Consider the following 40743-nt stretch of genomic DNA (forward strand, 5'->3'; position numbering starts at 1 on the left):
ACCGTGCCACGGCCGTACAGGACGGTGCCCTCCCGCCGCACCTCGAGCGAGCCCGGCACGGTGTCCATGTGGCCGATGAGCATGATGGTCGGGCCGGAGGCCGGCCCGCGTGCGGCAATGACGTTGCCGACCTCGTCGAGGTGCGTCTCGAAGCCCCACTCCCGCAGCTCCCCGGCGAGGAAGGCGGCCAGCTCCGCCTCTTCGCCCGACGGCGACGGGATGTCGACCATGCGGTGCAGCAGCGACTCGGCGCGTGTACTCATCGGAACTCCTTGCGGGGAAGGGACGTGCGGGCGTTTCACGGCGGGGAGGGCCGACGGGACCCTCGGACGAACGTCGTGCCGGTCCCGGCCCGGGCGGCGAGCACCGGGGAGTCCAGGCGGCCGTCGGCGAGGACGACGTGCGGGACGCCGGCCAGGAAGGCCTCACCCGCGCTGCGGAGTTTCACCTTCATGCGCCCGCCCGCGCCGTCCAGGTAGGCGCCCAGCTCCTCGCCGGGCACCTCCGCGACCAGGCTGGCCGGATCCGCGGGGTCGCGCAGCAGCCCGGGCACGTTGGACAGGACGATCAGCCAGTCGGCCCCCAGGGCCACCGAGAGCCGTGCCGCGAACCGGTCGGCGTCGACATTGAGCATGCCGTCGGCCGGGTCCCGTGCCGGAGGCGACAGCACGGGAACGTAGCCGCCGCCCAGCAGGGTCAGCAGGAGGTCCGGATCCACCTCCTGGACGCGTCCGGAGAAGTCGTCGCGTACGACCCGCTCGACCCCGTCGACCACGGCTCTGGCCGGCGGGGTCCTGCGGGCCGTGACCAGGGATCCGTCGATCCCCGACAGGCCGACGGGGCGCAGGCCCGCGCCGGCCAGCTCCGCGACCAGCTTCGGTTTGACGCGCCCGAGCATCGACATGACCAGCGCGTCGAGCGCGGCGGCGTCGGTGTAGCGGCTGTGCCGGCCGTTCGGCGCGGTCATGGTGCGTACCGGCCGGCCGAGTTCGGCGGCGAGCCGGTCGGCCTCGGCGCCGCCGCCGTGCACGACGACCACCTCGCCGCCCTGCTGGACGAGGTGGGCGATGTCGGCGCAGGCGCGGGCCATCTCCGCGCCGAGCGAGCCGCCCACCTTGATCACGAACCGCTCAGGCCGGGTGGAGCCCGGCGAACCGCAGTCCCGCGGTCTCGTCATGGCCGGCGGCGATGTTGAAGCACTGGACGGCATTGCCGGCACCTCCCTTCACCAGGTTGTCGATGGCCGCCACGACGATGAGGTGATCTCCCTCCGCGTTGAGCGACAGGCCGATGTCGCAGTAGTTGGTGCCGCTGAGGATCTTCGGCTCCGGCATCCGGCGCAGGGCGGACCGCTCCCTGACCAGCCGTACGAACGGCTCGTCCTGGTAGGCCGCGCGGTAGAGCGCCCACAGCTCGCGCTCGGTGACGGCCCGGGACGGCGTGATGTGGCAGGCCACCTGGATGCCGCGCACCGCCTCGATGCCGGTCACAGTCATGTGCACGGGTACACCGCAGGCCTGCTCGATCTCCGCCGTGTGCCGGTGACCGTGCGGCTTGGCCATGCGCAGGGCGCCGCTGCGCTCGGGATGGTGACTGCCCTCGTCGGGCGTCCTGCCGCCGCCGCTGGAGCCGGTACGGGCGTCGACCAGGGCCGTGCCCGCGAGCAGGCCCGCCGCGGCGAGCGGATGCAGGGCGAGGATGGCGGCGTTGGCCATGCAGCCCGGTACCGCGATGTGGGTGGCCCCGCGCAGCCGCTCGCGGTGCAGTTCGGGGATGCCCGGCTGGAACCGCGCCAGCCAGGACTCCTCCGGTGCGGCACCGGAGTAGAAGCGTTCCCGGCGGGCGCTGCCGTGGAGCCGGAAGTCGGCGCTCAGGTCCACCACCCGCGGCGCCAGCGCGGACCAGGTGTCGATGTTCTTGGCCGACGCCCCGTGCGGCACCGCGAGGAAGACGACGTCGGACTCCGACAGGTCCTCCTCGGCCACGAAGGACAGGTCGCTCTGGCCGCGCAGATTGGGATGCGCGGCGCTGAGCGGACGCCCACGAAGGCGCGTCGAGGTGGCCTGGACCAGCTCCACGTGCGGATGCTGCAGCAGCAGCCGGACGAGTTCGCCGCCGATGTAACCGCCGGCGCCGATCACCGAGGCTCTCACGCGACCACCGTTTCCAGGACGTGGCCGACGAGGAGGTCGGCGATGTCCAGTCCGGTGGCCGAGCCGAGCCCGTGGAACTCCATGGTGTGGTTGACCTCGGTGACCAGGACCTCGCCGTCGGAGCGTTCGATCAGATCGACCGCCAGCATGCCGCCGCCGACCGCCTCCGCGGCCCGCAGCGCGAGCTTGGCCAGGTCCGGCGTGACCTCGCACGCCTCCGTGGCCGCACCGCGCGCCGTGTTGGTGATCCAGTGCTCCGACCTGCGGTAGACGGCCGCGACGACCTGATCATCGAGCACGATGGCCCGTATGTCGCGGCCCGGCTTGTCGACGAGTTCCTGGACGTAGAACACCGAGTGCACCGGTGAACGCAGCGCCTGCTTGTGCTCGATCAGCGTCTCCGCCGCGTCCCGGTCGTTGACCTTCGACAGCAGCCGGCCCCACGACCCGACGGCGGGCTTGACCACCGCCGGGTACCCGATCTCCTCGATGGCCCGCAGCGCCGCGTCGGGGGTCACCGCCACCACGGTCCGCGGGGTCGGCAACCCGGCGCGCACCAGGGCCAGCGACGTGAGGATCTTGTCGCCGCAGACCTCGATGACGCCGCTCGGGTTGAGGACCTGATGGCCCGTCGACTCGAAGAGCCGCGCCGCGTAGACGCTGCGCGTGTGCGACATGATCCGGTTCAGCACCCCCCGGTAGCGCACCGGCGGCGCGGCGTGGAGGTCGCTGATCAGCGTACGGTCGTCGATCGGCACGTACGGGACACCGCGTCGCTCGAGGGCGGCGAAGATCTGCCGCTCCTCCAGGCGGACGCGGGTGGTCAGGACGGCCAGGAGGCCGTCCTGCGACACGCTCGTGGTCACCCGTTACTCCCCGAAGTCTTCCTCGATCTCCGGAGCGAGCGCGAACTCGACCGGGTCCAGGCAGATGATCTCCAGCTCCACCTGGCAGCCCGGGCAGACGACGATCGACGTCACGCGCAGGTCCGGCGCCGTCGGTACGGACGCGGCGCACTCCGGGCAGGTGTTCGTGGTGACGGTGGTCATGACGCACTCTCCTTCATGGTGTGAGGGTGGAGAACGGATGTCGTGCGGGGCCGGCCGTTCAGGACGGCCCGGGCGGCGGCGACGACGTGCTCCGCACTGACGCCGGCGGCGCGGAGCTGGGTGCGGTGGTCGCCGGGCCGGGACGCGAAGGCGTCACTCACCCCGACCCGCAGCACCCGGGCAGGCCGGTGTTCGGCGACGGCCTCGGCGACCGCGCCGCCCAGCCCGCCGAGCACCGAGTGGTCCTCGACGGTCACGATGCCGGCGGTGGTGTCGGCGGCCCGCACCACCGCCGCGACATCGAGGGGCTTGATGGTGTGCATGTTCAGCACCGCCGCTTCGATGCCCTGCCCGGCGAGCCGGCGGGCCGCCTCCAGCGCGAAGAGGACGGGGTGGGAACCGGCAGCGATGATCGTCACGTCGCCGCCGGTGCGCAGCTCCGCCGCCCGGCCGACGGTGAAGCCGGCGTCGCCGTGGTGGACCGGGTCGGTCGGACCGCGGCCGAGCCGGATGTACACCGGGCCGGGCAGGTAGGCCGCGGCGTTGACCATCCGCACCGTCTCGCCGGCGTCCGCGGGCGTCATCACCGTCATGTGAGGCAGCGACCGCATCACGGCGAGGTCCTGCTGTGCGTGGTGGGTCGGCCCCAAGTGGCCTGCGGACAGGCCGGAATGCGTGGCGACGATACGGACCGGCAGCCGGTGGTAGGCGATGTCGATCTTGACTTGTTCCAGGGCCCGCGCGGAGGCGAAGGCGGCCATGGTGTTGACGAAGGGCAGGAGCCCGGTACTGGCCAGAGCCGCCCCGACGGACATCAGATTGGCCTCGGCGATCCCGAGGTCCACGTACTGTTCCGGCAGGACGGCCTCGAACTGCTTCTCCAGCCCGCCCATGTCGGAGTCCAGGCACCAGATCCGCCGGTCCGCCTGCGCCAGTTCGAGCAGCGTCGCCCGGTAGGCGGCCCGGTCGGAGCCGTCCTGCCGGGGCTCGGCGGCCGCCCGCGCCGTGCCTGCCCCGCTGAGCGTGCCGCTCATGAGGAGGCTCGCAGGGCGGCCAGCGCTCGCTCGTACGCCGCCTCACCGAGCTTGGCGAAGTGGCTCTGCTTGCGGTGCTCCAGATGGCGCACCCCGCGCCCCTTGACCGTCTCCGCGATCAGCATGGTCGGGCGCCCCGGAACCGGGACGGACCGCAGCGCCGGAACCAGTTCGGCGAAGTCGTGCCCGTTCACCTCGGCCACCTGCCAGCCGAAGGCCCGCCACTTGTCGGCGAGGGGCTCGAGCCCCATCCGGCCCTCGGTGGGACCGCTGATCTGCAGACGGTTGCGGTCCACCACCGCGGTCAGGTTGTCCAGTTCCAGATGGGCGGCCGCCATGGCCGCTTCCCAGACCGACCCCTCCTGCAGCTCGCCGTCGCCCATCAGGGTGAAGACCCGGTTGGGCCGTCCGGCCCGGCGGGCGGCCAGGGCGAGTCCGGTGGCCAGCGACAGACCGTGGCCGAGTGACCCGGTGGCGAACTCCACGCCCGGCACCGCGGGTGTCGGGTGCGCCATCAGCCGCCCGGTGGCGCTGCCGTAGGTGTCCAGCTCATCGGGGGCCAGGTACCCCCGCTCGGCGAGCGTCGCGTACAGCGCGGCGCTGGCATGGCCCTTGCTGAGCACGAAGTGGTCGCGCCCCGCCCAGTCCGGCTCGTCCGGGCGCACCCGCATGACCCCGAAGTAGAGGGCCACGAGGATGTCCGTCGCCGACAGGGAGCCGCCCACGTGCGTGCCGATCGCACCGGCCCCGATCCTGAGCACGTGCTCCCGGACCGTCATCGCCCGGCTGCGCAGGTCGTCCCAGCGCGCGGCCTCGTCCGTGACCGCCTCGGCGATCTGAAGGCTCACGCCGGCACACCGACCTTCCGGCCGTGTCCCTTGACGGCGGCCCACGGCGGCTCGTAGTCGAGGGCGCGCGCGAAGCGGGCGATGACGTCGAGGTTCTCCCAGACCCGCTCGAAGGCGGTCGCGTACTCGTCCAGCGCGGGGCCGGCGTCGGGGTTCAGGTGCATGCGCCGCAGGCAGAGGGAGTCCTCGATGACCTGGCAGGTCACGGGATAGTCGGCCAGGTCGTAACGCTGCGGGTTGGCGCCCGGCAGCGACCACGGAAGGCCGTTGCCGTAGGCGTTCTGCTCCTGGAACACCGGCTGACCGGGCAGCGGAATGATCTGGTAGTGCGTCAGCGGCACACCCTCCGCGAGCAGGGCGCGGCGCAGCGCCTGGCGGAACCGGCCCGGCGTGACCCCGTCCAGGCCCGCCGCCTGCGGGTCGAAACGGAAGCGCAGCATGTGCCACATGTGGGTACGGTCGTCCGGGACGGGCGGGACGACGATGCCCGGCAGCGCCGCGAGCCGCGACAGGAAGACGGGGATGTTCTGCTCGCGGCGCACCTGGTAGTCCCAGAACCGGGCCAGCTGCGACCTGGTGAAGGCGGCCAGCACCGAGCTGAGCTTGAGGTTCGATCCGCGGGTGGCGGACACGTACAGCCGTTCCTCCGTGCTGAGGTCCTCGCCCAGGATGCGCAGGCTCCGGCAGCGCTCGGCGACGTCCTCGTCGTCGGTGACGATCAGGCCGCCTTCACCGCACGTCGGGATGCTCTTCTCCACGTTGAGGCTGAACACCGAGGCGGCGCCCATGGAGCCGGCGGTCTCGCCGCGGTACTTCCCGCCCTGCGCCTGCACGGCATCCTCGACCACCAGCAGGTCGTACTTGCGTGCCAGGGCGCGGATCTCGTCCATGTCGGCGGGCAGGCCACCGAGATGGACCGGGACGATCGCCCGCGTACGGGACGTGATCTTCGCTTCGATCTGCCGCACGTCGATGTTGAACGTGACCGGGTCGATGTCCACGAAGACCGGGATCGCCAGCTGGTACAGCGGCGCCATCGCGGTCGCCACATAGCTGAGGGCCGGCACGATCACCTCGTCCCCGGGCTGGAGGCCGAGGGCGGTCAGCGCCAGCTCCAGCGCCACGGTGCCGCTGTTGACGGCCACCGCGTAACGGGTGTCGCAGAACTCGGCCCATTCCGTCTCGAGCCCGCTGATCTCCTGCTCGTTCTTCGCGCCGACCGTGAACTTGCGGCTGTCCAGGGCCCGCAGCACGGCGTCCTTGTCCGCCTGCGTCACCACCGGCCACTCCAGCCGCCGATGTTCCGGACGAACCACGGGCTTGCTGCCGAACATCGCCAGCTGCGCCTTCATGTCTCTCCCCTTGTGAGCGGAACAGGCCCCGCCTGCTCCGTGTCGCCGGAATGCATGAACCGGGATGGGTGCACCACCATCCGTGCGCGGCACGGTGTGCACCTCGATGTCGACGAGCCGTCCACGACGCCGTGGCCCCCCGGCCCTGAGATGGACGCTAGGGCCCGCCGCTCTTGTCGCGTTCTCACGGTGATATCCGGCCACTCAATTCCCCGGGTGCGCACCTGGATTGCGGGTCGCTCGCCTCGGGCCGGCCAGGGCCGGGCGGCCCGAGGCGAGACCGGCGTGAGACCACCGTGAGAGGTGCCGTCCCTACCGTGTCCCCGTCCCGACCCGATGGCCCGAGCAGGAGGTGTGCGGGGTGGACACCACACAAACCGGCCGGTCCGTGGTAACCACGGCCGACTGGCGGCTGTCCGACGAGGTGCCGGAGCAGGTGGCCGCCAGCTGCCTCTACGACTCCGCCGACTGGCTGCGTGCCTGGGAAGGCATCGGTATCGAGAAACGCTTCCGTCACGCGTACGTGCACACCGATCCGGCGGACCCCGACGGGGCGTCGGTCCTCCCGCTCTACGCCGTGCACGAGTCGCCGTTCTGGGACGGATACGAGCGGCAGGTCGGCCTGGTGGGCCGGTTCGGCGACCCGGTGGTCTTCGCCGGCTCCCCGTACTCGATGTACGGCAAGCGCGGACATGTGCCCGGCGCGCTGGTCCGGGGCGCGTACGCCACCGCCATGGAATGGATCGCCTCCGGACCGGCCGAGCTGCTCGTCGTGCCCAACCTCACCGAGGAGGGCATGGCCGACTGGCTCGCGGTGGCCGGGCCCCCGGTCGGCCGCGTCCTGCTCGAACGCACCTACAGCTGCGACCTCTCCGGCGACTTCGGCGACCACATGAACCGCGTCACCAACAAGATCAGGCGGGATGTGCAGAGGCGGCTGCGCCGGGCCGACGAGCGCGGCCTGCGAATCCGTATGGTCGAGGGAGCGGAGGCGCACGCGCTGGTGCCCGCCGCGTACCCGCTGACCGTCGACACGAGCGACAAGAACGACTGGCCGGCCCTGTTCGACGAGGACGCCCTGCACGGCATGTTGCGGGTGCCCGGCGCCATGCTGGTGGCCGCCGAGGTGGACGGCCGCCTGGTCGGGGCCTTCTTCGCCTTCCGGCGCGGGTCGGAGGTGACCTTCATGTGCGGCGGCGTCGACTACGCCACGCTCCACGACCTGAGCACGTACGTGGCGCTCATGTACCGCAGCACCGAATGGGCGTACCGGCACGGCATGCGCCGGATCGAGTGGGGCCGCGACAACTACCGGTTCAAGGAGCGGCACGCCCTGACCGGCACCGATCTGTGGGCCCTGGTCTACGCCCCCGGACACCGTGGTGACCTCGAACCGGCGCTGGCCCACATGCACCAGGTGCTGTCCGCCTACATCAGGGGAGACTGACATGGGACCAGGCCGGCGCCGCATCGCGCTGCTTCTGGCAGCCGTCATCAGCGTCAACGCGTCCTACACGGTGATGATTCCGTTCGTGCCGGACCTGGAGCACCGGGTGGGGGCGGGGCCGGTCGTCGTCGCCCTGACCTTCGCCCTGTTCGCGGGGGCCAAGGCGCTCGCCCAGCCGGTCGGCGGATGGTGGGTCGACAGGTGGCGCGCGGACCGCGTGGCGATGTTGTCCATGCTCACCGCCGCGGTCGGCATCGCGCTGACGGCCGTGGCCCGGGACAGTTTCACGCTGCTGGCCGCCCGGGTGTGCTGGGGGATCGGTGAGGGACTGGTCTCCCCGGCCCTCTACGCGGGCATGACGGCGCTGTGCCGCCGGCACGGGATCCCGACGAGCCGGATGATGGGGAACTTCGGGTCGGCCGCCGTGGCCGGGTTCCTCCTCGGGCCGCTGATCGCCGGAGTGGCCGTGCCCGTCGGCTTGACGGGTCTGTTCCTCGCGGGCGCGCTGATCACCGCGGCGACGGCTGTCGGACTCCTCCTGGCCATCCCCGGACAGGACACCGCGAAGACTCCGGAAGAACCGGACGCCGCCCCCGGGACGGACGCCCCCGCGGCGGGGCCGGCACCGGTCCGCTGGTGGGTGTGGGCCCTGCTGCTCGGCGGACTCGACATGTTCACCTTCCTCGTCTACTCGGCCCTCGAACCGCTCCTGCCGGTCTACCTGAGCGCCGGAGCGCACACGTCGGCACGAACGGCGATCTCGGCGGTCTTCGTCGCCGGGCTGGCCGTCTCGGGCCTGACGATGTGGCTGCTGGGCCGCTACACGCCGCCCCTGCGGACGCTCGCCGCGACCGGGCTTGCGCTGACGGCCGTCGGACTGTGCGCCATGGCCGCCAGCGCCCACTTCGTGGCCGTCGGCGGAAGTTTCATGGTCTACATGTTCGGTTATGCGACGCTCTTCCTCACGGCCCGGCGCGGGATCGTCGAACTGAAGGCCGCCACGGCGCACGACGGCAAGGCCTTCGGTCTGTTCGGCCTGGTCTCCGACATCGGCAACGTCCTCGGTCCCGTCATCGGCGTCGCCCTGTACGCGGCCACCGACCGCCTGGCGTTCCTCGTGCTGGGCGGCGTGAGCGGACTGGTGCTGCTGGCCATCGCCGTTGCCGGCCGCAGCCGCGCCACCCTGCCGGGCGACGCCGCTGCCACCGGGCCCGGCGGAGCGGCACCGGTGGCCGGAGCAGCGCAGGAGGCCGGCAGGACGGAAGCGGTACCGGCCGCCGCCGCGGTGGAGGCGGACAGCCGTTGAGGTGTGCGCCCTGAACTGGCCTCACGTCTCCCGCCGGTGGTGATTGCTCCCGCGTCCCGGGGGCGCCTCCTCGCCCTCCCTGCCGAGCGGCGCGCCGATCCCGACCCGTGCACGCGTGACGTACGGTGGGCACATGGCGCCGCCTCTGCCTGGCCCGTTGGCCCACCTGGCCCCGCTGCTCAGCCACTACGGCTACTGGGCCGTCGGGGCCGTCGTCTTCGTGGAGGACTTCGGCATTCCCGCCCCGGGCGAGACGATCCTGATCGCGGCGGGGATCTACGCCGGGGCCGGGCGGCTGAACATCGTCGCCGTCGCGGTGCTCGCGTTCGCCGCGGCCGTCGCGGGAGACAACGTCGGCTATCTGATCGGGCGGACCGGCGGACGCGCATTCGTCCACCGCTGGGGTCGCTACGTGTTCCTCACCCCCGAACGCTTCCACCGGGCCGAGGAGTTCTTCGCCCGCAACGGCGCCAAGATCGTCACCGTGGCCCGCTTCATCGAGGGTCTGCGCCAGGCCAACGGCATCATCGCGGGCACCAGCGGCATGCCCTGGCGCCGCTTCCTCGTCTTCAACGCCCTCGGCGCCGCGCTCTGGGTCGGTCTGTGGGCCACTCTGGCCTACCTGGCCGGCAGCCACATCACCGCCGTCTACGACGAGATCACCCGCTACCAGCTCTACGCCCTGATCGCCCTCGGCGTCCTCGCCGCCGCGTTCATCGGCCGCCACCTGCTGCGCCGCCGGCACCGGAACTGAACCGGGCTGCGTCAGCTCCGCCCCCGAGGGTTGCCCGCCCGCTGCTCCGGCGCGGGCGAGGGCGGGTCGACTTCGCGCCACGGACTCGGCCACGGGCTCACGGCGAGACCGGACGCCGTGGGCGTCGGACGCCGGGGGCGCCGGACGAGCGGGCGTCGGACGAGCGGGCGCCCGACTCAACTCGCCCGCCCCGGCGCCGGACACGAACCCGCCCGGGCCGGGCTTCGCGCCCGGTCCGGCACCGCGCTCGGCCCGCTTGCAACGCGCTTGCGCCCGGACGGCTTCGCTGCCGCATCATCCGCGTAATCGGTTTGCGCTCTTTGCGCTAGCCTTGCGTGTATGACGCGACGACTTGCTCAGGTGGCCAAGAAGGTGGGGGTCAGTGAGGCCACGGTGAGCCGTGTCCTCAACGGCAAGCCCGGAGTCTCCGAGCCGACACGGCAGGCCGTGCTGACGGCGCTCGACGTCCTCGGCTACGAGCGGCCGACGCAGCTGCGGGGCGAGCGCGCGCGGCTGGTCGGCCTGGTGCTGCCGGAGCTGCAGAACCCGATCTTCCCGGCGTTCGCGGAGGTGATCGGGGGTGCCCTGGCGCAGCAGGGGCTGACGCCGGTGCTGTGCACCCAGACGCAGGGCGGCGTCTCCGAGGCGGACTACGTCGAGCTGCTGCTGCAACAGCAGGTCTCCGGCGTGGTGTTCGCCGGTGGCCTGTTCGCGCAGGCGGACGCGCCGCACGAGCACTACCGGCAGCTCGCCGAGCGCAACATCCCCGTCGTGCTGATCAACGCGTCCATCGAGGGGCTGGACTTCCCCTGCGTCTCGTGCGACGACGCCGTCGCCGTGGAACAGGCCTGGCGTCACCTGTCCTCCCTGGGACACGAGCGGATCGGCCTCGTCCTCGGCCCCGGCGACCACGTCCCGTCCGGACGCAAGCTGCAGGCGGCCCAGGCCATGGCGCAGGCTGCCGGTGCCGCGCTGCCGGACGAGTTCGTCGTACGGTCCATCTTCTCGCTGGAGGGCGGGCAGGCGGCCGCCTCGCGCCTGCTCGAGCGGGGCGTCACCGGGATCGTGTGCGCGAGCGACCCGCTGGCCCTGGGTGCGATCAGGGCGGTGCGCCGCCGTGGGCTGTCCGTGCCCGGGGACGTCTCGGTCGTCGGTTTCGACGACTCCGCCTTCATGAGCTGCACGGAGCCGCCGCTGTCGACCGTCCGCCAGCCCATCGAGGCGATGGGCCGGGCCGTGGTCGAGTTGCTGTGCGCCCAGATCCAGGGCACCCAGGCCCACCCCGGTGAGCTGCTGTTCGAGCCGGAACTGGTGGTCCGCGGCTCGACCGACCAGGCACCCGCGAGCTGACCCTCGGCCACCGTTCGACCGGCGCCGGTCCCCGGGACTTTCCCGGGGACCGGCGCCGGCGTCGTTTTCGAGGTCGGGGCGTGCGTGTCGCGCTTCTGCCGTCCGACTCGCCCCACGGCGACGGCCGTCGGCGACGACTCGGTCCCAGGGCCTGCCCGTGCGCGCCGCTCGCCTTGCCGGCATGCCCGCGTACCGTTCGGTCCCCGAATCCCGGCATAGGGGAAGCGGAGCAAGATGTGGCTCCCGAGCCGTAGACGTTCGCATGATCCTCTGCAACTCTCTGAGCCATGAACGCAAAAAACTAACTGGAGATTAGGCAGACAACGGCTACGGGGAGAGATCGAGGACCGATGACAATCCGCAGAGGGAGATCACGGGCCCTGAGCACCGTGATCGTGACCAGCCTCCTGGCACTGGGCGGCCCGCTGACAGCCGCCCGGGCCGCCGGGGGACCGAACATCGCGCTGGGGGACACTGCCCAGGCCAGCAGTACGCACAGCGGGTACGCGGCGCCCAACATCACCGACGGCGACCAGGGCACGTACTGGGAGAGCGCCGGCCCGGACTTCCCCCAGTGGGTGCAGACCGACCTGGGCTCCACCGAGCGCGTCGACGAGGTCGTCCTGAAGCTGCCCGCGGGCTGGGAGAGCCGCAACCAGACCCTCTCCGTGCAGGGCAGCGCCGACGGCACCAGCTTCAACACCCTGAAGAACAGCGCGACGTACACCTTCAGCCCGGCCTCCGCGAACACCGTGACGGTCGCGTTCCCGGCGACCCAGACCCGGTTCGTCCGGATCGCCGTCACCGCCAACACCGGCTGGCAGGCGGCGCAGCTGTCGGAGCTGGAGGTGCACGCCGCCACCGCGTCGTCGGACAACCTCGCCGCCGGACGCACCCTGACGGCCAGCAGTACCACGCAGGTCTACGCCGCGGGGAACGCGAACGACGGCAACCGCGCCACCTACTGGGAGAGCGCCAACAACGCCTTCCCGCAGTGGCTGCAGGCCGATCTCGGATCCTCCGTCCGGGTCGACCGCGTCGTGCTGCGGCTGCCGGCCGGCTGGGAGAGCCGCAGCCAGACGCTGAAGATCCAGGGCAGCACCAACGGGACCGACTTCACGGACCTCACCGCCTCCCGCGCCTACCCCTTCGATCCCGCGACCGGCAACGCGGCGACCCTCACCTTCGACGCGGCCACCACCCGATATGTGCGGGTCCTGGTCACGGCCAACACCGTCCAGCCCGCCGCCCAGATCTCCGAGCTGGAGATCTACGGACCCGGCACCGGCGACACACAGGCGCCCAGCGCCCCGTCCTCTCTCGCGCTCACCGAGCCGGCCACCGGGCAGATCCGGCTGACCTGGAACGCCGCCACCGACGACACGGGTGTGACCGGGTACGACATCTATGCCGACGGGTCGCTGCTGAGCAGTGTCGGCGGGGCCGTCACCACGTTCACCGACACCCGGCCGGCCGGTGAGACCGTCTCCTACTACGTGCGCGCGCGGGACGCGGCCGGCAACCAGTCCGCCAACAGCAACACCGTCACCCGCAGGGGCGACACCGGCGACACACAGGCCCCGACCGCACCCGGGAACCTGGCCCTCACCGAGCCCGGCGACGGGAAGATCAAGCTGACCTGGACCGCCTCCTCGGACAACCTCGGCGTCACGACGTACGAGATCTACGCCGACAACACCCTGCGCGCCAGTGTCGCGGGCGACGTCACCACGTACACCGACAGTCAGCCCGCGACGAGCACGGTGACCTACACCGTGCGGGCCAGGGACGCGGCGGGCAACCGGTCCGCGCCGAGCAACAGCGTCACCCGCAACGGCAGCGGCGGGGGCGGCACGAATCTCGCCGTCGGCAAGCCGATCAGTGCCTCGTCCGTGGTGTACACGTACGCCGCCGAGAACGCCAACGACAACAACCTCAGCACCTACTGGGAGGGCGCGGGCGGCAGTTACCCGAACACGCTCACCGTCAAGCTCGGGGCCAATGCCGATCTCGACCACCTGGTCCTCAAGCTCAACCCGGACTCCGCCTGGTCCAAGCGCACCCAGACCATCGAGGTGCTCGGGCGTGAGCAGAGCGCCGACGGCTTCACCTCGCTGGTCGCGGCCAAGAGCTACACGTTCGACCCGGCCGACGGCAACACCGTCACCGTGCCCGTCTCCGCCCGCGTGGCCGACGTACAGCTGAAGATCACCGCCAACTCCGGCTCGTCCGCAGGGCAGTTGGCTGAGTTCCAGGTGATCGGGGTGCCTGCGCCCAACCCCGACCTCGAGGTCGCCGGGCTGACCGTCTCGCCCGCCGCCCCCGTGGAGTCGGACGCCGTCAGCGTCTCGGCCACCGTGCGCAACAGCGGCCCGGTCGCCGCCCCGGCGACCACCGTGGCCGTGCGGCTCGGCGGTACCAAAGCCGCCACAGCGCAGGTCGGCCCCCTCGCGGCCGGGGCGCAGACCACCGTCACCGCCTCACTCGGGCAGCGCGAGTCCGGCACGTACCAGCTCAGCGCCGTCGCCGACGACGGCGACAAGGTGATCGAGCAGAACGAGTCCAACAACACCTACACCAGCCCCACCGCCCTGGTGGTCAAGCCGGTCGAGAGCGCCGACCTGGTCGCTTCCTCGGTGACCACCTCGCCGTCCAGCCCGGCGGCCGGGGACACGGTCACCTTCAAGGTGGCGCTGAAGAACCAGGGCAACAAGGCCAGCGCCACGGGCAGCCACGGCGTCACCCTCACCCTGGCCGACTCTCAGGGGAACACGGTCAAGACCCTGAGCGGCGCCTACAGCGGCACCCTCGCCGCCGGCGCCTCGGCAGACGTGGAACTCGGCGCGTGGACCGCGGTCAACGGCTCGTACACCGTGAGGACGGTGATCGCCGACGACGCGAACGAGGTGCCGGTCAAGCGCCAGAACAACACCTCCAGCCGGCCGCTGTTCGTCGGACGCGGCGCCCACATGCCGTACGACATGTACGAGGCGGAGGACGGCACGGTCGGTGGCGGGGCCACCGTCGTCGGTCCCAACCGGACCATCGGGGACATCGCCGGTGAGGCTTCCGGCCGTAAGGCCGTCAGCCTGGACGCGACCGGGGAGTACGTCGAGTTCACCACCCGCGCCGCGACCAACACGCTGGTGACCCGTTTCTCGATCCCGGACGCGCCGGGCGGCGGCGGCATCGACTCCACGATCGACGTCTACGTCGACGGTGTCTTCAAGAAGGCGCTGCCCCTGACCTCCAAGTACGCCTGGCTGTACGGGGCGGAGGCCTCACCCGGCAACTCCCCGAGCGCCGGGGCTCCACGGCACATCTACGACGAGGCGCACATCCTCCTCGGCGAGACCGTGCCCAAGGGCAGCAGGATCCGGTTGCAGAAGGACGCCGCGAACACCTCGACGTACGCGATCGACTTCGTCAGCCTGGAGCAGGCCGCGCCGGTCGCCAACCCCGACCCGGCCACGTACGTGGTGCCCACCGGCTTCACGCACCAGGCGGTGCAGGACGCCCTCGACAAGGTCCGTATGGACTCCACGGGCAAGTTCGTCGGTGTCTATCTGCCGCCGGGTGACTACGAGACGTCGAGCAAGTTCCAGGTGTACGGCAAGGCCGTGCAGGTGGTCGGCGCCGGGCCGTGGTTCACGACCTTCCACGCGCCCGCTTCGCAGGAGAACACGGACATCGGCTTCCGCGCCGAGGCGTCGGCCAAGGGGTCGCTGTTCAAGGGCTTCGCCTACTTCGGCAACTACACCTCGCGCATCGACGGCCCAGGCAAGGTGTTCGACTTCTCGGGCGTGTCCGACATCGTCATCGACGACATCTGGAACGAGCACATGGTGTGCCTGTACTGGGGCGCCGACACCGACCGGATGACCATCAGGAACTCCCGGATACGGGACCTGTTCGCCGACGGCGTCAACATGACCAACGGCTCCACCGACAACCTCGTCACCAACAACGACGCGCGCGCCACCGGCGACGACAGCTTCGCACTGTTCTCGGCCATCGACGCGGGCGGCGCGGACGAGAAGAACAACGTCTACGAGAACCTCACCACCACCCTGACCTGGCGGGCGGCCGGGGTGGCCGTCTACGGCGGCTACAACAACACCTTCCGCAACATCTACATCGCGGACACGCTCGTCTACTCGGGGATCACCATCTCCTCGCTGGACTTCGGCTATCCGATGAACGGGTTCGGGACCGATCCGACGACCTTCGAGAACGTCTCCGTCGTGCGGGCGGGCGGTCACTTCTGGGGCCAGCAGACCTTCCCGGGCATCTGGCTGTTCTCGGCGTCCAAGGTCTTCCAGGGGATCCGGGTGAACCACGTCGACATCGTCGATCCCACCTACAGCGGGATCATGTTCCAGACGCAGTACCTCAACGGGCAGCCGGTGAACCCGATCAAGGACACCGTCTTCACCGACATCTCCGTCACGGGCGCGCGCAAGAGCGCAGACACCTTCGACGCCAAGTCGGGCTTCGGTCTGTGGGCCAACGAGATGCCCGAGCCCAACCAGGGTCCGGCCGTCGGCGAAGTGACCTTCAACGGGCTGGAGTTGAACGGCAACGCCGTCGACATACGCAACACCACCTCCACCTTCAAGATCAACATCAATCCGTGACGGCCGGCGCCCGCGGGGCGCCACCGCATGAACAGCGGGCCGGTGCGAGCTCGGTGCGAGCTTGCGCCGGCCTGCCTGCGTGCGGACTCTCACGGAAGGCCGTCTTCCAGAGTCTGTCGAGGATTTACGAAAACTGCGCGAGATATTGCGTTCACTTGTCGGCGGTGGTTGAGTGTGCGACGCCCCGCCCGGCTCGGCCGAGCCTCACAACGCCCCACCACGCAACGGCGACGGGGCCACCTCACCGTTCCTGCCCGAAGGGGACCACCCATGAGAACAGCCCGGTTCCGCCGTACCCGCCGCAGTGGCGCGGTCGTCGTCTCCGCTCTCGCGCTCACCGCTCTCGCCGCCTGCGGCACGAGCAGCAGCGACAACGGCAGCGGCAACTCCGGCAGCGGGTCCTCCGACCCGGCCGCGCCGCTCGACCCGAAGACCAAGGTGACGATCACCATCGACTGCATGCCCCCGGCGGCCAAGGCGGCCGAGCTGAAGGAGTGGAAGGAGGACGTCGCCGCGTTCCACAGGATCTACCCGCACGTCACGATCGAGGGCCGTTCCACCCCCGGGCAGTGCCTGGAACCGCCGCGGTTCACCGCGATGCTCAAGGCCAAATCCCAGCCCGACGTGTTCTACACGTACTTCACCGACCTGCCGCAGGTGCTCGACAACGACGGCGCCGAGGACATCACCGCCTACGTCAACGGCAAGACCGTGCCCGCGCTGAAGGACATCGACCCGAACGTCCTCGGCTCGCTCAAGCACGACGGCAAGCTCTACGGCCTGCCCACCAGCAACTACACGATGGGCCTGCTCATCAACCGCAAGCTGTTCCGGCAGGCCGGCCTCGACCCGGACAATCCGCCGCGCACCTGGCAGGAGGTCCGTACCGCCGCCAAGAAGATCGCCGGGCTCGGCAACGGCATCGCGGGTTACGGCGAGTACAGCGCGGCGAACACCGGTGGCTGGCACTTCACCGCGCAGATGTACAGCCTCGGCGGCGACGTCGTGGACACCAGCGGCAGGAAGGCCGCGTTCAACAACGAGATCGGCAAGCAGGTCGTGAGCAACCTCCACGCCATGCGCTGGCAGGACGACAGCATGGGCAAGACCCAGCTGCTGAAGTGGGGCGACCTGCAGAAGCAGATCGCCACCGACAAGCTCGGCATGTTCCTCGCCGCCCCCGACGACATCGCCTACATGGTCCAGCAACTCGGCGCGACGTACGAGAACTTCGGCATGGGGCCCATCCCCGGGGAGAAGAACACGCTCGCCGGCGGCAACAACTACATGATCAAGAAGGGCATCTCCGCCGACAAGATCAAGGCCGCCGTCGCCTGGCTGAACTACAAGAACCTCACCGTAGGCAAGGGCCAGTTCGACTGGGCCCGCACCAAGGCCGACCACCTGCCCGTCGGCGTCCCGCAGCCCAACTTCTGGCTGGGGGAGTCCAAGAAGAAGGACGACGCCGCCCGGCTGGCCAACGCCACCATGCCGGTCGCCAACTTCAGGACCTTCATGGACAACCCGGTGCCCGGCAAGGCAGAACCGCCCAAGGCCCAGGAGCTCTACAAGGTCCTCGACAACGTGATGTCCGGTGTCCTCACCGACAAGGACGCCGACCTCGACAAGCTGCTGTCCACGGCCGAGGCACAGGTGAACCAGGTCCTGGCCAACCAGTGACCGCCCCGGCGGGGGAGGGGCCCGGGCCCGCCCCCGCCCCGCACAGCGCCCACCGTGCGACGCCGCCGGCGGCCCTGCGAGGTGCCGCCCGCGACCGTGACGCCCGACCAGCACGCACCAAGGAGCGACGATGTCGGCCCCCAGCCTGACCCCGAGCAAGGCGGACCCCTCCCGCCGTCACGCCCCGCCCCGCCAGGCGGGCCCCCCGTCCCGCCACGACCGGTTCGTCAGGAACCTGCGCCGCAACCTGACCGCGCACGGCTTCCTCATCGGCGCCGTCCTGTGCTTCGCGGTGTTCTCCTGGTACCCGATGATCCGGGAGTTCGTCCTCGCCTTCCAGAAGACCGAGGCGGGCCGGGTCAGCTGGGTCGGCCTGGACAACCTCACCACCGTCTTCCACGACCCGGCGTTCTGGCAGGCCTGGCGCAACACCGCGCTGTTCACCGTCCTCGCGCTGCTGCTCGGCTTCGCCGTCCCCTTCGTCGTCGCGATCGTCATCAACGAGTTCCGCCACGGCCAGGGCTACCTCAGACTGCTGGTCTACCTCCCGGTGATGCTGCCCCCCGTCGCCTCGGTGCTGCTCTTCAAGTACCTCTACGACCCGGGATACGGCCTGCTCAACGAGGTGCTGCGGTTTCTGCACCTGCCCGAGCAGCAGTGGCTGCAGGACCCCGGCCTGTCGATGCCGTCCGTCGTCGTCGCCGCGACCTGGATGAACATGGGCGGCGCCGCACTGATCTACCTCGCCGCGCTCCAGGGCATCCCCGGCGAACTGTACGAGGCGGCCGAACTCGACGGCGCCGGCCTGCTGCGCAAGATCTGGCACGTCACCATCCCGCAGACCCGGCTCATCCTGTCGCTGATGCTGCTGATGCAGATCATCGCCACCATGCAGGTCTTCGTCGAGCCGTTCCTGCTCACCGGCGGCGCCGGACCCGAGGGCTCGACCACCACCGTCGTCTACCTCATCTACCAGTACGCCTTCAACTTCAACAACTACGGCGCCGCGGCGGCGCTCGGACTGCTCCTGCTCGTCCTGCTCGCCGGATTCTCCGCCGCCTACGCCAAGCTCAGCCGCGCCGACGACGAGTAGACCGGGGGAGACCGGCATGTCCACACGCACACTCATCTCACCGGCCCGACTCGCCCGCCCGCGCGGCAAGGCCGTCTACTGGACGGTCTTCACGCTGGTCGTCATCGGATTCACCCTGGTCTTCCTCGGCCCGCTGTACTGGATGGTCTCCAGCGGGTTCAAGGACAGCCAGGAGGTGATCCAGACACCCCCGACCTGGGCGCCCACGTCCTTCGCCCCGGACAACTACTCCCGCGCCTGGGAGGTCATGGACCTCTCCACCCTGCTGCTCAACACGCTGTACTACGCCTTCGGCGCCCTCGCCTTCCAGCTCGTCTTGGACGTCGCGGCCGCCTACTCGCTGTCCAGGCTGCGGCCCGTCCTCGGCAAGGCGATCCTCGGCATGATGCTCGCCACGCTGATGATCCCGGCGACCGTGCTCGTCGTACCCCAGTACCTGACCGTGCTCGACGTGCCGGTCGTGCAGCGCAACCTGCTGAACACCCCCTGGGCGATCTGGCTGCCGTCCGTCACCAACGCCTTCAACATCTTCCTGCTGAAGCGGTTCTTCGACTCCATCCCCAAGGAACTCCTCGACGCCGCGGCCATGGACGGAGCGTCCCCGATGCGCGTCCTGTGGTCGATCGTGCTGCCGATCTCCCGGCCCGTCCTCGGCGTGGTGTCGATCTTCGCGGTCGTCGGCATCTGGAAGGACTTCCTCTGGCCGATGCTCACCCTGCCCGACCCCTCCAAGCAGACCCTCAACGTCGGCATCTACTCGCTCTCCAACGGCGTCCCCGTGAACGTCCTGATCGCGGCGCTCACCATCGCCTCACTGCCGACACTGCTGCTCTTCCTGGTCTTCCAGCGCAACATCATGAGCGGCCTGACGGCCGGCGGTCTCAAGGGCTGACACCCCCGCCGCGCCCCCGGCCGCGCACGCCCCGCACGCCTCCCCAGCCTTCGCCGCCGGCCCGTCCGACGCCCCGCAGCCTCCGGGCCGGCGGCGAAGTACCCACCCCTGCCCGAAAGGACCTCTCACGTGGCAGCCCCTCACTCGCGCCGCACCGACGCCTGGTGGCGAGACGCCGTCATCTACCAGGTGTACCCGCGCAGTTTCGCCGACGGCGACGGCGACGGCATCGGCGACCTCGCGGGCGTCCGCGCGAGACTGTCCCACCTCGCCGAACTGGGCGTGGACGCCGTCTGGTTCACCCCGTGGTACGCCTCCCCGATGGTCGACGGCGGATACGACGTCGCCGACTACCGCGCCGTCGACCCCGCCTTCGGCACCCTGGCGGAGGCGGAGAAGCTGATCGCCGAGGCCGCCGAGAAGGGCATCCGGGTGATCGTCGACATCGTGCCCAACCACGTCTCCCACCAGCACCCCTGGTTCCGCGCCGCCCTGGAGGCCGGACCCGGCAGCCCGGAGCGGGAACTCTTCCACTTCCGGCCCGGCCGCGGCGACCGGGGCGGACTCCCGCCCAACGACTGGCCCTCCCAGTTCGCCGGGCCCACCTGGACCCGGGTGCCCGACGGCGAGTGGTACCTGCACCTGTTCACCCCCGAGCAGCCCGACCTCAACTGGGCGCACCCTGCCGTCCGTCAGGAGCACGAGGACATCCTGCGCTTCTGGTTCGAACGCGGAGTGGCAGGCGTACGCATCGACTCCGCGGCCCTGCTCGTCAAGGATCCGGCGCTCGCCGACTTCACCGACGGTGTCGACCCGCATCCCTACGTCGACCGGGACGAACTGCACGACATCTACCGCTCCTGGCGGGCGATCGCCGACGAGTACGGCGCCGTGTTCGTCGGTGAGGTCTGGCTCCCCGACGCCGAACGCTTCGCCCGCTATCTGCGCCCCGACGAACTGCACACCGCCTTCAACTTCACCTTCCTCGCCTGCCCCTGGGACCCGGACCGGCTGCGGCGCTCGATCGACGACACGCTCGCCGAGCACGCCCCGGTCGGCGCCCCCGCCACCTGGGTGCTGTGCAACCACGACGTGACCCGCACCGTCACCCGGTACGGCCGCCGGGACACCGCCTTCGACTTCGCGACCAAGGCCTTCGGCACGCCCACCGACCTGGAACTCGGCACCCGGCGCGCCCGCGCCGCGGCCCTGCTGACCCTGGCCCTGCCCGGTTCCGTCTACCTCTACCAGGGAGAGGAACTGGGCCTGCCCGAGGCCGACGTGCCCCTCGACCGCATCCAGGACCCCATGCACTTCCGCTCCGGGGGCACCGACCCGGGGCGCGACGGCTGCCGCATACCGCTGCCCTGGGAGGCCGGCGCCCCCTACGCGGGCTTCGGGTCGCACGTGGAGCCCTGGCTGCCGCAGCCCGCCGGCTGGGCCGCGTACGCCGTGGACCGGCAGAGCGGTGACCCGGACTCGATGCTCACCCTCTACCGGCAGGCGCTGGCGCTGCGCCGCTCGGAGGGCGGCTTCGGCGACGGCCCCCTGACCTGGCTCCCCGCCCCGGACGGCGTCCTCGCCTTCGCGCGTCCGGGCGGCCTGCTCTGCGTGGTCAACCTGTCCGGAGCGCCCGTGGATCTGCCGCCGCACGCACGGCTGCTCCTGGCCAGCGGCCCCCTCACCCCGGACGGCGGGCTCCCCGGGGACACGGCGGTGTGGCTCCGTTCCGAGTGACCCGCGCGGCGCGGGCGCCGCCGTGGACGCGGGCCGGGGCGCGGAAGGACTCCTCCGGTTCCCGGTGCCACGGGGAGTCCGGGTCGGCCGGGCGGTCCCGGACCGTCTTCACGAGGCTGTGGCTCGCCATGTCCAGGTCGAGCCGGGGCTCGGCACGGTGCGGGGCGCCCGGGGCGACGAACGTGTGGGCACCCAGACGGGCCGGTTCGCCGAACCTGCCGCGTCAGGAAGTGCCGTTGCAGCCGAACGCGGGCTGCGAGTTCCTGCTGACGCTCAGGCCCAGCTCCGCCGCCTCGGTCGCGGTGACGGTGAGCCGCTCGACGCCGTCGCCGGTGACCTTCACGGTGTCGGCGTGCAGCCGGTGCCGTATCGCCTGCAAGTCGGTGCGGGCGCGCAGCGGGCTCCACGCGGTGGCCGGGGCCTCCCCGGCGCCGACCTCGTGGACGACGCCCCGGTGACGCAGCCCGCCGCACGGGGTACGGCTCGCCGGTGCGGGCGCGTCCGGAACCGCGTCGGCGGGGGCGGCCGGAAGCGCCACCGCGGCGGGCGCCACCGGACTTTCCTCCGTCCGCCGGCCGGCTACTTAGCGGCCCAGTAGCCCAGGTCGTTGACGCCCAGGGCGTCCGCCTGCTGCAGCGCCAGCGGCGAGCCCAGCAGGTCGGGCGGCAGGTAGCCGGAGCGGACGCCGAGGTCCCAGCCGTGCACCTGGACCGCGAGGACGGCCGGGGCGAGCGCGCCGAGCGGAAGGAGTGTCGCGGGGGCGGGATCGGCTCCCACGGTCTGCCGGTGTTCGACGAGCCGGTCCGCGAGTGCCTCCTCGAAGCGGTCCTGGTCGTCGTCGAGGAGTATCCGCAGCAGGCGCTGGTCGGCAGTCAGCGGACCCGCCGCGTCCAGGCCCCGCGCGGCTTCGGCGCGTGCGTCGTCGTCCGGCTTGCACAGCGGCACGGTCGGCCAGTCCCGCGGCAGATGCCCCTCCGCCTCGGTCAAGTAGCCGCACAGGGCGTCCATGGCCGCGAGATCCGCCGCATCGGAGACGGGGGTGAACCGCGAGTACGGCACCCCGTCACGCACCGCGGGCGCGTAGTCGCCGCGCAGCAGCAGGCCGATCACGCGCTGCCAGTCCCACACCAGCCCGCTGACCAGGCACAGCTGGAACGCGTCCAGCCACGTCCTGGCCGTGGGGGCGTGGTCGACCACGTCGTCGAAGGCGATGTCCTCACCGGTGAGCTCCTCCTCGATGAGGGGGAAGGAGACCTCTTGATCGCCGTTGGGGAAACACCCGATGCTCAGCGCGCCCAGCGCACACTCGGCCGCGGTCCGCAGAGCGAGGCGCGACGTCTCGTCGAGCGTGGGCTCACGTACCGTCCGGGCGGCCACGTACCCGACGAGTTCGTCGCCCATCTCGCGCAGTCGCTGCGGGGACGCGTCGCCGTACCGCAGCCCGTGCAGGCGCCCCCTGGCTCGCCTCCGGATGTCCTCGAGCGCCTCGGTCAGACGCCGGTCGCTGACAGCGTGGCGCGTCACTTCCCGCACAGGTGCCGTCCTTTCGTGATCTTGTCGACAGGGGGTGGCACGCTATCAGTGGTCCCTGACATCGCCCCAGGTCCCCGTGGCACCTGTGCCGACCGGCCGGGGGACGTGCATCGCAGACGCGACGACGAGGCGCGGAGGCCGCGAGCGCTGCTGCGACCGCCTCGCCCCGGGCGGCCGCCGCGTGCGCGTTCTCGCCGGCGCCGGGCTCGGGCGGGCGCTCAGTGCCTTCGGCGGCTGACGGTGTGTGTGATCGCCACCGAAGCCGCCGTCGGTGCGGCGGCGACGGCGAGCAGGACACCCGTGGATCCCAGCAGGCCCGCGGAGCGCGAGGCGTTGTGCAGGTCGCCGAGCAGGATGCTGACGGCGCACCCGGTCGCGGTACGCGCTGTTCGGGCACGTGCACCAGCCGCCTCAGGGCCGTCCAATCGCCTCACGTCACCCCTGCGCGCTCGGAGCGATCAGGGCGGAGTGAACCACGCCATGACCCCGGAGTGAAACAAACCACGGAGTAGCACCCTCTGCCCAGGCCGGTCGGGCGGGTAGGTTCCAACGACCTGGTCCACGGGGAACACGGCTCGTGGACAGCCTTTGATCGCGGATACCCGTCCCTCCTGCGAGGAGAGAACACGAGACATGTCTGCCCATGAACCCGCGCACCACCCACCGCAGCGCATCGGCGTCGTCGCCGAGTCCGCCTCCGGGGAGACGCGTGTCGCGGCGACCCCCGCCACGGTGCGTCAGCTGCTCGGCCTCGGTTACGAGGTCGTGGTGGAGCCCGAGGCCGGCGCCGCGTCCGGCTTCAGCGACCAGGCCTACCGCGAGGCAGGCGCCGACATCGGCGAGGCCTGGACCGCGGACGTCGTGCTGAAGGTGAACGCCCCCTCCGACGCGGAGATCGCCCGGCTGCGGCGGGGCGCGAGCCTGGTCGCCGTGCTGGCCCCGGCGCAGCGGCCCGAGCTGCTCCGGACGCTCGCCGAGGCCGGCATCACCGCGCTGGCGCTGGACGCGGTGCCGCGCATCTCGCGCGCCCAGTCGATGGACGTGCTGTCGTCGATGGCGAACATCGCCGGCTACCGGTCGGTGATCGAGGCCGCGCACGTCTTCGGCCGGTTCTTCACCGGCCAGGTCACCGCGGCGGGCAAGGTTCCGCCGGCGAAGGTGCTCGTCGCGGGCGCGGGCGTCGCCGGTCTCGCCGCGATCGGCGCCGCCTCCAGCCTCGGCGCCATCGTGCGCGCCACCGACCCGCGGCCCGAGGTCGCGGACCAGGTGAAGTCACTCGGCGGCGAATACCTCGCGGTGGACGTCGTCCAGGAGGCGAGCACCGACGGGTACGCCAAGGCGACCACCGCCGACTACGACCGCGCCGCCGCCGAGCTCTACCACGAGCAGGCGAAGGACGTGGACATCGTGATCACCACCGCGCTGATCCCGGGCCGTCCCGCGCCCCGCCTGCTGACCGCCCGGGACGTGGCCGCGATGAAGCCGGGCAGCGTGATCGTCGACATGGCCGCGGCCCAGGGCGGCAACGTCGAGGGCACGGTCGCAGGCCGGGCGGTGGTCACCGACAACGGCGTCACCATCATCGGCTACACCGACCTCGCCTCCCGGCTTCCGGCCCAGGCCTCGCAGCTGTTCGGCACCAACCTGGTGAACCTGGTCAAGCTGCTCACGCCGGGCAAGGACGGGCAGCTGACGATCGACTTCGACGACGTGGTCCAGCGGGCCGTGACGGTGGTGCGGGACGGCGACGTCACCTGGCCGCCGCCGCCCGTCGCGGTCTCCGCCGCCCCTGCCGCGCAGACCCCGGCCGCCAAGCCGGAGCCCGAGCCGAAGCGGACGAGGCTCACCCCCGCTGGACGCTTCACCCTGATCGGGCTCGGCATGCTCGCGATGTTCCTGCTGGTCGCCTTCGCGCCAGCCCAACTCGCCGGGAACTTCACCGTGTTCGCGCTGGCGGTGGTGATCGGCTACTACGTCATCGGCAAGGTGCACCACGCGCTGCACACGCCGCTGATGTCGGTGACCAACGCGATCTCCGGCATCGTCGTGATCGGCGCCCTGCTCCAGATCGGGCACGAGAGCACGCTCGTCACCGCGCTGTCGGTCGTCGCGATCCTGCTGACGAGCGTCAACGTCTTCGGCGGTTTCGCCGTCACCCGCCGCATGCTGTCCATGTTCTCGAAAGGCTGAGCCGAGATGACCTCCCTGACAGCCTCCCACGCTGCCGATCTGGTCGCCGCGCTGCTGTTCATCCTGAGCCTGGCCGGCCTGTCCCAGCACCGCACCTCCCGCGCCGGTGTCGTCTACGGCATCGCCGGCATGGCTCTCGCGCTGGTCGCCACCGTGGTGGTCGCGGCGCAGAGCATCACCGCCGGAGCGGTCGCCCTGATCGTGGTGGCGATGGCACTCGGCGCCGCGATCGGCCTGTGGCGTGCCCGCCGCGTCGAGATGACGCAGATGCCGGAACTGATCGCCGTTCTGCACAGCTTCGTCGGCCTCGCCGCGGTGCTGGTCGGCTGGAACAGCTACCTCGAGGTGGAGGCGCACGGCAGCGAGCAGACCCGGATCGGCGCGGACCTGCTGGGCATCCACCACGCCGAGGTGTTCATCGGCATCTTCATCGGCGCCGTCACCTTCACCGGCTCGATCGTCGCGTTCCTCAAGCTGTCGGCGCGCATCAAGTCCCGTCCGCTGATGCTGCCCGGCAAGAACGCGCTCAACATCGGTGCGCTCGTCGCGTTCGTCGCTCTGACCGTGTGGTTCACGGTTCGTCCGAACCTGGCGCTGATGATCGCGGTGACCGTGCTGGCGCTGGCGCTCGGCTGGCATCTGGTCGCCTCGATCGGCGGCGGCGACATGCCCGTCGTCGTCTCCATGCTGAACAGCTACTCCGGCTGGGCGGCGGCCGCGGCCGGCTTCCTGCTCGACAACAACCTGCTGATCGTCACGGGCGCGCTGGTCGGCTCCTCGGGTGCCTACCTGTCGTACATCATGTGCAAGGCGATGAACCGTTCCTTCCTCTCCGTCATCGCGGGCGGTTTCGGTATCGAGGCGTCCTCCGGCGGTGACGAGGAGCACGGCGAGTACCGCGAGGTGCGGGCCGCGGAGGCGGCCGAGATGCTCGCCCACGCGAGCTCGGTGATCATCACCCCTGGCTACGGCATGGCCGTCGCGCAGGCCCAGCATCCCGTCGCGGAACTGACCCGCCGGCTGCGCGAGCGGGGGGTCGAGGTCCGCTTCGGCGTCCACCCGGTGGCCGGCCGCCTGCCGGGGCACATGAACGTGCTGCTGGCCGAGGCGAAGGTGCCGTACGACATCGTCCTGGAGATGGACGAGATCAACGACGACTTCGCCGGTACCTCGGTCGTCCTGGTCATCGGGGCGAACGACACCGTCAACCCCGCCGCGACCGAGGACCCGTCCAGCCCGATCGCCGGCATGCCGGTGCTGCGGGTCTGGGAGGCCGAGCAGGTCATCGTCTTCAAGCGCTCCATGGCCTCCGGCTACGCGGGCGTGCAGAACCCGCTGTTCTTCCGCGAGAACAGCAGCATGCTCTTCGGCGACGCCAAGGAGAGCGTCGAGGAGATCCTGCACGCGCTGGGCACCGACGATCACCGCAACCCGGGCCCGCGCGAGGCGACGACAGCCGGCCGCTGACCGCGCGCCGCACCTGCCCGGTGCACGGGCGGTCGGCGCCGACGGGCTCGTCCCCCGTTCGTCCGCCGGCGCCGACCGTCCGGCGATGACACGGACCGCTCGCCGATCCGCCGGTCCCCGGGTGCGGAAGAGGAGCCCTGCCCCGCCTATCGTGCGGGGCAGGGCTCCTCTTCCCGGGCGGCCCGGAGGAGGAGCCGCATGGCCGATATCCAGGAACTGCTGGACGAGCTGCGGGGGCTTCCCTCCGGCTCCCCGAGGACCGCGCACGAACTCGCCGAAACGGTGGGAAGGATCAAGAGCGCTGCCGGTCGCTGGTCCGACGTACTGGACGACGTACGGCGGTGGTCGGCGGCGCACGCGGGGCCGCGTGCGGCGGCCGCCCTGGAGATCGCCTTCCGCAAGGCCGAGGAGTGCTTCGTCGAGCTGGAGATCGCCCACCAGGACCTCAAGCTCACCGGAGACGGACGCTGACCCGTCGCCGCTCCCGCGCGTGCCTGCCCGCGCGTCCCGCCGTCTGGTTCGGGATCGCGGGGCTGCGTACACTCGCCGCAGCAGTGCGGCCCAGGGCCCTTGGGGGGTGCGGGATTGGGTGCCGACGCCGTTCCCCGGCGCGAGGTGGTCACCGGTGAGCCGGTCGCGACCCGCGGTGGGGGCTTTCGTCCGCATCCGGGGCCGGCCGGCGGGAGCGACGCCGGTGCCCCCGACGACGTCCCCCTGGTCCGGGCGCTGGTGCGCAGGCAGGCCCGGCTCGCCCTGGGCGCGGTCGCGCTGCTCGTCGCCCTGCTCGGGCCGCTGCCCCTGATACTGCGTCTGCTGCCGTCGCTCGATGCGCGGGGGCAGGTCCCCCTCCTCGTGTGGCTCGCCCTCGGGCTGGTGCCCTATCCGGTCCTGCTGTGCATCGGACGCTGGTACGTGCGCCGCGCGGAACGTCACGAGAACGAGTACGTCGCGTCCGCGCGGACCAAGGAGCCGTGACCTCTTCACGGCGGCGCCGCCACCGCCGGGCGATGTGCGGGACCCCGGCATCAGAAGGTCTGGACGGACCCGGTCGGTTCGTGGCTATCGTCCTCCGGGAAGCCCACCGCACGGGGTGGGCCGGTCGAGCCCGGGGGAGGGGTCGGATGGGTGGCGGGAGTGCGGGCGGCACGGACGGACGCGACCTGGCGCCACGGCGGCCGGGCCTGCGGGCGCTCGCGGTCGACGACGAGGCACCGGCCCTGGAGGAACTGCTGTACCTGCTGCGCGACGACGCGCGCGTCGGCCACGCCGAAGGGGCTCAGGGCGCCACCGAGGCGCTGCGCCGGCTCGGCCGGGCCATCGGCGAGGGGAACGGCGCGGACGACGGCATCGACGTCGTCTTCCTCGACATCAACATGCCCGGCCTCAGCGGTCTCGACATGGCGCATCTGCTGGCCGGGTTCGCGGCGCCGCCGCTGATCGTGTTCGTCACCGCCCACGAGGACCACGCGGTGCACGCCTTCGACCTCAAGGCCGTCGACTACCTGCTCAAACCCATCCGCAGGGAGCGGTTCGCGGAGGCGGTGCGGCGGGTGACCGAGGCCCTCGCCGCCGCCCCCGGCCCCCATACCGCCCAGGCGCGCCCGGGTGTCCCGGCCACCGCACCCGGGCGCAGCGGCGTCCTCCCGGCCCGTTCCTCCGCCGTGGGGGGCTCCCACCTGCCCGTGGAACTCGGCGGAGTGACGCGTTTCGTCGACATCGACGACATCACCCACGTCGAGGCGCAGGGCGACTACGCCCGTGTGCACACCCGTCAGGGCGCCGGCCACCTGATCCGCCATTCCCTGGCCGCCCTCGAAGAGAGCTGGCGCCCCCGCGGCTTCGTGCGTATCCACCGGCGGTATCTGGTCTGTCTGGCGAGCATCGAGGAACTCCGTCTCGACGGCGGCAGTCTGAGCGTGCGCATCGGCGACCGGATCCTCGCCGTGAGCCGGCGCAACGCCCGCGAACTGCGTGATCTCCTCGTCCAGCGGGCGAACGGCGGCCCGCCACGCGGCCGTTGACCCCGCCGGGACACCGGCCGGTCCCGGCCGCGGGCCGCCGCCCGGAAGAAGGCACGGCACCTGTTCCACCGCAGCACCGCTGCGTACACTCACCGCCACACGTGATCACCGCCGAGGCGGCGAGCACGACCAGGAGAGCCCCGGTGCCAGACCCCTCGTGAGACGGCGCGGGCCGGTCCGCACGACGCGCAGGGGGCGAGGGGTTGAACCAGACCTACGCGATAGTCGCGGTGTCGGTGGTCGTGACGCTGACCCTGCTCGTCGGCGCGCTCGGGCTGCGCATCTCCCGCACCACGTCCGACTTCTACGTCGCCTCCCGCAGCGTCCCGCCACGGCTGAACGCCTACGCCATCAGCGGCGAGTACCTCTCGGCCGCGTCGTTCCTGGGCGTCGCCGGGCTCGTCCTCGCCCAGGGCGTCGACATGCTGTGGTATCCGATCGGCTACACGGCCGGGTTCCTCGTCCTGCTGATCTTCGTCGCGGCCCCGCTGCGCCGCTCGGGCGCCTACACCCTGCCCGACTTCGCCGAGGCACGGACGGAATCCCGGGCGGTACGCCGTATCGCCTCCGTGTTCGTCGTCGGCATCGGCTGGCTCTACCTCCTGCCGCAGCTGCGCGGCGCCGGGCTCACCCTGCGCCTGCTCACCGGCGCCCCTCAGTGGTTCGGCGGCCTGCTGGTCGCCGCGGTGGTGACGACGGCGGTGGCGGCCGGCGGCATGCGCAGCATCACCTTCGTCCAGGCCTTCCAGTACTGGCTGAAACTGACCGCGCTGCTCGTCCCCGTGCTCTTCCTGCTCGCCGCCTGGCGCGCCGACCACACTCCGCAGCCGTCCTGGGACCGCCCGGCCACCTTCCACCGGCCCACGCTCGTCAGCCTGGACGCCCCGCAGGACATCGCGATCGACCGCCCGGTCCGCGTGACCGCGCGGGGCACGGTCGACGGTACGCACCACGACCGCGACGAGATCCTGCTCGCCCAGGGCACGCACCGGGTCGCGGCCGGCAGCGCGCTGACCTTTCCCGCCGGGGCGCAGGTGCCCCGGGTGGCGACCGGGGAGCGGGCCCGCGCCCTGCCCGCCGACCGGGCGCGACCGGTGTCGCAGAGCCAGGAGGAACACGGCCTGTACGCGACGTACGGCCTGATCCTGGCCACGTTCCTGGGCACCATGGGGCTGCCGCACGTCGTGGTGCGCTTCTACACCAACCCCGACGGACGCGCCGCCCGCCGCACCACCGTCATCGTCCTCGGACTGCTCGCCGCCTTCTACCTCCTCATGCCCGTCTACGGCGCGCTCGCCCGCCTGTACGCCCCCGATCTGATGCTGTCCGGCGACACCGACGCGGCGGTGCTCCTGCTGCCCCAGCGGCTCATCGGCGGCATGGCCGGTGACCTGGCCGGGGCGCTGGTCGCCGGCGGAGCGTTCGCGGCGTTCTTGTCCACCACCTCCGGGCTCACCCTGTCGGTCGCCGGCGTGCTCGCCCAGGACGTCCTGCCCACCCTCGGCGTGCGGCACTTCCGGCTCGCGACGCTGCTCGGCATCGCGGTACCGGTCGCCGCCTCCCTCGCCCTGCCGGACCTGCCCGCCGCCGGCGCCGTCGGACTGGCCTTCGCCGTCTCGGCCTCGTCGTTCTGCCCGCTGCTGGTGCTGGGGATCTGGTGGCGGGGCCTCACCCCGCCCGGGGCGGCGGCCGGCCTGGTGGTGGGCGGGGGCTGCGCTCTGGTCGCGGTCGCCGCGGCGATGGGCGCCACGCCCGGCACCGGGTGGCTGCACGTGCTGTGCGCCTGGCCGGCGGTGTGGTCGGTGCCGCTGGGCTTCGCGACCATGATCGTCGTGTCCCTCGCCACCCGGCACCGCGTCCCGCGCAGCACCTCCGCGATCATGGCCCGCCTGCACCTGCCCGAGACGGGAGTCCGATCATGAGCACTCCGGCCCTCGCGCTCCTCACCACCGCCGGCACCGCGCTGTTCGCGCTCGGCGCGGCCATGGGGTACCTGACCGCCCGGCGGGGCCGCCGGGAGCCGCCCGGGCTCGGCACCGAGGTGGAGCGCGCCACGTTCCACACGCTGCACACCGCCTCGCTCGCCGCGCGTCCGCTGCGCGCCGGGCTCACCCCCGACACCGCCCGCAAAGCGGCCCGGCGGCTGAGACCGCTGCTGGGCGAGGCGTCCATGACCCTGACGGACGAGGAGACGGTGCTCGCCTGGGAGGGGCCGGGCGCCCACCACCGGGACCTGGTGGAGCAACTGATGCCCGACGTGGTGGGCAAGGGCGCGACGCAGGCCGTCAGGGTCGTCTGCGAGCAGCCCGACTGCACCGTGCGCTGGGGTGTCGTCACGCCTCTCGCCGTCGACGGCCGCCGGACCGGGGCTCTGGGAGCCTTCGGGCCCGAGGAGTCCGCCGTCCTGGCCCGGGCCGCCGACGAGGTGGGCCGCTGGGTCTCCGTACAGCTGGAACTGGCCGAGCTGGAGCGCAGCCGCTCCGACGTCATCGAGGCGGAGATCCGGGCGCTGCGGGCGCAGATATCGCCCCACTTCATCTACAACTCCCTCGCCTCCATCGCCTCCTTCGTCCGCACTGACCCCGACCGGGCCCGCGAACTGCTCCTGGAATTCGCCGACTTCACCCGCTACAGCTTCCGCAAGCACGGTGACTTCACCACGCTCGCGGACGAACTGCGCTCCATCGAGCAGTACCTGGAGCTGGCCCGGGCCCGCTTCGGCGACCGGCTGGAGGTGAACCTGCGGATCGCACCCGAGGTGTTGTCCGTGTCGCTGCCGTTCCTGTGTCTGCAACCGCTGGTGGAGAACGCCCTCAAGCACGGCCTGGAGGACAGCGTGGAGCGCAGCTCCGTCACCATCCTCGCCGAGGACGACGGCCCGGAGGCCCGGGTGATCATCGAGGACAACGGCGTCGGCATGGAACCGGAGCGGCTGCGCCGGATCCTGAAGGGAACCGGCGGACCGTCCACGGGCATCGGGCTGGGCAACGTGGACCTGCGGCTGCGCCAGGTGTACGGCGACGCCTACGGGCTCGTCATCGAGACCGCCGTGGGCGCGGGGATGAAGGTCACCGTGCGCATCCCGAAGTTCCGCGCGGGCGTCCGGCCCGCGCCGCCCGGCCGGTGACCTACGTGCCGTCCGCGGTACCGAGCGCCTGGAAGTCGACCATGCCGTACGCCTCGTTGACGTAGACGTTGGTCAGCCGCGGGTTGCGGTAGTTCAGCGCCTTCTCGGCGACGATCGGCAGGTAGTACGCGCCGTCGGTGACCTTGTGGTTGATCCGGCGGTACAGCTCGGTCGCCGCCGCCGGGTCGGTTTCGGCCCGGGCCCGGTCCAGGAGGGCGTCGACCTCGGGATCGTTCATCTGGGCGTAGTCGACGTTGTTCGCGGGCGTGATGAGACGCCCGTCGGTCAGGGGCGGCAGGAAGCCGGAGGCGTGGGGGTAGTCGGCGCCCCAGGCGAACAGCATCAGGCCGTAACCCTTCTTCTTGGTCTCGCCGGGCGAGCCCACGACCGAGAAGTACTCCGAGAGGTTCAGCCGCTCGGTCTCGACGGTGATCCCCACGGCCTTCAGGGACTGCTGCAGCGCCTGTGCGGTCTGCTGGTCCTGCGGCCGGCCGGACCGCAGGACGAGTCTGGTGGTGAAGCCCTGCGGTCTGCCGCAGGCCCGCAGTTCCTCCTTGGCCTTCTCCGGCCGGGGCGTACCGCCGCTCAGGCCGAACGGGTCGTAGTCGTCGGAGCCGGGCACCGTCGGAGGCAGCATGTTGCCGTGCAGGGAGCCGGCCGTCGGGCCGCCACGCGCGGTCCGCAGTGCGCCGGTGTCGGCGGCGTAGAACACCGCCTTGCGGCAGTGCGGGTTGTCCAGCGGCGCCGTCTTCGACACGAGAGCGAGGCTGCGCAGGTACCCCGTGAGCGGGGCATCGGCGTGCGCCTTGAGCTTCGGGTCCCGCACCACCTTGCCCGCGGCGCTCGACGGCAGGCCGGCCTGCTGGACGTCGAGGTCGGCGCTGCCGTCGAGGAGTCGCGCTGCCACGCCGTCGGCAGTGGTGACGGTCAGTTCGATCCGGTCCGGCAGGGCGGTGCGCAGCGGGTCGCTCGCCCGGTCCCAGTTCTCGTTGCGCACGAGGACGAGGGACTGTCCGGGCGTGTACGACGCGAACCGGTACGGGCCCGAGGAGACGGGCTTGCCGGCGTAACCGGCGCCGGTGTCCCGATTCTGCGGTACGGGGGAGGTGGCGCCCATGGCCAGCAGGTACGGGAAGCGCGAGTCGGCCTTGGCCAGCCGGAAGACGAGTGTGCGGTCGTCCGGCGTCTCGACGGACCGCAGACCGGAACGCGCCGAGGGCTCGTCCTTGTACGGTCCCGGGTAGTTCTGCCCCTGGTCCAGCGCCTCGATCGGATAGGTGGGGCCGCCGGTGACGATGTCCTGGGCGAAGACGCGCTCGATGCCGTACTTGACGTCCTTCGCGGTGATCGGTGTGCCGTCCTCGAACTTCAGGCCGGACCTCAGCTTCACCGTGTACGTCCGGCCGTCCGCCGAGACCTGCGGCTGGGCCGCGGCCAGGTCCGGGACGAGCGTGAGACCGGGCCGGCCTGGTTTGGCGTCGTAGGTGAGCAGCGTCCGGGCGTAGAGGCGCTGCATGTTCCACACCCAGCCGTAGTAGGAGCGGCCCGGGTCCCAGGAGTCGGCGTCGGCGCTGCTCACCAGGCGCAGGGTGCCGCCCTTGCGGGTGGAGGCGTCGACGACGTGGCCGACGGCGGCGTCGAAGCCCGTGGGCGCGGCAGTGGAGGCGCGCGGCCCGCTGTGGGGTGTCCCGGCCCGGTCGCGGCCCTGCTGGGCGAGCAGGGCGGTGATGCCGCCACCGGTGACGAGCGCCGCCACGACCGCGATCGCCGCGAGCCGGCGGCGCCGGGCCCGGCCGGGCGACGACGCGGGCGGGTCGGCGGGCGCGCCGGGGGAGAGGACGAAAGGCTCGTGGGCAGGCGGCTCGGGGGCGTCGGGCGGCAGGGGCCGCTGCGTGCCCGGCCCGTCGACGTCGGGATGCGGTGCGGGCGCCTCCGGTCGGGGTCTGTGCGGTGCGGGCACTCCCGGGACGGGTTCCGGCGGTGCGGGCGCCCCTGCGTCGGGCTTCTGCGATGCGGGGCTCTTCGCCAGGGAGACCCGAGGATCGGGGGTGGGCGGTGCCGTGTGGGCGCGCGGCCCGGGTCCACCGTTCGCATCGGCGGAAGCCTGCCGGTCCGGGTCGGCGGACCGGGGAGGGGCAAGGGCGGTGTTCCGCTCGGTGAGGGCGAGCGCCACCGCTTCGGGCAGCCAGTCCGTCTCCTTGGGCAGCGGGCCCCCGTGTGCGTGCCCTTCCCCTTCGTTGAGCAACTGGGCGAACTCGGCCAGCAGTTCGGGTACGGTCGGCCGCCGGCCCGGGTCCTTCTCGAGCAGGCGGGCCACGAACTCCGTCTGCGCGGGCAGCCCGCGAAGGTCGGGCTGCTCGTAGACGGCGCGGAAGTTCACCGAGTGCGGGGAGCCGGCCCCGAACGGGGCCGCACCGGTGCCCGCGTAGGCCAGCACCGCGCCCAGGGAGAAGACGTCGCTGGCGGCGCCGATCGCTCCCCCCGTCACCTGCTCGGGCGACATGAATCCCGGGGTGCCGATCACCATGCCCGTCTGCGTCAGGGCGCTCGCCTCGGTGGCGAGCGAGATGCCGAAGTCGATCACACGGGGGCCGTCGGCCGCGAGCAGGACGTTGGACGGCTTGAGGTCGCGGTGGACCAGGCCGGTGCCGTGGATGGCCTCCAGGGCCTCGGCCAGCCCGGCTCCCAGGACGAGCAGCGAACGCCGGGGCCATGCCCCGTGGACGCGGACCGCCTCGTCCAGCGGGATGCCGGGCACGTAGGCGGTGGCGAGCCAGGCGGGTGAGCCCTCGGGGTCGGCGTCGACGACCGCGGCGGTGAAGAAGCCCGTCACGCGCCGGGCCGCCTCCACCTCCCGGGCGAACCGGCGGCGGAACTCGGGATCCTCCGCGAGTTCGGAGCGCACCACCTTCACCGCGACCATCCGGCCGCTGGTGGAGCGCCCCAGGAACACGCGGCCCATCCCGCCCGCCCCCAGCCGCGCGAGGATCCGGTAGCGCCCCATCTGCCGTGGGTCGGCCGCCGTCAGCTCTTCCAAACCCGCCCCCCAGTGACACCCCCGCCCCCCGGGGGATCTTCCGGCGACGATTACACCAGACCGGGGCGGTGCGGGGCTGCGGTACGGACCGGTCCGCCCTGGGTGGGCGGTCCCGCCGGGCCGTGTACGCAAAGGGGTCAACCTCCCTGCGTACCAGGGTTGTTCGGGACATAGGCGAAGGAACGGACCCGCAGGTCAGAGTTGCTGCCGGGTCGTCATGGATCTTTCACAGGTTCAGGGCCGAAGCGTCGAACACACTGCGGGTTTGCCGATAAACTCCGGGCGGACCGGCAACGGCCACCGGGCGTCGCGAATGCGACGCAGGACGACGAGACCGCGGACCCGAGAGGACACTGTGCCCGCCGCCTTCCCCGACTTAGCCGGCAGGCCCGTTCACCTCGGCCGCACCGCACTCGCCGCCGGCCGGATCCGCGCCGCGTCCTCACCGGCGCAGGGCCGCCCGCGGGTGCGCGGGTTCACCGGGCTCCCGGCGTCTGGCCTGTCATGCCCGCATCCAGCCGGTGGTACCACCTCGCCCGGCCGCCATGCCCCGTGCCGGCCGGTTCACGGGCCGGACACCTTGGAGAGGACTCGATGACCGACCTGTTACTGGCCGCCGGCACCGCGGTCGCCCTGGCCGCCACCGGGACCACCTGGCACTTCCACCGCGTGTACCGGCGCGAACGCGGCAGAGCCGAGCAGCTGCGGAGCCACTCGCAGCACCTCACCGAGCAGCTGCAGGCCGCGGAGTACGCCCTCGCCCGACTCACCGCGGCGATACCGGAGCTGGCCTCGGGTGAGGCATCCGGCAGCGACCTCCTCCCGCCCCCTCCGCTGGTGCACACACCCCTCGCCGGCCGGCTGCGCGACCTCACCGGTCAGGTGACCGCCACCGTGACCCGGGTACGTGAGACGGCGCAGACCACGGCCGACGAGCACACCGCACAGATCCGCTCCGAGGCCGACCGGGCGATCGAGAAGGCGCAGCGTGACGCCCGCGAGGCCACCCGCGCCGCCGTGCGAAGCTTCGCGTCCAACGTCGTGGCCAAAGCGTCCCGGCTGAGCCGGGAGATCAGCCAGGGCGTGCGCTCCCACCAGGACGACGAGGCGTACGCGACCCTCGTGCACATCGACCACATCGCGCAGCAGATGCTCCTCACCGCGCAGGGCTACGCCGTCCTGGCCGGCGACAAGCTCTCCCGGCGCTGGCCGCGGACCACCCTGACCGATGTGATCCGCGCCGCGATGGGCCGGATCGAGGGCTACCAGCGCATCGAACACCACGAGCTGGACACCGTCGCCGTGGAGAGCCGCGCCGTCGAGGCCGTCGTGCACACCCTGGCGCTGCTGCTGGACAACGCCCTGCGGTACTCCCCGCCGACCGCCCGCGTGCACGTCTCCGTCGAGGAGGGCCACCACGCCTGCTTCCTGATCGTGGACGACGCCGGGCTGCGCATGGACGACGAACGGCTGCTGTGGGCCAGCGACATCATGTCCGGCAAGCACCGCGACGACATCACCCGGCTCGGCGCCCACCCGCAGACCGGTCTGCGGGTCGCCTCGCTGCTGGCCGAGAACTACGGCTTCCGCGTCGAGCTCACCGCGCCGAACATCTACCAGGGCACCCGGGCCGTCCTCGTGCTGCCGAAGAGCCTGCTGACCGCGCCGGCCGCCGCTCCCCGGCCCGCCGCGGCGCAGCCCGCCGCACCGGAGCCGGCCGCCGGGGCCGCCCGGCAGGACGCCACCCCGCCCGCCCCGAGGGAGGCCGCCGTCGTGCCCGACTCCGCCGCCGTCCCCGCCTCGCGGGAAGCCGCCGATCCGGAGCCCGCCGATCCGGAGCCCGCCCGGACCACCGCCAGCGGCCTCACGGTCCGCCGCCGCCCGGCCCGGCCGCGCAGTACACCCCCGCCACCGGCCGAGGACGCCGTCGTGCCGGGCCGCCCCGGCGTCGCGGCCGCCTGGGCTGCAGGCAGCCGCCGCGGCCGGCTGCCGGAAGACAACGGACCCACCGAAGGACACTGACCATGCGCGACACGCACAGCAACAGCCTGGGATGGCTGCTCGACCAGGAACTCGGCACCGTCGAGGGTGTCGAGTACGCCGTGCTGATGAGCGGCGACGGACTCCTGCAGGCCCGCACGCAGACCATCGGACAGGAGGACGCCGAGAAGCTCGCCGCCGTGACCGCGTCGCTGCGGGCCGCCGGCAAGGCTTGGGACGAGCACGTCGGCGGCAAGGGCATGTGCCAGCTGCTCATCGAGTCGCAGGGCCGCATCGGGCTGACGACCGCGGCCGCGAGGAACACCATGCTCTCCGTCGTCACCACCGGCCCCGAGGCGGACGTCGGTCTGATCACCCACCACATGGTGCGCCTCGCGACCCGGCTCGGCCACGAGATGGACGTCGCCGGCCGCCGCCCGGCCGCGGAAGGCGGCACCACGACGTGAGCGGTCCGCGGCACGACCCGGACATGATCAGGCCCTACGTCCGCACCGGCGGACGCAACCGCCCCAGCCGGGATGTCCGCCTGGAGACGGTGCTCGTCGCCGCGTCCGGCCCCACCGACCGGCTGGGGCCGGACGCCCGCCGGGTGATGCGCCTGTTCGCCGGCGGGCGCGGCGGACTGGCCGTCGCGGATGTCGCCGCCGCCCTGGAACTGCCGCCGTCCACGGTGCGGATCATCGTCTCCGCGCTCATGGACAGCGGCCATCTCACCGCGCCGGCCTCCGCCGACGAGGACCGGCCCGGATCCGACCTGCTGCAGGAGGTGCTGCGTGGACTCCGCGAACTCGTCTGACCAGCCCGCCGTCTCCTACCTCGCCCCCGGCGTCAGCCGGTCGGCGAAGATCGTCGTCGCCGGCGCGTTCGGCGTCGGCAAGACCACCTTCGTCGGCAGCGTCTCCGAGGTGACCCCGCTGCGCATGGAGGAGCCGATCACCGAGGCGAGCGTCGGCGTGGACGATCTGCGCGGCAAGCCCCACAAGACGTCCACCACCGTCGCCATGGACTTCGGCCGCATCCATCTGCTCGGCGACCGCCTGGTGCTCTACCTCTTCGGCACCCCCGGCCAGACCCGCTTCCGCCCCCTGTGGCAAGGGCTGACCGAAGGCGCGCTGGGCGCGGTGGTCCTCGCCGACACGCGCGACCTCGACGGCTGCCACGAGGTGCTGGGCCTGCTGGAGGACCAGGACACACCGTACGCCGTCGTCATCAACGTCTTCCCCGACGCGCCCCGCTACCCCCTGCACGAGATCCGGCAGGCGCTCGCCCTGGACGACGACACACCGCTCACCGAGTGCGACGCGCGCGACCGCCGCTCCTGTGTCTACGCGCTCATCACCCTCCTCGAGTACCTGACCACCCGTCAGGCCTTAACCCCCCTGGTGGAGCCCCGTTCATGACGACCCACGCCCCCGGCAGCGCGAGCCCCGCGACGCGGATCGCCCTCTACGACGCCGAGTTCGCCGACGACCCGCACGCGGCCTACGAGCGCATGCGCCGCGACATCGGGCCGCTGGTCCCCGTCGACCTCGCCCCCGGCGTTCCCGCGACCCTGGTCATCGGCTTCCACCAGGCCCGGCGCATCCTCAACGACCCGCTGCATTTCCCCGCCGACCCGCGGATCTGGCAGCAGTCGATCCCCGACACCTGCCCGGTGAAGCCGATGATGGAGTGGCGCCCCAACGCGCTGCGCTCGTCCGGCGCCGAGCACACCCGCTACCGTGCCGCCAACACCGCGAGCATCCAGGCCGTCGACCAGCACGCGCTGCGCGCCTTGGTGGAGCAGGTCGCCGCCGCGGCCATCCGCGAGTTCCGCGCCCTCGGCCACGCCGACCTGCTCACCCAGTACTCCTGGCCCATCGCCTTCCGCGTCCTCAGCGCGCTGCTCGGCTGCCCGGACGAGATCGGCCGGCGCATCGCCGACGGCATGGCCAAGATCTTCGAGGCGGAGGCCGAGACGGCCGCCCGGGGCAACGAGATCCTCGGCCGGGCCGTCGGCGACCTCGTCGCCCTGCGGCGCCGGCAGCCCGGCGACGACGTCACGTCCCGGCTGATCGCGCACTCCGCCCGCCTGGACGACGTCGAAATGGCCCACCAGCTCGTCACGCTGTACGGCGCGGGCATCGAACCGCTGACCAACCTGATCAGCAACACCGTGCTCAGGATCCTCACCGACGAGCAGTTCTCCGCGGGCCTGCACGCCGGCCAGCCCGTCCGCGACGCCCTCGACACCGTCCTGTACACCGACCCGCCGATGGCCAACTACTGCATCAGCTATCCGCCGTACCCGATCGACGTCGAGGGCGTGCTGCTCCCCGCCCACCAGCCCGTCGTCATCTCCATGGCCGCCTGCAACAACGACCCCGCGGTCACCGCCGGCCTCACCGCCGCGCAGCTCGCCGGCAACCGCGCCCACCTGTCGTGGAGCATCGGCCCGCACACCTGTCCGGCCAGGACCCACGCCTACCTCATCGCCGAGACAGCCATCAGCTGCCTGCTGGACGCGCTGCCGGAGATCGACCTGGCCTGCCCCGAGTCCGAACTCGCCTGGCGCCCCGGCCCCTTCCACCGCGCACTGGAAGCCCTGCCCGTCCGCTTCCCCGCCGTCGTCTGAGCCAGCCCTCTTCCCCCAGGAGACCAGCATGTCCCAGCACCCCCCGCTCGTCCTCGACCCGACCGGCGCCACCGCCCACGAGGAGCACCGGACCCTGCGCGAGCGGGGCCCGGCCACGCGGGTGGACATACTCGGCGTCCAGGCCTGGTCCGTCACCGACCCCGCCCTCCTCAAGCAGCTGCTGACCAGCCCGGCGGTGTCCAAGGACGCACGCGCGCACTGGCCCGAGTTCGCAGAGCAGGTCGCCACGTGGCCCCTCGCCCTGTGGGTCGCGGTCCAGAACATGTTCACCGCATACGGCGCCGACCACCGCAGGCTGCGGCGCATGGTGGCCCCCGCCTTCAGCGCCCGGCGCATCGCCGAACTGCGCCCGGCGATCGAGGCCATGGTCACGGAGCTGATCGACGCCCTCGCCGCCCGGCCCGCCGGGGAGGTCGTGGACCTGCGCGAGCACCTGGCCTACCCGCTGCCCATCTCCGTCATCGGGCACCTGATGGGTGTCCCCGAGGACCAGCGCGACGGCTTCCGTCAGCTCGTCGACGGCGTCTTCGACACCACCCTCACCCAGGAGGAGTCCCACGCCAACACCGTCACCCTCTACGGCGTCCTCGACGAGCTGATCGCGACGAAGACCGCCACCCCCGGCGACGACATGACGTCCCTGCTCATCGCGGCCCGCGACGAGGAGACCGACGGCAGCGGCCTGAGTGCCGAGGAACTGCGCGACACGCTGCTGCTGATGATCAGCGCCGGCTACGAGACCACCGTCAACGTCATCGACCAGGCCGTCGTCGCCCTGCTGACCCACCCCGGCCAGCTCGACCTGGTCCGCACCGGCAAGGTCGGCTGGGACGACGTCGTCGAGGAGACCCTGCGGCACTCACCCGCCGTCAAGCACCTGCCGCTGCGCTACGCCGTCACCGACATCGAGCTGCCCGGCGGCGTCACCATCGCACAGGGCGAGGCCATCGTCGCCTCCTACGGCGCCGCCAACCGCCACCCGGACTGGCACGGTGACGACGCCGACGCCTTCGACGTCACCCGCACCCTCAAGGAGCACCTCGCCTTCGGCCACGGCGTGCACTTCTGCCTCGGTGCCCCGCTGGCCCGCCTGGAGGTCGTGGAGGCGCTGCGGCAGCTCTTCGCCCGCTTCCCGGACCTGGCCCTCGCCGTGCCGGCCGGTGAACTGCGCCCGGTGCCGTCCCTCATCAGCAACGGCCACCAGGCGGTGCCGGTCCGCCTGACGCCGGCCTGACCGCACGAGCGCCCGGCGGCCGCGGTGACGCGGTCCGCCGGGCGCTTGCGTTCCCGGTTTCGCGGGACGTCTCAGTCCTTGATCTCGCAGATGGCGGCGCCGCTGGTGAGGGAGGCGCCGACCTCGGCGGTGAGGCCCTTGATGGTGCCGGACTTGTGAGCGTTGA

Annotated in this window: 33 protein-coding genes (1 of these 33 running past the window's edge); 22 read left to right on the top strand and 11 right to left on the bottom strand. The window is 72.0% G+C overall.

Annotation, left to right across the window (positions count from 1 at the left end; genetic code table 11):
* The 8 genes in view from ACZ67Q_RS34205 to ACZ67Q_RS34240 are tightly spaced (at most 35 nt apart) and all read right to left on the bottom strand, a layout consistent with a single transcriptional unit that may run on beyond the window.
* Positions 1-263, bottom strand: the 5' end (the start) of a protein-coding gene (locus ACZ67Q_RS34205; RefSeq protein WP_471190144.1) for a [LysW]-lysine hydrolase. It extends 847 nt beyond the left edge of the window; the window shows 263 of its 1110 coding nt (coding positions 1-263); it begins with the start codon at positions 261-263; its stop codon lies off the left edge, out of view.
* A gap of 35 nt (positions 264-298) precedes the next feature.
* Positions 299-1177: a [LysW]-aminoadipate kinase gene (locus ACZ67Q_RS34210; RefSeq protein WP_471190146.1), complete on the bottom strand. Its 879-nt coding sequence runs from the start codon at positions 1175-1177 to the stop codon at positions 299-301.
* The gene (argC, locus tag ACZ67Q_RS34215; RefSeq protein WP_471190148.1) at positions 1131-2153 is read right to left on the bottom strand and encodes an N-acetyl-gamma-glutamyl-phosphate reductase; all 1023 of its coding nucleotides are present in this window, start codon (positions 2151-2153) and stop codon (positions 1131-1133) included. Before argC ends, ACZ67Q_RS34210 begins: the two co-directional genes overlap by 47 nt.
* The gene (gene lysX, locus ACZ67Q_RS34220) at positions 2150-3019 is read right to left on the bottom strand and encodes a lysine biosynthesis protein LysX (RefSeq protein ID WP_471190150.1); all 870 of its coding nucleotides are present in this window, start codon (positions 3017-3019) and stop codon (positions 2150-2152) included. Before lysX ends, argC begins: the two co-directional genes overlap by 4 nt.
* A gap of 3 nt (positions 3020-3022) precedes the next feature.
* A complete protein-coding gene (locus ACZ67Q_RS34225; RefSeq protein ID WP_471190152.1) occupies positions 3023-3202 on the bottom strand; it encodes a lysine biosynthesis protein LysW in 180 nt (59 codons plus the stop codon).
* Complete coding sequence (locus ACZ67Q_RS34230) at positions 3199-4236, bottom strand: transketolase family protein (RefSeq protein WP_471190154.1); 1038 nt, start codon at positions 4234-4236, stop codon at positions 3199-3201. The genes ACZ67Q_RS34225 and ACZ67Q_RS34230 overlap by 4 nt, the downstream gene beginning before the upstream one ends.
* Positions 4233-5084, bottom strand: coding sequence for a transketolase (locus tag ACZ67Q_RS34235; RefSeq protein ID WP_471190156.1), 852 nt, complete (start codon positions 5082-5084; stop codon positions 4233-4235). The genes ACZ67Q_RS34230 and ACZ67Q_RS34235 overlap by 4 nt, the downstream gene beginning before the upstream one ends.
* The gene (locus tag ACZ67Q_RS34240) at positions 5081-6436 is read right to left on the bottom strand and encodes a DegT/DnrJ/EryC1/StrS family aminotransferase (RefSeq protein ID WP_471190157.1); all 1356 of its coding nucleotides are present in this window, start codon (positions 6434-6436) and stop codon (positions 5081-5083) included. Before ACZ67Q_RS34240 ends, ACZ67Q_RS34235 begins: the two co-directional genes overlap by 4 nt.
* A 361-nt stretch (positions 6437-6797) precedes the next feature.
* On the opposite strand from ACZ67Q_RS34240, the gene ACZ67Q_RS34245 reads away from it, so the two are divergent.
* The 9 genes from ACZ67Q_RS34245 (at position 6798) to ACZ67Q_RS34285 (ending at position 21332) form a co-directional block, all read left to right on the top strand.
* Complete coding sequence (locus ACZ67Q_RS34245; protein ID WP_471190160.1) at positions 6798-7883, top strand: GNAT family N-acetyltransferase; 1086 nt, start codon at positions 6798-6800, stop codon at positions 7881-7883.
* A gap of 1 nt (position 7884) precedes the next feature.
* Positions 7885-9189: an MFS transporter gene (locus tag ACZ67Q_RS34250; protein WP_471190162.1), complete on the top strand. Its 1305-nt coding sequence runs from the start codon at positions 7885-7887 to the stop codon at positions 9187-9189.
* A gap of 133 nt (positions 9190-9322) precedes the next feature.
* A complete protein-coding gene (locus ACZ67Q_RS34255) occupies positions 9323-9943 on the top strand; it encodes a DedA family protein (RefSeq protein WP_471190164.1) in 621 nt (206 codons plus the stop codon).
* A 339-nt stretch (positions 9944-10282) separates the two neighbouring features.
* Entirely contained in the window at positions 10283-11293 is a 1011-nt protein-coding gene (locus tag ACZ67Q_RS34260; protein ID WP_471190166.1) for a LacI family DNA-binding transcriptional regulator, read from the top strand.
* A gap of 350 nt (positions 11294-11643) precedes the next feature.
* Positions 11644-15930, top strand: a complete 4287-nt coding sequence (locus ACZ67Q_RS34265; protein ID WP_471190168.1) for a discoidin domain-containing protein — start codon at positions 11644-11646, stop codon at positions 15928-15930.
* A 270-nt stretch (positions 15931-16200) separates the two neighbouring features.
* Positions 16201-17610, top strand: a complete 1410-nt coding sequence (locus tag ACZ67Q_RS34270) for an extracellular solute-binding protein (RefSeq protein ID WP_471190170.1) — start codon at positions 16201-16203, stop codon at positions 17608-17610.
* A 130-nt stretch (positions 17611-17740) separates the two neighbouring features.
* A complete protein-coding gene (locus ACZ67Q_RS34275; RefSeq protein ID WP_471190172.1) occupies positions 17741-18703 on the top strand; it encodes a carbohydrate ABC transporter permease in 963 nt (320 codons plus the stop codon).
* A 16-nt stretch (positions 18704-18719) separates the two neighbouring features.
* Positions 18720-19595, top strand: coding sequence for a carbohydrate ABC transporter permease (locus ACZ67Q_RS34280; RefSeq protein ID WP_471190174.1), 876 nt, complete (start codon positions 18720-18722; stop codon positions 19593-19595).
* Between the two features lie 129 nt (positions 19596-19724).
* Positions 19725-21332, top strand: coding sequence for a glycoside hydrolase family 13 protein (locus ACZ67Q_RS34285; protein WP_471190176.1), 1608 nt, complete (start codon positions 19725-19727; stop codon positions 21330-21332).
* A 223-nt stretch (positions 21333-21555) separates the two neighbouring features.
* Here ACZ67Q_RS34285 and ACZ67Q_RS34290 read toward each other — a convergent pair whose 3' ends face one another.
* Together ACZ67Q_RS34290 and ACZ67Q_RS34295 are read right to left on the bottom strand one after the other, a co-directional pair.
* The gene (locus tag ACZ67Q_RS34290) at positions 21556-21885 is read right to left on the bottom strand and encodes a hypothetical protein (RefSeq protein ID WP_471190178.1); all 330 of its coding nucleotides are present in this window, start codon (positions 21883-21885) and stop codon (positions 21556-21558) included.
* A 26-nt stretch (positions 21886-21911) separates the two neighbouring features.
* The gene (locus tag ACZ67Q_RS34295; RefSeq protein WP_471190180.1) at positions 21912-22865 is read right to left on the bottom strand and encodes an immunity 49 family protein; all 954 of its coding nucleotides are present in this window, start codon (positions 22863-22865) and stop codon (positions 21912-21914) included.
* A gap of 633 nt (positions 22866-23498) precedes the next feature.
* Between ACZ67Q_RS34295 and ACZ67Q_RS34300 the strand changes: the two genes are divergently transcribed.
* The 7 genes from ACZ67Q_RS34300 to ACZ67Q_RS34330 all read left to right on the top strand — a co-directional run bounded on the left by ACZ67Q_RS34300 (position 23499) and on the right by ACZ67Q_RS34330 (position 31670).
* Positions 23499-25055: a Re/Si-specific NAD(P)(+) transhydrogenase subunit alpha gene (locus tag ACZ67Q_RS34300; RefSeq protein WP_471190182.1), complete on the top strand. Its 1557-nt coding sequence runs from the start codon at positions 23499-23501 to the stop codon at positions 25053-25055.
* Between the two features lie 6 nt (positions 25056-25061).
* Entirely contained in the window at positions 25062-26522 is a 1461-nt protein-coding gene (pntB, locus tag ACZ67Q_RS34305; RefSeq protein ID WP_471190184.1) for a Re/Si-specific NAD(P)(+) transhydrogenase subunit beta, read from the top strand.
* 198 nt (positions 26523-26720) lie between these two features.
* Positions 26721-26993: a hypothetical protein gene (locus tag ACZ67Q_RS34310; protein WP_471190186.1), complete on the top strand. Its 273-nt coding sequence runs from the start codon at positions 26721-26723 to the stop codon at positions 26991-26993.
* 114 nt (positions 26994-27107) lie between these two features.
* Entirely contained in the window at positions 27108-27497 is a 390-nt protein-coding gene (locus ACZ67Q_RS34315; RefSeq protein ID WP_471190188.1) for a hypothetical protein, read from the top strand.
* Between the two features lie 146 nt (positions 27498-27643).
* Positions 27644-28543 (top strand): LytR/AlgR family response regulator transcription factor, encoded by a 900-nt coding sequence (locus tag ACZ67Q_RS34320; RefSeq protein WP_471190190.1) that lies wholly within the window; start codon positions 27644-27646, stop codon positions 28541-28543.
* Positions 28544-28746: 203 nt separating this feature from the next.
* On the top strand, positions 28747-30465 hold the full coding sequence (locus ACZ67Q_RS34325) for a sodium/solute symporter (protein WP_471190192.1): 1719 nt from the start codon (positions 28747-28749) through the stop codon (positions 30463-30465).
* Complete coding sequence (locus ACZ67Q_RS34330; RefSeq protein ID WP_471190194.1) at positions 30462-31670, top strand: sensor histidine kinase; 1209 nt, start codon at positions 30462-30464, stop codon at positions 31668-31670. Before ACZ67Q_RS34325 ends, ACZ67Q_RS34330 begins: the two co-directional genes overlap by 4 nt.
* 1 nt (position 31671) lies before the next feature.
* On the opposite strand, the gene ACZ67Q_RS34335 is transcribed toward ACZ67Q_RS34330, so the two are convergent.
* Positions 31672-34707, bottom strand: coding sequence for an ABC transporter substrate-binding protein (locus ACZ67Q_RS34335; protein ID WP_471190196.1), 3036 nt, complete (start codon positions 34705-34707; stop codon positions 31672-31674).
* Positions 34708-35301: 594 nt separating this feature from the next.
* On the opposite strand from ACZ67Q_RS34335, the gene ACZ67Q_RS34340 reads away from it, so the two are divergent.
* From ACZ67Q_RS34340 to ACZ67Q_RS34365, 6 genes are read left to right on the top strand one after another with little or no spacing between them, the layout of a single operon-like run.
* Entirely contained in the window at positions 35302-36729 is a 1428-nt protein-coding gene (locus tag ACZ67Q_RS34340) for an ATP-binding protein (RefSeq protein ID WP_471190198.1), read from the top strand.
* A gap of 2 nt (positions 36730-36731) precedes the next feature.
* The gene (locus ACZ67Q_RS34345; protein ID WP_469810851.1) at positions 36732-37154 is read left to right on the top strand and encodes a roadblock/LC7 domain-containing protein; all 423 of its coding nucleotides are present in this window, start codon (positions 36732-36734) and stop codon (positions 37152-37154) included.
* A 23-nt stretch (positions 37155-37177) separates the two neighbouring features.
* Positions 37178-37504: a DUF742 domain-containing protein gene (locus ACZ67Q_RS34350; protein ID WP_471190200.1), complete on the top strand. Its 327-nt coding sequence runs from the start codon at positions 37178-37180 to the stop codon at positions 37502-37504.
* The gene (locus tag ACZ67Q_RS34355) at positions 37482-38108 is read left to right on the top strand and encodes a GTP-binding protein (RefSeq protein ID WP_471190202.1); all 627 of its coding nucleotides are present in this window, start codon (positions 37482-37484) and stop codon (positions 38106-38108) included. Before ACZ67Q_RS34350 ends, ACZ67Q_RS34355 begins: the two co-directional genes overlap by 23 nt.
* Complete coding sequence (locus tag ACZ67Q_RS34360) at positions 38105-39322, top strand: cytochrome P450 (protein ID WP_471190204.1); 1218 nt, start codon at positions 38105-38107, stop codon at positions 39320-39322. Before ACZ67Q_RS34355 ends, ACZ67Q_RS34360 begins: the two co-directional genes overlap by 4 nt.
* A gap of 28 nt (positions 39323-39350) precedes the next feature.
* Entirely contained in the window at positions 39351-40577 is a 1227-nt protein-coding gene (locus ACZ67Q_RS34365) for a cytochrome P450 family protein (protein WP_471190206.1), read from the top strand.
* The last annotated feature ends 166 nt before the right edge of the window (positions 40578-40743 follow it).

It is taken from the genome of Streptomyces sp. NPDC036813 (genome assembly GCF_055609245.1).

Excerpts from the sequence above, each read along its gene's own strand:
- ACZ67Q_RS34330 (WP_471190194.1), top strand. The coding sequence starts at position 30,462 with ATGAGCACTCCGGCCCTCGCGCTCCTCACCACCGCCGGCACCGCGCTG.
- ACZ67Q_RS34280 (WP_471190174.1), top strand. The coding sequence starts at position 18,720 with ATGTCCACACGCACACTCATCTCACCGGCCCGACTCGCCCGCCCGCGC.
- ACZ67Q_RS34360 (WP_471190204.1), top strand. The coding sequence starts at position 38,105 with ATGACGACCCACGCCCCCGGCAGCGCGAGCCCCGCGACGCGGATCGCC.
- ACZ67Q_RS34230 (WP_471190154.1), bottom strand. The coding sequence starts at position 4,236 with ATGAGCGGCACGCTCAGCGGGGCAGGCACGGCGCGGGCGGCCGCCGAG.
- ACZ67Q_RS34365 (WP_471190206.1), top strand. The coding sequence starts at position 39,351 with ATGTCCCAGCACCCCCCGCTCGTCCTCGACCCGACCGGCGCCACCGCC.
- ACZ67Q_RS34340 (WP_471190198.1), top strand. The coding sequence starts at position 35,302 with ATGACCGACCTGTTACTGGCCGCCGGCACCGCGGTCGCCCTGGCCGCC.
- ACZ67Q_RS34225 (WP_471190152.1), bottom strand. The coding sequence starts at position 3,202 with ATGACCACCGTCACCACGAACACCTGCCCGGAGTGCGCCGCGTCCGTA.
- ACZ67Q_RS34300 (WP_471190182.1), top strand. The coding sequence starts at position 23,499 with ATGTCTGCCCATGAACCCGCGCACCACCCACCGCAGCGCATCGGCGTC.
- ACZ67Q_RS34265 (WP_471190168.1), top strand. The coding sequence starts at position 11,644 with ATGACAATCCGCAGAGGGAGATCACGGGCCCTGAGCACCGTGATCGTG.
- ACZ67Q_RS34350 (WP_471190200.1), top strand. The coding sequence starts at position 37,178 with ATGATCAGGCCCTACGTCCGCACCGGCGGACGCAACCGCCCCAGCCGG.
- ACZ67Q_RS34250 (WP_471190162.1), top strand. The coding sequence starts at position 7,885 with ATGGGACCAGGCCGGCGCCGCATCGCGCTGCTTCTGGCAGCCGTCATC.
- ACZ67Q_RS34320 (WP_471190190.1), top strand. The coding sequence starts at position 27,644 with ATGGGTGGCGGGAGTGCGGGCGGCACGGACGGACGCGACCTGGCGCCA.
- ACZ67Q_RS34345 (WP_469810851.1), top strand. The coding sequence starts at position 36,732 with ATGCGCGACACGCACAGCAACAGCCTGGGATGGCTGCTCGACCAGGAA.
- ACZ67Q_RS34310 (WP_471190186.1), top strand. The coding sequence starts at position 26,721 with ATGGCCGATATCCAGGAACTGCTGGACGAGCTGCGGGGGCTTCCCTCC.
- ACZ67Q_RS34240 (WP_471190157.1), bottom strand. The coding sequence starts at position 6,436 with ATGAAGGCGCAGCTGGCGATGTTCGGCAGCAAGCCCGTGGTTCGTCCG.
- pntB (WP_471190184.1), top strand. The coding sequence starts at position 25,062 with ATGACCTCCCTGACAGCCTCCCACGCTGCCGATCTGGTCGCCGCGCTG.
- ACZ67Q_RS34270 (WP_471190170.1), top strand. The coding sequence starts at position 16,201 with ATGAGAACAGCCCGGTTCCGCCGTACCCGCCGCAGTGGCGCGGTCGTC.
- ACZ67Q_RS34255 (WP_471190164.1), top strand. The coding sequence starts at position 9,323 with ATGGCGCCGCCTCTGCCTGGCCCGTTGGCCCACCTGGCCCCGCTGCTC.
- ACZ67Q_RS34275 (WP_471190172.1), top strand. The coding sequence starts at position 17,741 with ATGTCGGCCCCCAGCCTGACCCCGAGCAAGGCGGACCCCTCCCGCCGT.
- ACZ67Q_RS34210 (WP_471190146.1), bottom strand. The coding sequence starts at position 1,177 with ATGACGAGACCGCGGGACTGCGGTTCGCCGGGCTCCACCCGGCCTGAG.
- ACZ67Q_RS34260 (WP_471190166.1), top strand. The coding sequence starts at position 10,283 with ATGACGCGACGACTTGCTCAGGTGGCCAAGAAGGTGGGGGTCAGTGAG.